At 53.1% G+C, this 57,671-nt stretch carries 50 protein-coding genes (1 of these 50 running past the window's edge); 28 read left to right on the forward strand and 22 right to left on the reverse strand.

Going from position 1 to position 57,671, the window contains the following annotated elements; translation table 11 throughout:
• From BM123_RS11695 to BM123_RS11760, 14 genes are all read left to right on the forward strand, one after another.
• Positions 1–1,854, forward strand: a 1,854-nt coding sequence (locus BM123_RS11695; protein ID WP_139211857.1) for a plastocyanin/azurin family copper-binding protein, incomplete at its 5' end; no start/stop codon positions are given.
• Between the two features lie 126 nt (positions 1,855–1,980).
• The gene (locus BM123_RS11700) at positions 1,981–2,502 is read left to right on the forward strand and encodes a thioredoxin domain-containing protein (protein ID WP_090168647.1); all 522 of its coding nucleotides are present in this window, start codon (positions 1,981–1,983) and stop codon (positions 2,500–2,502) included.
• Complete coding sequence (locus BM123_RS11705; RefSeq protein WP_090168649.1) at positions 2,499–4,016, forward strand: hypothetical protein; 1,518 nt, start codon at positions 2,499–2,501, stop codon at positions 4,014–4,016. The genes BM123_RS11700 and BM123_RS11705 overlap by 4 nt, the downstream gene beginning before the upstream one ends.
• A 97-nt stretch (positions 4,017–4,113) precedes the next feature.
• Positions 4,114–4,884: a c-type cytochrome gene (locus BM123_RS11710; protein ID WP_090168652.1), complete on the forward strand. Its 771-nt coding sequence runs from the start codon at positions 4,114–4,116 to the stop codon at positions 4,882–4,884.
• Between the two features lie 68 nt (positions 4,885–4,952).
• Positions 4,953–5,312: a hypothetical protein gene (locus BM123_RS11715; protein WP_090168656.1), complete on the forward strand. Its 360-nt coding sequence runs from the start codon at positions 4,953–4,955 to the stop codon at positions 5,310–5,312.
• Positions 5,313–5,316: 4 nt separating this feature from the next.
• Complete coding sequence (locus BM123_RS11720; RefSeq protein WP_090168657.1) at positions 5,317–5,727, forward strand: OB-fold protein; 411 nt, start codon at positions 5,317–5,319, stop codon at positions 5,725–5,727.
• A gap of 55 nt (positions 5,728–5,782) precedes the next feature.
• A complete protein-coding gene (locus tag BM123_RS11725; protein WP_090168660.1) occupies positions 5,783–6,340 on the forward strand; it encodes a YceI family protein in 558 nt (185 codons plus the stop codon).
• Between the two features lie 73 nt (positions 6,341–6,413).
• Positions 6,414–7,277: a DUF5777 family beta-barrel protein gene (locus tag BM123_RS11730; protein ID WP_090168663.1), complete on the forward strand. Its 864-nt coding sequence runs from the start codon at positions 6,414–6,416 to the stop codon at positions 7,275–7,277.
• Positions 7,278–7,328: 51 nt separating this feature from the next.
• Positions 7,329–7,667 (forward strand): hypothetical protein, encoded by a 339-nt coding sequence (locus tag BM123_RS11735; RefSeq protein ID WP_090168664.1) that lies wholly within the window; start codon positions 7,329–7,331, stop codon positions 7,665–7,667.
• Between the two features lie 103 nt (positions 7,668–7,770).
• Complete coding sequence (locus tag BM123_RS11740; protein ID WP_090168667.1) at positions 7,771–12,081, forward strand: CusA/CzcA family heavy metal efflux RND transporter; 4,311 nt, start codon at positions 7,771–7,773, stop codon at positions 12,079–12,081.
• 52 nt (positions 12,082–12,133) lie between these two features.
• On the forward strand, positions 12,134–13,390 hold the full coding sequence (locus BM123_RS11745) for an efflux RND transporter periplasmic adaptor subunit (protein ID WP_090168670.1): 1,257 nt from the start codon (positions 12,134–12,136) through the stop codon (positions 13,388–13,390).
• Positions 13,391–13,396: 6 nt separating this feature from the next.
• Positions 13,397–14,194, forward strand: coding sequence for a cation transporter (locus BM123_RS11750; protein ID WP_175489345.1), 798 nt, complete (start codon positions 13,397–13,399; stop codon positions 14,192–14,194).
• A gap of 19 nt (positions 14,195–14,213) precedes the next feature.
• The gene (locus tag BM123_RS11755) at positions 14,214–16,694 is read left to right on the forward strand and encodes a heavy metal translocating P-type ATPase (RefSeq protein WP_090168672.1); all 2,481 of its coding nucleotides are present in this window, start codon (positions 14,214–14,216) and stop codon (positions 16,692–16,694) included.
• Between the two features lie 71 nt (positions 16,695–16,765).
• On the forward strand, positions 16,766–17,149 hold the full coding sequence (locus BM123_RS11760; protein WP_090168675.1) for a DUF3703 domain-containing protein: 384 nt from the start codon (positions 16,766–16,768) through the stop codon (positions 17,147–17,149).
• Between the two features lie 484 nt (positions 17,150–17,633).
• Here the strand turns inward: BM123_RS11760 and BM123_RS11770 are convergent, their stop codons facing one another.
• From BM123_RS11770 to BM123_RS11860, 20 genes are all read right to left on the reverse strand, one after another.
• On the reverse strand, positions 17,634–17,855 hold the full coding sequence (locus tag BM123_RS11770) for a GDCCVxC domain-containing (seleno)protein (RefSeq protein ID WP_245748527.1): 222 nt from the start codon (positions 17,853–17,855) through the stop codon (positions 17,634–17,636).
• Complete coding sequence (merTP, locus tag BM123_RS11775; protein ID WP_090168680.1) at positions 17,852–18,475, reverse strand: mercuric transport protein MerTP; 624 nt, start codon at positions 18,473–18,475, stop codon at positions 17,852–17,854. The genes BM123_RS11770 and merTP overlap by 4 nt, the downstream gene beginning before the upstream one ends.
• Positions 18,472–18,849, reverse strand: a complete 378-nt coding sequence (locus BM123_RS24910) for an ArsR/SmtB family transcription factor (RefSeq protein ID WP_090168682.1) — start codon at positions 18,847–18,849, stop codon at positions 18,472–18,474. The genes merTP and BM123_RS24910 overlap by 4 nt, the downstream gene beginning before the upstream one ends.
• Positions 18,850–18,986: 137 nt before the next feature.
• Positions 18,987–21,245 carry a heavy metal translocating P-type ATPase gene (locus BM123_RS11785; protein WP_090168685.1) on the reverse strand — a complete coding sequence of 753 codons (2,259 nt, stop codon included), beginning with the start codon at positions 21,243–21,245 and terminating at the stop codon, positions 18,987–18,989.
• A gap of 91 nt (positions 21,246–21,336) precedes the next feature.
• The gene (locus BM123_RS11790; protein ID WP_090168687.1) at positions 21,337–23,691 is read right to left on the reverse strand and encodes a heavy metal translocating P-type ATPase; all 2,355 of its coding nucleotides are present in this window, start codon (positions 23,689–23,691) and stop codon (positions 21,337–21,339) included.
• A gap of 176 nt (positions 23,692–23,867) precedes the next feature.
• Positions 23,868–26,327, reverse strand: a complete 2,460-nt coding sequence (locus BM123_RS11795) for a multicopper oxidase domain-containing protein (RefSeq protein WP_090168689.1) — start codon at positions 26,325–26,327, stop codon at positions 23,868–23,870.
• A gap of 98 nt (positions 26,328–26,425) precedes the next feature.
• Positions 26,426–26,914 carry a DUF305 domain-containing protein gene (locus BM123_RS11800; protein WP_406603246.1) on the reverse strand — a complete coding sequence of 163 codons (489 nt, stop codon included), beginning with the start codon at positions 26,912–26,914 and terminating at the stop codon, positions 26,426–26,428.
• Between the two features lie 95 nt (positions 26,915–27,009).
• Complete coding sequence (locus BM123_RS11805) at positions 27,010–27,573, reverse strand: DUF3347 domain-containing protein (protein ID WP_090168692.1); 564 nt, start codon at positions 27,571–27,573, stop codon at positions 27,010–27,012.
• An 84-nt stretch (positions 27,574–27,657) separates the two neighbouring features.
• Positions 27,658–28,224: a helix-turn-helix transcriptional regulator gene (locus tag BM123_RS11810; RefSeq protein WP_090168696.1), complete on the reverse strand. Its 567-nt coding sequence runs from the start codon at positions 28,222–28,224 to the stop codon at positions 27,658–27,660.
• Between the two features lie 89 nt (positions 28,225–28,313).
• The gene (locus tag BM123_RS11815; RefSeq protein ID WP_090168699.1) at positions 28,314–28,901 is read right to left on the reverse strand and encodes a DUF3347 domain-containing protein; all 588 of its coding nucleotides are present in this window, start codon (positions 28,899–28,901) and stop codon (positions 28,314–28,316) included.
• Between the two features lie 218 nt (positions 28,902–29,119).
• Positions 29,120–29,530: an HYC_CC_PP family protein gene (locus BM123_RS24915; RefSeq protein WP_406603247.1), complete on the reverse strand. Its 411-nt coding sequence runs from the start codon at positions 29,528–29,530 to the stop codon at positions 29,120–29,122.
• Positions 29,531–29,603: 73 nt separating this feature from the next.
• A complete protein-coding gene (locus tag BM123_RS11820; RefSeq protein ID WP_090168701.1) occupies positions 29,604–29,816 on the reverse strand; it encodes a heavy-metal-associated domain-containing protein in 213 nt (70 codons plus the stop codon).
• An 81-nt stretch (positions 29,817–29,897) separates the two neighbouring features.
• Positions 29,898–30,476, reverse strand: a complete 579-nt coding sequence (locus BM123_RS11825) for a helix-turn-helix domain-containing protein (RefSeq protein WP_090168703.1) — start codon at positions 30,474–30,476, stop codon at positions 29,898–29,900.
• Between the two features lie 11 nt (positions 30,477–30,487).
• Positions 30,488–31,369 (reverse strand): DUF6503 family protein, encoded by an 882-nt coding sequence (locus BM123_RS11830; RefSeq protein WP_090168704.1) that lies wholly within the window; start codon positions 31,367–31,369, stop codon positions 30,488–30,490.
• Positions 31,370–31,457: 88 nt separating this feature from the next.
• Positions 31,458–31,844: a heavy-metal-associated domain-containing protein gene (locus BM123_RS11835; protein WP_090168706.1), complete on the reverse strand. Its 387-nt coding sequence runs from the start codon at positions 31,842–31,844 to the stop codon at positions 31,458–31,460.
• 114 nt (positions 31,845–31,958) lie between these two features.
• Complete coding sequence (locus BM123_RS11840) at positions 31,959–32,228, reverse strand: heavy metal-binding domain-containing protein (RefSeq protein ID WP_090168710.1); 270 nt, start codon at positions 32,226–32,228, stop codon at positions 31,959–31,961.
• Between the two features lie 86 nt (positions 32,229–32,314).
• Entirely contained in the window at positions 32,315–34,171 is a 1,857-nt protein-coding gene (locus BM123_RS11845) for an efflux RND transporter periplasmic adaptor subunit (protein WP_090168712.1), read from the reverse strand.
• A 2-nt stretch (positions 34,172–34,173) separates the two neighbouring features.
• Positions 34,174–35,415, reverse strand: a complete 1,242-nt coding sequence (locus BM123_RS11850; RefSeq protein WP_175489346.1) for a TolC family protein — start codon at positions 35,413–35,415, stop codon at positions 34,174–34,176.
• A gap of 170 nt (positions 35,416–35,585) precedes the next feature.
• Complete coding sequence (locus BM123_RS11855) at positions 35,586–39,389, reverse strand: efflux RND transporter permease subunit (RefSeq protein ID WP_090168719.1); 3,804 nt, start codon at positions 39,387–39,389, stop codon at positions 35,586–35,588.
• A gap of 75 nt (positions 39,390–39,464) precedes the next feature.
• Positions 39,465–39,890 carry an HYC_CC_PP family protein gene (locus BM123_RS11860; RefSeq protein WP_139211858.1) on the reverse strand — a complete coding sequence of 142 codons (426 nt, stop codon included), beginning with the start codon at positions 39,888–39,890 and terminating at the stop codon, positions 39,465–39,467.
• A gap of 674 nt (positions 39,891–40,564) precedes the next feature.
• Here BM123_RS11860 and BM123_RS11870 point away from each other — a divergent pair.
• The 11 genes from BM123_RS11870 to BM123_RS11915 all read left to right on the forward strand — a co-directional run bounded on the left by BM123_RS11870 (position 40,565) and on the right by BM123_RS11915 (position 52,108).
• Positions 40,565–41,650, forward strand: coding sequence for a hypothetical protein (locus BM123_RS11870; protein ID WP_139211859.1), 1,086 nt, complete (start codon positions 40,565–40,567; stop codon positions 41,648–41,650).
• On the forward strand, positions 41,619–41,825 hold the full coding sequence (locus tag BM123_RS23920; RefSeq protein ID WP_139211860.1) for a hypothetical protein: 207 nt from the start codon (positions 41,619–41,621) through the stop codon (positions 41,823–41,825). The genes BM123_RS11870 and BM123_RS23920 overlap by 32 nt, the downstream gene beginning before the upstream one ends.
• Positions 41,822–42,115, forward strand: a complete 294-nt coding sequence (locus BM123_RS11875; RefSeq protein ID WP_090168731.1) for a helix-turn-helix domain-containing protein — start codon at positions 41,822–41,824, stop codon at positions 42,113–42,115. Before BM123_RS23920 ends, BM123_RS11875 begins: the two co-directional genes overlap by 4 nt.
• A 52-nt stretch (positions 42,116–42,167) precedes the next feature.
• Positions 42,168–43,178, forward strand: coding sequence for a virulence RhuM family protein (locus BM123_RS11880; RefSeq protein ID WP_090168734.1), 1,011 nt, complete (start codon positions 42,168–42,170; stop codon positions 43,176–43,178).
• Positions 43,179–43,201: 23 nt separating this feature from the next.
• The gene (locus tag BM123_RS11885; protein WP_090168737.1) at positions 43,202–43,678 is read left to right on the forward strand and encodes a hypothetical protein; all 477 of its coding nucleotides are present in this window, start codon (positions 43,202–43,204) and stop codon (positions 43,676–43,678) included.
• On the forward strand, positions 43,659–44,222 hold the full coding sequence (locus BM123_RS11890; RefSeq protein WP_090168739.1) for a hypothetical protein: 564 nt from the start codon (positions 43,659–43,661) through the stop codon (positions 44,220–44,222). The genes BM123_RS11885 and BM123_RS11890 overlap by 20 nt, the downstream gene beginning before the upstream one ends.
• 246 nt (positions 44,223–44,468) lie before the next feature.
• A complete protein-coding gene (locus BM123_RS11895; RefSeq protein ID WP_090168742.1) occupies positions 44,469–44,957 on the forward strand; it encodes a hypothetical protein in 489 nt (162 codons plus the stop codon).
• Between the two features lie 96 nt (positions 44,958–45,053).
• Complete coding sequence (locus tag BM123_RS11900) at positions 45,054–45,935, forward strand: hypothetical protein (RefSeq protein ID WP_090168746.1); 882 nt, start codon at positions 45,054–45,056, stop codon at positions 45,933–45,935.
• 157 nt (positions 45,936–46,092) lie between these two features.
• Positions 46,093–49,980 (forward strand): DEAD/DEAH box helicase, encoded by a 3,888-nt coding sequence (locus tag BM123_RS11905; RefSeq protein WP_090168750.1) that lies wholly within the window; start codon positions 46,093–46,095, stop codon positions 49,978–49,980.
• A 163-nt stretch (positions 49,981–50,143) separates the two neighbouring features.
• Positions 50,144–50,830: a hypothetical protein gene (locus tag BM123_RS11910; protein WP_090168755.1), complete on the forward strand. Its 687-nt coding sequence runs from the start codon at positions 50,144–50,146 to the stop codon at positions 50,828–50,830.
• A 312-nt stretch (positions 50,831–51,142) separates the two neighbouring features.
• Positions 51,143–52,108: an endonuclease/exonuclease/phosphatase family protein gene (locus tag BM123_RS11915; protein WP_090168758.1), complete on the forward strand. Its 966-nt coding sequence runs from the start codon at positions 51,143–51,145 to the stop codon at positions 52,106–52,108.
• A gap of 100 nt (positions 52,109–52,208) precedes the next feature.
• On the opposite strand, the gene BM123_RS11920 is transcribed toward BM123_RS11915, so the two are convergent.
• Positions 52,209–52,502, reverse strand: coding sequence for a hypothetical protein (locus tag BM123_RS11920; protein ID WP_090168761.1), 294 nt, complete (start codon positions 52,500–52,502; stop codon positions 52,209–52,211).
• Position 52,503: 1 nt separating this feature from the next.
• The gene (locus tag BM123_RS11925; RefSeq protein ID WP_090168762.1) at positions 52,504–53,127 is read right to left on the reverse strand and encodes a hypothetical protein; all 624 of its coding nucleotides are present in this window, start codon (positions 53,125–53,127) and stop codon (positions 52,504–52,506) included.
• 679 nt (positions 53,128–53,806) lie between these two features.
• On the opposite strand from BM123_RS11925, the gene BM123_RS11930 reads away from it, so the two are divergent.
• The 3 genes from BM123_RS11930 to BM123_RS11940 all read left to right on the forward strand — a co-directional run.
• A complete protein-coding gene (locus BM123_RS11930; RefSeq protein ID WP_090168766.1) occupies positions 53,807–55,348 on the forward strand; it encodes a tyrosine-type recombinase/integrase in 1,542 nt (513 codons plus the stop codon).
• Between the two features lie 245 nt (positions 55,349–55,593).
• Positions 55,594–56,976, forward strand: a complete 1,383-nt coding sequence (locus BM123_RS11935) for a metal-dependent hydrolase (RefSeq protein WP_090168767.1) — start codon at positions 55,594–55,596, stop codon at positions 56,974–56,976.
• Positions 56,977–57,089: 113 nt separating this feature from the next.
• Positions 57,090–57,671, forward strand: the 5' portion of a protein-coding gene (locus BM123_RS11940; RefSeq protein WP_090168770.1) for a KilA-N domain-containing protein. 297 nt of this gene lie beyond the right edge of the window; the window shows 582 of its 879 coding nt (coding positions 1–582); it begins with the start codon at positions 57,090–57,092; its stop codon lies beyond the right edge, outside the window.

Raw genomic sequence — 57,671 nt, forward strand, 5'->3', positions numbered from 1 at the left:
ATCGCCGCTGGCGACCGCATCGAATGGCGCTGGACGGGAGAGATTGCCCACACCGCTACCTCCTCCGTTGACACTGGTCCGGACAGCTGGGACTCTGGTCTGCTCGGAACCGGAGCGACCTACCAAAGCCCGGTACTCTCCGCCGGACTCCACAACTACTACTGCATCCCCCACGGCACGCCCGGCGGCAACGGTATGGCCGGAACCATCACCGTTCTGCCCGACTGCACCGATGGGCAGGTAGCCGTAGCCATCTCCTTTAACTCAACGGGTACCGGAGCGGGCTACAATGTTTTTGTGGACGGCAACCTGGTAACCGGTGGGCCGTTCTCCTACGATGCTTCCGGAACTACTTCTACTTCGGTGTTCGTGGTTGGTGACGGGCAGAGCCATAGCATTGAAGTCCGGGATACTGATGATGCTACTTGCTCCGTTTCCACCCAGATTGAAACGGGCCTTTGTCCGGTAACTGATACTTGTCAAATGTTGCTGGTCGCGGAAACAACAGGCGGATGTACTGAAAATAATCAGACGCAGGTCCAACTTACGATCAGCAATGATGATCCTGGATTAAATGGTTTCAACCTGTTTGTGGATGGTGTTCTTTGGCCGGATAGTCCGTTCGGTTACGTGAACGGAGGGGAGACATTGCTGGAGATTTTAGTTCCTGCAATGGGACAAACCTCAACGTTTACCGTTGTGGACATAGCGGATACCACTTGTACGGTACGTAGTGAGGTGGCGTTGCCCAACTGTACTGGCTTCTGTACACTTACCGATCTGGAAACCATCACTGGCGCCCGCCGGCACGAAGTAGCCGTAAGGGACTTTGACTTCTTTCCGCGCGACCTGACCGTTGCGGTGGGCGATACGGTAACTTTCGTATGGACGGGCCAGATCCCGCACACCAGCACTTCGGATGAACGCGAGGGACCGCTTGTCTGGGAATCCGGACTACTTGGTCAGGGAGCGGTGTATGAAGTAGTGATTTCTGAACCCGGGCTACATGGTTATTACTGTATTCCTCATGGTGGGCCGAACGGTATCGGAATGGCGGGAAGTATTATGGCGACGGAGGATTGTACCGACGGGCTAGTGACTGTTCTGATTCGCTTTAATGCCAGCATGGGCAGTGTCGGCTTCCGGGTTTTCCTGGATGGGGAAGAACTCGACTCAACTTACACCTATAATGATCCAAACGGGGCAAATGAAATTACTTTAACCTTACCTGGAGATGGTCTGGAAAGGTTACTCACGGTTCAGGATCTTACCACCAGTTTCTGTGCGGTGACCGTTCCGTTCAGAACTCAAGAATGCTCCGTAGGATGCTCAGGTTTTACGACAAGCTTCACTTTTACCCCGGAATCGGGTTTTAATGTTCAATTTGATGGTGAAGCGCAAGCTGCCACCGATTGGCTGTGGGGATTTGGTGACGGATCTATCAGCAGAGAAGAAAACCCTCTTCACCAATATGCTACAGCTGGAGAATACCGGGTATGCCTCCTGGCACAAGATTCCTTGAACGATTGCACGAGTAACTACTGCGAGACCATTACGGTCGGTACGGTAGCCACAAACGGTCCAAGGGGAAGAACACGCATACTCAACGTCTATCCAAACCCGATAGATGGGACCTTACCAGCCTGGACCATCACCGGATTACAAGGGGCTGATCTCGGCGAAACCTTACCCGTTACTTTACTTGATATAAGCGGCCGAATTTTGCTGGAACGTATTTTAACTGGCGTACCGGAACTGCGTTTCGCAGGCCCGGACAACTTGCCTGCTGGTATGTACCTGCTTAGAGTACAGGGAAGCAGCGGTTTTTACCTCGCAAAACTTATAGTAAAGTAGTCCTTTGAATTATGCGCGGCCGCAGGTGCGAAGTAAGGTTCAAAGAGCAAAGTAAAATATGTATGCTCTCCAACAACTTCCTCTGCACCTGCGGCCGCGCCACATGAACCATAGAAAAATGAAAATATGAACCAGTTAAAACTCATCGTATTCTTGGCCTTCATCTTTACGTCAAGTTGTTTGCTGGGGCAACGAGAGTACGACGTCTATGTATTCGTCGCTGAAGAATGTCCCATAAGCATCTATATGGCTAAGCCCTTACGCGAAGCGGCAAAATCACACGGGAAGAATGCTGATTTTTACGCCGTTTTTCCCGTAGCCACCAGCAATTCAGCAACCGCCAACGAATTCCTGACCAAATATGAACTGTCCGATTGGCAAGCTAAACTGGACCCAACCCACGCATTAACCCGACAATTGGAGGTTAAAGTCACGCCGGAGGTCGTGATCGTAGATCGTACAAGCCGTCAGATTTACTATAGGGGGCGTGTTAGCAATGCCTACGCCGCGCCAGGAAAAATGCGCCACGGTGAACGGACCAATGAACTGCGTACGATGCTCCGTCGCCTGGAGGAAGGCCATACTCCGACCGCTCCATGGCCCGCTGCCGTCGGGTGTTTCATCACTGCGGTAAATAATGAAGATTGAGACTTCTGTTCCTCCTTTTTCTATTCTGGACCGGCATTTTATCCGCCCAATCACCGGAGTATCACCGCGATATCGCACCTTTGATCCTTCGTTCCTGCATGCCTTGCCATCAGGGAGATAATATCGGGCCAATGGCGTTAACAACCTATAAAAAGGTAGCGGCTTACGGCCAGATGATTCGGTACGTTACCCAGGAGAAGCTAATGCCGCCTTTCCGAGCCGTAGCGCCCACCGACCATTTTGTTGGGGAGCGCCGATTAAGCGAAAAAGAGATAGCAACCATTGGTGCCTGGGTAAAGGCCGGAATGCCCAAGGGTGAGCCGTCTAGGGGAGAGTTATCTCCACTGCCCTCTCCCCCCCCTTTCGACACAGACCTGATATTGAGCATGGACGAATCGTTCGAGCAATACGGTGTTTACTACGATCAATACCGGGTGTTCGTGTTGCCGACGGGATTGACCGAAGATAAATGGGTGTCCGGGATTTCCTTTGAACCGGGTAATCGGTCGATCGTAAAGGGGGTTATGATTTCAGTGGACACCAGCGATAAGTACCAGGCGCTTGACGAATGGGATCCCGAGTACGGCTACTTCAGTTTTGGTGAACTGGGTTTTGTTCCAGACGAAAGCCGCTGGTACAGTTGGGCGGCAGGGCAAGACGCCGAGATTTTACCGGAAGGGAAGGCAAAATGGTTGCCTAAAGATGCCCGGTTGTTGGTACACGTTCACTACGGTCCTACGGGCATAAGGCAGCGGGATTCTTCCGTGGTGAAACTCCGCTGGGCGAAAGTGCCTGCACCGCGCCCGATTCGGACTGCTCCCTTGATCAATCCCTACGTGATGACGAACGATACCTTTGCCGTTGCGGCGGGTGAGGTATATCGGGTCCACGCCAAGTTTAGGGTGCCGTTCGATCTGGAAATTTCCAGTCTTTTCCCCCACGCACATTTTTTGGGGCGGAAGTTTGAGGTGTTCGCTACCCTACCCGACGGCCGGTCGACAAAGCTGTTGTTACGAATCGATGATTGGGATTTTCATTTCAAGCAAGGGTACGAACTACTAAACCCTATATTATTGCCTGCAGGATCAGTAGTCCACACCTTAGTGACTTACGACAACACCTCCGCTAACTTGGCTAACCCCAATGACCCGCCCAGGGCAATGGGCTGGGGCAAACGGATGTACAAAGAAATGCTATTGGTTTACTTTAGTTACCAGCCGGTAAAAAAATCATCCTTGTTGAAACCCGGCCCGGTGAACATCAGCTCTCCCCAGGGCGAAGTGGAATTAGAACTCCCCTCGAATAATGTATTCGACCTGGAGATAGTCGATTTCTCGGGGGATAATCATCGTGTTGTTCTAAAGGAAAAATCATTCTCAAAAGGTAATCATCGAGTGGTATATGATCTAAAGGGGCTACCGTTTGGAAACTATGTATTCCAATTGAAAGACGAAGAGGGACAAATAGTCGGAGAGCGCATTTTTCTCTACTTAGCGAGCGATTTATTCGATTGATGCCCGTTCAGCTACTGCTTATTCCCGTTCAGCAGGAAAGCTCAGAGAGAAAAGCAAAATTTCACCTTATTTTAAGTTTAAGAAAAAATGAATCTACATGAATTCACTGCGTTTCCTTGGCTATCTTGTTTTGATCGGGCTTTTTCTGAGTGCCCTGGCTGGCTGCCGGCACGAGCCCTTCATGATGGCGGAAGACGATGATTTCATGCCGATTGATACCACTGTAGTGGACACTACTACAGTTGATACCATGGGAACAGACACCGTTGGGGTTCCCTGTGATTCCACGAAGATCTACTTCGAGCGTCAAATTCTGCCGATACTCCGCTCCAGCTGTGCTTTCAGTGGTTGTCATGATGCAACCTCAGCTCAAGATGGGGTGATTCTTGATAATTACGACGATGTGATCAGGACCGGTGACGTACGCCCTTTCGACCTCAGTGGTACCGATCTTTACGAAGTACTGGTGGACGAAGATGAGGACGACCGGATGCCACCAGCACCCCGGAGTCGCCTGCCAGCCAGCCAGATAAACCGCATCGCCACCTGGATACTGGAAGGCGCAGAGAATTTGAGCTGTGACGTAACTAATCAAGGGTGTCAAACGACCGACGTCAGTTTCTCCGCAGTGGTTAAGCCAATCATTGAAACGAACTGCCAGGGTTGTCACAGCGGAGGATCTCCCTCAGGAGGTATTGACCTGGCTTCCTATTCCGGTATCAAGACCCGGGCAGATAATGGCCAGTTGTTGGGCAGCATTGACTGGCAGGATGGGTTTTCGCGAATGCCTCAGGGTAGTCCACAACTCGATCAATGTAAAATAGACCAGATTGCCGCCTGGATCGCAGACGGAGCACTAGAGAACTGAACCTCTTTATCCACTGCTCTTCACCCCTCACCCCACACCTGCGGCCGCGCCACCAATTAAAAGCTGTTATGAAAAAACACCTCTTACTGCTTTGTCTTATTCTCCCTTTAGTGGGCTGTTACTATGACTCCGAGGAACTGTTGTACGGCACTACTGAATGCGCAACGGAAAACGTCACGTATTCGGCCGATGTACTGCCACTTATCGTAGATAATTGCTACGGTTGCCACGATGCGTCCAGTAATTTCGGAGGCGTTACTCTGGAGGGATACGACCGCTTGCGGACCTACGTCGATAACGGTGAACTGCTAGGAGCAATAAGACACACACCTGGCTTCTCCCCGATGCCAAAAAATGAGCCACAATTAGTAGAATGTAACATCGAAAAAATAGCCGCGTGGGTAGCAGCCGGGGCGCCAAACGACTGAAAACATGAACAAGAAAATAATCCTAGGAGCCTTTGCCCTGGTGCTCCTAATCGGAGCCCTGATAGGCTACCAAATGTACAACAAACCCCATCTCGACCTCGCAAACGCCACGGCCGATCATCGGTTGTCCGCCACCGAACTCTTTGCCGACTACGAAGCTGGAGAAACCGAAGCAAACGCTAAATACCTCGACAAAGTGATTCGTGTAGAAGGCGAAATTCTCAATGTAACCACCGATGAGAACGGGCAAATCAGTCTTACCCTAGACGCCGGTGGGATTATGGGTGGTGTTATTTGTCAACTAGACCCAGAACTCAAAGAAACCTCCTTCAGCGAAGGACAAAGCGTCGCGCTAAATGGGCTGTGTACCGGGATGCTCATGGATGTGGTCTTGGTCCGCTGTAAACCGGTGTGACCAAAAGAGTACTTCAATTTTCATCAATTTTCAATCGACAATAATTCCAGTTACCATGAAACATTTTCTTCTCAGCCTTTTCTTTCTGGCCATAGCCACCACTACTCTTTCCGCGCAGAAATATTTCACGCGAACGGGCCACATAATTTTTTCTTCTGATACCCCAATTGAAAAAATAGAAGCCAAAAACGATAAAGCTACTTGTGTCGTAGATACGGAAGCGGGGGAAATGGCATTCGCCGTGCTCATCAAAGCATTTTCCTTTGAGAAGGCGTTGATGCAAGAGCATTTTAATGAAAACTATATGGAAAGTGGTAAATTTCCTAAAGCCACCTTCAAGGGCAGCATCGGCAACATGGCTATGATCGACCTAGGCAAAGACGGTACTTACCCCGCTCAGGTGAAGGGTGAAATGACTATCCATGGTGTAACACAGCCGGTAGAAACCGAAGGAGTATTTGTGGTTAAGGACGGCAAAATTTCTGCCTCCGCCAACTTTGTTGTGCTCACCCAGGATTATAACATCGACATTCCTGCAGTAGTGCGGGACAATATTGCCAAAGAGATCGTGGTCGATGTAACCGTAGACCTCGAACCGCTGAAAACCAAGTAGTTCCAATAAGTCCGCTCTCAAAAGATAGCTCTCTAAGCCTGTTCCAATGCTTCATTACTGCTCCCATACTTTGATGCTGTTGTTTGTTTTATCTGCGCTACCATTATTCGCCCAGGAAGATCTTCTCGATCTCTTGGGGGAAGAGGAGCCGACGGTGGATTTCGCCACAGCAAGTTTCAAGACCAATCGGGTGATCAATTTGCATTCACTTGAGAGCACTGCCGGGGGAGTTCTCGACTTCAAGATCGGCCACCGCTTTGGTTTCCTCAGCGGTGGTATTTCCGAACTCTTTGGTTTGGACCAGGCACTCATCAGGATCGGTGCCGATTACGGCATCTCTGACCGCTTAACCATTGGTGCAGGGCGCAGCAGTTTTGAAAAGACCTACGATGGATTCCTGAAATATAAACTCTTACGGCAGAGCAGCGGTGCAAAAAAGATGCCGATAACCCTAGCCCTGATGGCGAGTACAGCGATTAAAACCTTGCCTTTCCGGAACCCAGATCGGGAGAATTACCTCAGTTCTAAGATGTACTACACCTATCAGCTGATCCTGGGCCGAAAAATCAGCGATGGCTTCACCCTTCAGCTAAGCCCAACATTGGTCCACCGAAACCTGGTAAGATTGGAGAGTGAAGCTAATGATGTACTAGCCATTGGCGGCGCCGGCCGGATCAAACTATCAAAACGCATTGCCATCAATGCCGAATACATCTACGTCCTCCCCGACCAGCTGGCGCCGGGCTATCGCAATTCTCTATCCATTGGCTTCGATATCGAAACGGGGGGGCATGTTTTTCAACTTCATTTCACCAACTCCACTTCTTTGGTTGAGAAGGGGTTTATTACCGAAACAACGGGCAACTGGCTGGATGGAGACGTTCATTTTGGGTTTAATGTCTCGCGGGTGTTTACGCTGAGGCGGAAGAAGGAATGATTAGGTAGTTCTAATCAAACTTTCCCTCTCTTCCTAGGTTATTTAGTCTGCATGCGTCACCACATCCTACTCTTCGCGGTATACCTTATGGCCCTGGCACTCGTGCCCTGCCAGGATGAGTACGCTTTAGTAGCCCCTGACGCACCCGCCGCCGTCCACGCCGCCAACTCAGAACACGAGCATCACGATGATTCAGAACACCAGGATCACTGCACTCCCTTTTGCATCTGTGCTTGCTGCGGTGCTTTTCTTGACAGCCCGACGGAGCTACTCCCTCAGATAGTGGCTGCGCTTCCTTTACCTCCTGCTGGAACCACCCAGCCGGCGTATTCGCCCACCTGGAAGCCTCTTCAGTACGCTTCCGGCAACTGGCAGCCCCCCAGAGCTTAGTTAAACTATTTTATGGGACATCTATGTCCCGCCCACACTTTTGGTTTAACGGTACCTGACGTCTCGGATCATCCCGCAGCAGGTACGTAGCTCTTTCCTATTTATGTTTGATAAGATTATTGCTTATTCCGTAGCGAATAAGCTGGTGGTCGGACTATTCGTCCTGGCCCTCATCATCTGGGGAATCTTCTCCCTCCGACAGATTCCCATCGATGCCGTACCTGACATTACTAACAATCAGGTACAAGTCATCACCTCCTCACCCACCCTGGCCACCCAGGAGGTAGAACAATTCATTACCACGCCCATCGAACTGGCCCTGCAGAATCTGCAAAACCTGGTCGAAATTCGCTCCATCTCCCGCTTCGGCCTCTCGGTCGTCACGGTTGTATTTGAGGAGAGTATGGACCTCTATCTCGCCCGCCAGCTGGTCAGCGAACACCTCAAAGAAGCCGAGGAAAACATTGCCGAAGGTCTCGGTAAGCCCAGTATGTCCCCCATCTCCACCGGCCTCGGCGAGATTTACCAATACGTCGTCCGGCCCATCGAAGGCTACGAAGACCAGTATTCTACTACCGATCTGCGGACTATACAGGACTGGATCGTCAGCCGGCAACTGTCCGGAATAGAGGGTGTGGTGGAAATTAACACCATGGGCGGCTTCCTCAAGCAGTATGAGGTAGCTGTAAACCCGGAACTGCTGAAGGCGATGAACGTCAGCATCAACGATGTATTCACCGCGCTCGAAAACAGCAACGAGAATACCGGTGGTGCTTACATCGAGAAAAATCCTAGTACCTATTATATCCGGACTAACGGCCTAGCGGGTAGTCTGGAGGACCTGCGAAAAATCGTCGTTGACGTCCGGGTTGGCAGGCCCATCCTCGTTCAGGATGTTGCCACCGTTCAGTTTGGTAGAGCGCCTCGTTACGGCGCGCTCGTCCGCAACGGCGAAGAAGCCGTCGGTGGGCGGGTAATGATGCTTAAAGGGGCTAACTCAGCCGCCGTCACCGAACGGGTAAAAGAGCGGGTGGAGCAAATCCAGAAGTCTTTGCCCGAAGGGGTAATGATCGAGCCGTACCTGGTCCGCGATAAATTGGTGTCCACCGCCATCGGGACGGTACAGACCAACCTCATCGAAGGCGGCCTCATCGTTATTTTCATCCTGGTGCTCCTGCTGGGCAACTGGCGGGCCAGCCTCATCGTAGCCTCCGTCATTCCCCTGGCGATGCTCTTCGCCATCTCGATGATGAACCTGCTGGGCATTTCCGCCAACCTGATGAGCCTGGGGGCTATCGACTTCGGCCTCATCGTAGACGGCGCCGTTATCATCGTCGAATCCATCGTCCACCGGCTCACCAAGGGCTACGGAGGGCAGCAGCTTACCCAAAAGCAAATGGACGCGGAAGTGACGGAATCCTCCATCAAGATCCGCAGCTCCGCCGCCTTCGGTGAAATCATCATCCTGATGGTCTACATCCCCATCCTTGCCCTCGTAGGTATTGAGGGAAAAATGTTCCGGCCCATGGCCCAAACCGTCATGCTCGCCATTGCCGGTGCCTTGATTCTCTCGCTCACCTACGTACCGATGATGACGGCATTGTTCCTGAGTAAAAAAGTCAGTATCAAGAAAACTATTGCTGATAGAATCATAAGCTTTTTCCAGCGTTTATACAGCCCCATCCTGCACCTGGCCTTACGGTTTAAAGCCGCTTTCGTGCTGGCTACCATCATTCTCTTCTCGGCTAGCCTTTGGGTATTTTCTACCATGGGGGGCGAGTTCATCCCCACCCTCGAAGAGGGAGATTTAGCGATGCAGCAGATCCTCCCGCCGGGGACGTCCCTCACCCAGAGTGTTGAAATGACAAAGCGGGTACAGAAGAAGCTACTCGCCGACTTTCCCGAAATCGAGGAGGTCGTCACTAACATCGGTGCCGCCGAAATTCCCACCGACCCCATGCCGGTAGAGATTGGTGATTATACCATCGTGATGAAGCCAAAGGACGAATGGACCACCGCAGATAACCGCCAGGATTTCTTCGAAGAAATTGAAGAATCCATGGGGGTATTCCCCGGGATTGGTCTCGAGTTCTCTCAGCCCATCCAACTACGCTTTAACGAACTCATGACCGGGGCCAAGGCCGACATCGCCATCAAACTCTATGGTGCTGACCTCGATGTAGCTTTCGAAAAAGCCAAGGAAGCAGAACGGATTATTGCCGGCATCCCCGGCGCGGGAACGGTCAACGTAGAGCAAACCGTCGGTATGCCCCAGATTCTGATCGATTTCAACTATCCCAAAATGGCCCAGTATGGCCTTCAGGTGAAAGACATCAACCGCGTCGTAGCGGCCGCTTTCGCCGGAGCCAGCGCCGGAACCATTTATGAAGGGGAGCGCCGTTACGATCTCACAGTACGCCTTCAGGAAAAATACCGCGCGGGCATTGATGACGTAGCGGACCTCTACATCCCCCTCATGAACGGCACTCAGGTTCCTTTGCGCGAAGTCGCTATGGTAGAATTGGTGGATGCCCCTATGCAGATCAGCCGGGAAAACACCAACCGCCGCATTGTCATCGGTGTCAACGTTGGGGATACCGACGTGGAAACCCTTGTCAGTAACATTCAGGAAGCCCTGGATGCTAACGTGAAACTGCCTCCGGGCTATTACTTCACTTACGGTGGTCAGTTCGAGAACCTCCAGGCAGCTTCCGCCCGCTTGATGATCGCCGTACCCGCCGCCCTTGCGCTGATCTTCCTGCTCCTTATTTTTACCTTCGGCAGCTTCTCCCAGGCAGCACTCATCTTCATCGCCATTCCGCTTTCGGCGATCGGTGGTATCCTGGCTCTGGAGCTGCGCGGCATGCCCTTCAGCATCTCTGCTGGTATCGGTTTCATCGCTCTCTTTGGCGTGGCGGTGCTTAACGGCATCGTCCTCATTGGTTACTTCAATCAACTCAAGAAGGAGGGCTGGGATGACGTTCGCGCCCGCATCCTGGAAGGGACCAAAGTACGTCTCCGCCCCGTCATCATGACCGCCGCCGTGGCGTCTCTCGGCTTCCTCCCCATGGCCCTTTCCAGTTCCGGCGGTGCGGAAGTACAGCGGCCATTGGCCACCGTTGTCATCGGTGGTTTGGTCACGGCCACCTTCCTCACGCTCATCGTGTTGCCCATCCTTTACAGCTGGTTAGAGAAATGGCAGGACCGCAAAACGCCACCTAGCATCGCCGCGCCTTTACTCCTTCTCCCCTTCTTCCTTTACTCATTTGGGGCGCGGGCGCAGGTGCAAAGTTTAGGTTTGGAAGAAGCAGTGCAAGTCGCCGTAAGCAATAACCCCGCCGTCCTGGCGGCGGATCAGCGGACCGACCAAAGTCGTTCCCTCCAGAACTTGAAGTACCAACCCGGACTCACCGACATCAGCTACCAGGGCGAAGGCCTCTTTCGGGAGAACGGTCAGCGGGTCAATATGCTCACCATCGTTCAGGAGTTTCCCAACCCCGCCACCATCCGGGCAGCAAACGCCGTACAGGATGTCGTCGTGGCTGGCAACCTGGTTCGAAGTCAGCTGACCCGCGCTGAGTTGACTTATCAGGTACGACAAACCTACGTCGACTTACAGCAGCGCGAAGCCCTGCTACGGCTCTACCTGCAGCTCACCAACACTTATTCCGAGTACCTGCGCATTGCTAACGTCCGGGCCGAATCCGGAGCCGGCAACCGCCTCGAAGCACTCAACTTACAAGCGTCTCTGAGCGAATACGAATCGCTGGCGGAACGCACGCAGCTGGAGATCACTTCCCTGCAACGACAGCTCGGTAGCCTGCTGGCCACCAACCAACCGGTTACCGCCGCCGATACCCTTTCGCTGGCTCCATCTCCCCTGCTACTCGATTCTACCACTGCTGGCCTATTCGTCCGGCTTGCGGAAACCGACGTAGCTAATGCAAGGGCAGACATTGCCAGTTTGCAAGCACAACTAAAACCAGGCTTCCGTCTGGGGTATTCCGCTCAGCAGTTTTTTGAAGGGGGTTACCTGACCGGGCTCGAAGCGGGTGTAACGATTCCGCTGTTCAATAAGGCCACCAAACGCCGCGTCGAAACCCAGCGGCTCGGGGTCACCGTCGCCGAAACCCAGTTGGAAGCCGAACGACTACGCTTTGAACGGGAGCAACTCGCTACCCGGTCCGAGATTGCCCGTAACGCGGCGGCGGCAGACTATTACCAGCAGCAGTTAGCCGTTGTCAATCCGGAGATCATCCGCATCTCCCGACTCAATTACCAAGCTGGAGAAATATCCTACCTGGAGTTGCTCAATGCATTAAAACTCCTCGGAACAAACAGCCGCGAATACCTCAACGCCGTGCGCGACCACAACCTCGCTGTTGCTCGCCTTCAGTACCTCCTCAACCAATAAACTATCCCGCTACCCTCCCCCCGTGGGAGGCCCGCGTAAAATATAAATCAAGATGAAAAATTTTCTTTTCACTACCCTCGCCCTGCTCCTATTAACCTTCCTCAGCACCTGCGACCGCGCCCACGAACACCAGGAAGGCGATGGCCACGATCACGACCTACCTAAAAAAGAAATGGCCGCTGACGATCACGACGAAGATCATGATGACCACGGCGCTGAAGGTGGCCACGACGATCACGGCGACGAGGGCATCCACCTCACCACCGAACAGATCGAAACCATGGACATCAAGTTCGGCGACTTCTCCCAAATGAAAATCAACGGTTACCTGAGCGCTACCGCTACCCTCGGCCTGCCCCCCAACGCCTACGCCGCCGTCAGCGCCCGCGCCGCCGGCTTCATCCGCAACGCCCGCAACTACGTCGAGGGAGACTACGTCAAACGCGGGGCCGTCATCGCCATTCTCGAAAACCCCGAGTTCATCGAGCACCAGCGCCAGTACCTCGAAACATCCGCTGAACTCTTATTCCTGAAGCAGGAACTCGACCGCCAGGAAACACTCGTCAAGGCCGACGCCGGCATCCTCCGGGAAGTGCAGCGGCTGCGCAGTCAGGTCGCCGCTAAAACCGCTAACGTCAAAGGCATCCAACAGCGCCTCCAATACCTCGGTATCAAGACCGATGAACTCACACCAGATAACATCACCCAGCGCATCACGCTCTTTGCCCCCCGCTCCGGCTACATCACCTCGATCAGCCTCCACGATGGCCTTTATGTAGAGCCAAGTACCGAGTTAATGGAAATCATCGATGAAGATCACCTTCACCTCGAACTCGACGTATTCGAACGCGATGTCGCCAAATTAGAAAAAGGCCAGCGCGTCACTTACCAGATTCCCGCCCTGGGTAGTCAGCGGTATGAAGCAGAGGTTCACGTAATCGGCAAGGAATTCAACGCGGAGAACAAAACCGTTCGCGTTCACGCTCACCTTAAGGGCGATCAGCCGAAGTTCATCCGTGACCTCTTCGCCGAGGCCCGTATCTGGCTGACCGACCAAACCGTCCAGGCACTCCCCGAAGCGGCCGTCTTACGCGATGGAGAAAGCTCCTACGTATTTATCGCTCCCGCCCAGCGCTCCGGCGATGAAGTGGAGTTTGAAAAGCTACTGGTTAAGCCTGGCGCGACCGACGATGGGTACACCGCCGTCGAATTACTCAATCCCCTACCCAAAGGAATGCAAATCGTCACGGAAGGCGCTTATTACGTCTATGCCCAAAGTCAGGCGGGAGAACTCGAACACGAACACTAGACCGCCATGAATAAATCCACTTTCAAAGTTACCGCCATGGATTGCTCCGCCGAGGAGCAAATGATACGTATGAAGTTAGAGCCGCTCTCCCAGGTAGAGCGGCTCGATTTCGACCTACCCGCGCGCAAGCTCGTGGTATATCACCGCAACGAAGCTGCACCACTCGCAAAGTCACTCGGCGAACTGGGGCTGGGGGGAAGTCTCCTTACTACGGAAGCCGCCGACCTACCCCTCCACAATAATGAAGATGACGCCCAGCAAAAACGCATCCTCTGGTGGGTGCTCGGCATCAACGCCGCCTTCTTCGTCGTGGAGATGGCTTTCGGACTGATCTCCGGCTCCATGGGCCTCGTCGCCGACTCCCTCGATATGCTCGCCGATGCGCTCGTGTACGCGCTCAGCCTCCTAGCCGTAGGTGCCGCCGTTGCCCGCAAAAAGCAGATCGCCGGCTATAGCGGCTACCTTCAGCTGGGGCTGGCCATCATGGGCTTTGCCGAAGTCATCCGCCGCTTTTTGGGTTACGGTGAGGTGCCTGATTTCAAGGTTATGATTGTTGTAGCGGCTTTGGCGATGATCGGCAACGCCGTCTGCCTCTGGCTCATCCAGCAAACCAAGCGTGGTGAAGCCCATATGGAAGCCAGTTACATCTTCACCTCCAACGACATCATCATCAATTTCGGAGTAATCATCTCCGGGGTGCTCGTCTACCTCACTGCTACCCGTTGGCCCGACCTTATTGTCGGCTCCATCGTCTTCGCCATCGTGCTGCGGGGTGCTTTCCGCATTCTCAAACTATCCAAATAATCCATACCATCACACAATTATGAGTAAGCTAGAACTGGACCTACCCGTCCTCCTCCCCGAAGTCCCCGATGAGCGTGACCAGTGCGTAACCCGCCTGTTGTCCGCGCTTAATGCCGAAGGTGGCATTGAGAAAGCCCACCTGAAAACCGGAACATCACCGCAGGTATGCATTCATTACGACCCCGACCAGGTGGCGCTCGAAAAGGTCAAAGCCATCGCCCGGCGCGCCGGCGCCGAGATCACCGAACGCTACCATCATTTGTTACTCGACGTCACCGGTATCCGCCACCAGCGGCACGCCCGCCAGGTGGGAGAGAAAATAGGCAAAGCCAACGGCGTTATCGAAGCCGTTGTGTCCGGGGCCGGCGTAGCCCGCGTGGAGTACGACACGACGCTAACTGACGAAAATGCCGTAATTAGCGCCATCCGCCAAACGGACATCCGCATTTTGAGTGACGCTACAGCCGAGCGTTCCGATGATCACGCCGGACACGACCACGGTCCTGGTGAACACGGCAAAGAAAAGCACGGTGCGGGTGATGGCCACAACCACGATCACGGCGGCATCTTCGGTGAAAACACCGAGCTCTATTTTGCCATTGGTAGTGGGGTGTTCTGGCTCGTGGGTCTTATCCTTAGCTTCTTAGGTGGTGTTCCCGAACTGGTGTCAACGGTACTTTTTGTCATCGCTATTTTAATGGGAGGCTACTTCATCCTGATCGAGGCGATTCAAACCATCCGCCAGGGAAAGTTCGAAATTGATTTCCTGATGCTCGTCGCCGCCGCCGGTGCCTGTGCGCTCGGGGAGTTTCAGGAAGCAGCGCTGTTACTCTTTCTCTTCAGCATCGGCCACGCCCTGGAAAACTACGCCATGGGCCGTGCCCGTAAATCAATCGAAGCGCTGTCCGATCTGGCCCCGCCGACCGCCCTGGTCAAACGCAACGGTGCTACCACCGAAGTAGGGGTGGAAGAGCTGATGGTCGGTGACGTCATCGTTGTCCGCCCTAATTCCAAAATCGCCGCCGATGGTGTGATCGTCAGCGGCACCTCCGCCGTTGACCAGGCCCCCATTACCGGCGAAAGCGTCCCGGTGGATAAGCTGCCCGTCTCCGATCCTGAAGCTGAGGTCGACCTCGACACCTTGCCTGCGGAGCACCGCGCGTTTGCCGGTACCATTAACGGCAGTTCTCCGCTCGAAATTCGCGTGCTTAAGCTGGCGGGCGACAGCACCCTTTCCCGCCTCGTCACCCTCGTGAAGGAAGCGGAAACCCAGCAGTCCCCTACCCAGCAGCTGACTGACAAGTTTGAGCGCTACTTCGTGCCCGCCGTCATCGGCCTGGTCTTCTTACTGCTCTTCGCTTTCCTCGTCATTGACGAGCCGTTCTCCAAAAGCTTCTACCGGGCCATGGCCGTCCTGGTCGCCGCCTCTCCCTGCGCCCTCGCTATCTCTACCCCTTCCGCCGTCCTGGCCGGAGTGGCCCGCGCCGCCCGCCAGGGTGTACTGATTAAGGGTGGTCGTCCGTTGGAAGATCTCGGCGGCATCACCGCTCTGGCTTTTGACAAAACCGGCACCCTCACCGAAGGCAAACCCCGCCTGACCGAAGTGATCGCCTCCGGAGAAGCCACCGAGTCCGAACTGCTGACCGTAGCCATCGCCGTTGAGGAACTGAGCGACCACCCGCTGGCCGCCGCCATCGTCACCGGTGGTAAGGAACGATTGGGTAATAAAACGACCAATTTCCCTTCAGCCGAGAATCTGGAAGCCCTGACCGCCCGCGGCGTCAAAGCCACCGTAGCTGGCAAAACCGTACACATCGGTAACCGTCGCCTGTTCCGCGAACTTACCGGTCAGGAAATCCCCACCGATATCGACCAGCAAATGGCCAAGCTGGAAGACACCGGCAACACCGCCATGATTGTCCACCAGGACAACCGCTACCTCGGCATCATCGCCGTTATGGACGTAGCCCGCCCCGAAGCAAAAGCAACCCTAGCCGCGCTCAAAGAAATTGGCATCAAAAAGATGGTCATGCTCACTGGTGATCATCAGAAAGTCGCCGACGCCGTTGCCGCTGATATCGGCATCACCGATCCGCTGGGCAGCCTTCTGCCGGAAGACAAAGTTGCCGCCATCGAACGGTTACGCGCTGAAGAAGGCATGGTCGCCATGATCGGAGACGGGGTGAACGATGCGCCCGCCATGGCCAAATCCACCGTAGGCATCGCCATGGGAGCTGCCGGCTCTGACGTCGCCCTCGAAACCGCCGACGTCGCCCTCATGGCCGACCGGCTTGATAACCTCCCTTTTGCTATTGGGCTGAGTCGGATGGCTAAACGCATCATTCGCCAGAATCTGGTGATGAGTTTAGGTATGGTAATTATTCTCATTCCGCTGACGCTGCTGGGGATTGCGGAGATTGGCCCGGCCGTAATCGCTCACGAAGGGTCTACGCTGGTCGTGGTTGGGAATGCGCTCAGGTTGTTGGCTTATAAGCGCTGATCTTCCTTTAGCTTTAGAGAGTGAATCGAGTACAACCCTATCTTTATCACTAATCCGATCAATCTACCATCATGACTTTCTACTGGAGAATGCCCGCAGGGCTCCACCCCTACTACCATAAAGAACTCGATGACTACCGCTCCGCCTTTGCTAAAGGCAACCTAAGTGTAGCTTGGCAACACCTGGAGCGGGCGCACATCCTCGGGCAACCCTGGGCCGTCGAACATTCAGAAGTGCATTGGTATATGCTTCGCTTCGGCTTCGCTATCAAAAGCTGGAAGGAGATTCGCGGCCAAATACTGCGGCTGGTTTTCGGCGGCGTTAAATCCTTCGTCGGTAAAGTACCCACTGGTAATACTGGAGGGGCTAACGTCCCTCCCTTGCAGCCGATGGAAATTCCGGAGGATTTAAAAGTGATATTGAGACCTTATACTACTACCTCATTTACCAACTAACGCGTAGGAGTCACAACCATAGAGCCACGAAGATGAACGTAGAGAAAGTCAATTTATGGTTGGTCATTCTAACCTCATTGTTAATGACATCTTGCGATTGTGGGATAAGTAGCATTGGAATAGTCGCAGATACCAGAAGTGATGAAGTGCTAAGTGACGTAGAAGTGTTTAGAATCGACGATGACCGATTTCCCGTAGCGACGACTGACTCTGTCGGGTTGTATGACTATGCAGATTTCCAGGAAGGGGCTATTTGCCCAAATACCTTCGAGTTACTGTTTAGGAAACAAGGATTTGCTGATACCACTTTCTTTGTAAATAATTCCATATCGGATACTGCAAATATAATGATGCGAGAGCTGTAATAGCAGCCACATGTATCTTCAAGCGCATGGACGTAAGAACCTTATCCCCCCACTAGACTCTTTGAACTTGCTCCGCACCTGCGCGCTTGCGCCCCGTATTCATTCTTGGGGCCACGCCCCTATCCACAGCAGCCCCCTCCCCCGTCTTGCATCGGCGGGCAAACCTCCGTTCCGTAGGAACAGTAAATGCAGCAGTCGCCCTCTTTGGGGCGGAGAACGGTACCACAGCCCTTGCAATCATAGAAAAACTGGCAGGCATTGGTGGGCATGGTTTCCGTTGCCTCGTGCTGGCACTCGGGACAGGTGACGGTGGATTGTAGATTCATGGCGGAGGTACTCATATTTCAGTATTGTTTTGTGCCGTAACGGCGGTGTAGTCCGTAACGGTATAGCCCGTCGTGGCAATGGCTGCGGCGATGCTCGCCGCGTCGGTTTGGGCGGCATCGAAAGTGACTACGGTATTTTTCTCCGCGTAGGATGCTTCAATTTCCACGACGCCGGCTACGCCGTACACGGCATCGGAGACGTGCTTTTCACAGCCGCCGCAGGTCATTCCTTCGACCAGGAAGGTAGCGGTCATTAGCTGGCCTTGACCTGTGGGTAATACTGCGCTCTTACCTGCGACTGGACCATCACCGCCCGTAAAGGAAGGGATAGCCAGGAAAACTACCGCTAATACAGAAACGACCGTGAGAAAACCTCGGGATTGAAGAAGCGAACGGTTCTCCGGCGGGCAGTCACAATCTTCCACGGGAGTGGAACGTAGATGGAAATACCACGCAGCTCCTAAAGCCAATGCCGAAGCGCCGATGAGGTAAGGCCGCAGTGGTGCTATCCAGGAGAACCCGGATAATAGGATCGTACTACCCGACACGAGGACGAGAATGGGGGCGATGCAGCAGAGGGAAGCCGCGACGGCGGCCAGTAGTCCGGTGGAAGACGCCAAAGTTTCCTTTTTCATATAGTTTGTGTTTCGGCTAATAGGTCGGTTGATTGCACCAACCTTTGTCGGAATTCCGGTACCCTAGAATGGTAAATAGTGTTTCCCGCCCGTCGGGACGTTACCGCTCCAGCATCCTTTAGCTTACGCAACTGTTGTGACACTCCGGGTACGCTCAACTCGAGTATTTCGGCGAGATCACAGACACAAAGTTCCCCTTCCGCCTCCAGCAACTTCATGATGGCCAGGCGTACCGGACTGGCACAGACAGTGAAGGTTGTGGCAGCACTTGCGAGCGTATTCTGATCGCAAGCGATCAGATTTTTGCAACGGCGTATTTGGTCACCATCCCGTAATGTCCGGACACATGCCTTAGAGGAATTTGAAGATCTCATGGGGTAAAGATAAGTAACTATTTAACTAATTACTTAAATAGATTATTGCTTAGTACAAAGTTTACAACCATCATTCCCTGAGATAATTGAAAATTGTAGATAACGCTTATGACAAAAAGCACAACAACTAGCTTTAGTTACAACAGCTTCGCCGACTTCAACCGTAAGCTGTTAGCCACCACCGAAACCGAACTTAACGCCATCGCCCCGCCGGCAATCATAGGATCGAGCAGGAAACCATTGATCGGGTACAGTAGCCCCGCCGCAATCGGGATTCCGATCAGATTGTAAATGAAGGCCCAGAACAGGTTTTGACGGATGCCACGAACCGTAAGTTTAGACAAGCGAAGTGCTTTAGGAATAACCGACAAGTCCGAAGTGATCAGCGTCATTTTAGCAACGTCCATCGCAATATCCGAGCCTTTGCCCATGGCAATGCTGACGTCCGCCTGCGCCAGCGCGTGGGAATCATTGATGCCATCACCGACCATGGCCACTACCCTACCCTCGGCCTGTAACTGCTCCACAAATGCAGCTTTATCGGCGGGTAGTACTTCCGCTCGGAAGTCCTTCAGCCCCACCTCTTTCGCAACGGCAGCGGCGGTTTGCTCGTTGTCTCCCGTCAGCATATATACGTCGATACCCCGTTCCTGAAGCGTAGCAATCGCGCTACGGGAACTCTCCTTTATCCGGTCGGCGATGGCGATGATTCCGAGCACGTTCCTCTCGTCGGCTACGTAGACCACCGTATTCGCCGCTTCCCGCAGTTTTTGGGCGCGGTCGCGGGTGCCGGGGGGAGTTGTTAGGCCGTGTTCGTTCATTAACCGTTCGTTGCCTACGTAATAAGTAGCACCTTCGAATTGGGCGCTGATGCCCCTGCCGGTGATACTGGTAAAGTCATCCAGGGAAACAGGCTTTACCCCGGCATCCTTCAGCCAAGACGTGACGGCTTCGGCCAGGGGATGCTCAGACTTCGCTTCCGCAGCCAACACAATACTTTTCCAACCTTCTACTGCACCTGCGGCCGCGCCCTCTTCCCAGTACGCTTCCATTACGTTGGGGCTCCCCTCCGTGATTGTTCCCGTTTTGTCCAGCACGATGGCGTCTACTTTGTATCCTAATTCCAGGCTCTCCGCATCTTTGATCAGGATGTTGTTCTCGGCTCCCTTACCAATGCCAACCATGATGGCCGTCGGTGTCGCCAATCCGAGGGCACACGGACAGGCAATCACCAGTACTGCCACGCTGGTTAGCAAAGCGTGCGTAAAGGTATCTTCACCGCCAAGCACCATCCAGCTGATGAACGTTACCACCGCAATGACCATCACAATCGGGACAAATATGCCCGCGATCTTATCCACCAGTTTCTGTACCGGTGCCTTGCTTCCCTGAGCCTGCTGCACCATCTTGATGATCTGCGCCAACAGCGTCGCGCCGCCCACCTTTTCCGCCACAAAACGGAAGCTGCCTTTCTGATTGACCGTGCCTGCCAATACTGCTTCTCCTTCGGCTTTACGAACCGACACCGGCTCTCCAGTAATCATGCTTTCATCTACAAAGCTGTTTCCGTCTTGCACCTGGCCATCGACGGGAATTTTCTCTCCAGGTCGCACCAGCAACAGTTGCCCGGTGGTAACGTCTGCAATAGCCATCTCTACCTCTTCTCCGTTGACGATCGCTTTAACCGTCTTAGGCTGCAACCCAATCAGTTTTTTGATCGCCGAAGATGTGTTCGACTTCGCTCGTTCCTCCAGTAGTTTACCGAGGGAAATAAAGGTGATGATCACCGTAGCCGCCTCGTAGTAAACGTGTGGTTCCAGTCCCTGGTCCAACCAGAATTTCGGGTTCAGGGTATTGAATAAACTGAACAGGAAGGCGATGCCCGTACTCAGCGCCACCAGCGTATCCATATTGGCTTTGCCGTAGCGCGCTTGCTTCCAGGCGTTGACGTAGAAGTGGCGACCGAACCAAAATAGTACTACGGAAGCCAGGCCCAGGCTTATCCACCGGCCTACCGGCCACTCCATAAAAAACATTCCGATGAGGAAAACGGGAAGCGTGAGGATAGCCGACCAAATCGTACGCTGCTTGATCATCGCGTACTCTTTTTCTTTCAGTTCTTCCTGGACGGCCGTGGGGTCATCTACATCAACAATCAGATCATAGCCAACCGCCTGAAGGGCGTTGCGTAGTTCGTTAGCCGTTAGCTTATCATGGTCGAAGTCTACGAGGGCGGTAGTATTGGCAAAGTTGACACTCACATCATTGACACCCGGTAATTTTTTCAGGATGCTTTCTACACTGGAGGCACAGCCGGCGCAGCTCATCCCCGTTACCGGGAAGGATTCTTTTTCGGCAATCTTAATACGCTTGTCTTGGTCGGTAAGCACGCTCATGTCACTTTGTTTTGGATTACAAAGTTCGTTCGGCAAGGCACCAAACGCATTACAGGATCGTGGCTAATGATTACATCATTACGTAAGCAGGCTACTCCAATTCTCTCTTCAGCAGTTGTGCGTTTACCGCACAAATAACCGTACTGATACTCATCAGCGCTGCACCGAAAGCAGGGCTGATCACCAAGCCGGGAATAAAGCCGGTTGCCAGCGGTAAAGCCACCGCATTGTACCCAGTAGCCCACCACAAATTCTGAATCATCTTCCGGTAAGTCGCTTTACCAAAAAGGATAAGGTTAGCGATGTCTTTGGGGTCGCTGTCGACCAGAACGATGTCGGCGGTTTCCGCCGCAACGTCCGTTCCGGAACCAATGGCAATTCCCACGTCGGCTCGCGTCAGGGCCGGAGCGTCGTTAACGCCATCACCCGTCATGGCCACAAACTCTCCCGCCGCCTGCAGTTCTTTGATTTTGTCCTGCTTCTGATCCGGAAGGACCTCCGCCAGGTAATCGTCCATCCCTAACTCCTTGGCTACCGAAGCGGCAACACGTTCGTTGTCCCCCGTCAGCAGCAAGCATTTAATGCCGTTCTTTTGAAGCGTATCAATGGCGCCCGCGGAAGACTCCCTAATCTGGTCGGCGAAGGTGACAAAGCCAACAAGCTGGCCATCGACGACCAGGAATATTTTTGTTTCTACCCCGTCATCACTGTCGTCCGGGGCCATAATGCCGGCGGATTCCAGCATCAGGTAGCCGCCAGCACGGACTGCTTTGCTTTCTACCGTTCCGCTCACGCCTATTCCGGCTTCATATTTGAAGCCTTTGCTAGTGGGTATTTTCAATCCGTCAGCCTTAGCCCGCCGTTGCAACCCCTTCGAAATATGGTGCTCCGAACTACTTTCTACCGCCGTAGCGTAGCGTAATAGCTTCGCTTCGTCCCAGCCCTCCGCCAGTGTCACTACCCGGGTTACCTCATGCGATCCTTTCGTCAGCGTCCCCGTTTTATCGAAAACAATGGTGGTGATCTTGCGCGAGTTCTCAAAGGCTGTCCGGTTACGGATCAGCAGACCATGTTTAGCGGAAACGCTGGTGGAGATCGCCGCGACCAACGGAATGGCCAGGCCCAGTGCATGCGGACAACAGATGACCATAACGGTTACCATTCGCTCCAACGCAAAGGCCAGCTCCTTGCCCATAAACATCCACCCGGCAAAGGTGCCAAAGCCTGCCACCAGCGCAATCACGGTAAGCCATTTCGCCGCCCGGTCGGCCAGGTGCTGGGTCTTCGACTTTTGCCCCTGAGCATCCTGTACCAGCTTGACCACTTTGGCCAAGTAGCTATCCTCCCCTACTCCTTTGACTTGCACTTTTATCGCGCCACTACCATTGATGGAGCCACCAATAACTTCCGCCCCTTCGGATTTGCTCACGGGCACGCTCTCTCCCGTCAGCATACTCTCGTTCAGGGAACTGCTGCCTTCTTTGATTACACCGTCAGCGGGAACCTTCTCTCCGGGCTTGATCAGGATCAAGTCCCCGGTTTTCAGTTCACTGATCGATACTTTACTGGCTTGTCCCTTGTCATCTATGCGCGTCGCCTCGTTGGGCATCAACGCAGCCAGCGCCTCCAGGGCTTTACTGGCTCCGAGCACCGAGCGCATCTCGATCCAGTGGCCGAGCAGCATCACTACAATGAGCGAGGCGAGTTCCCAAAAGAAGGTCTTGCCCTCCAAACCAAAAACGACGGCGGAGCTGTAGATGTAAGCCGCAGAAATGGCAATCGCGATCAGCGTCATCATCCCGGGAGCCCGCTTGCCAAGTTCTTCCTTCAAACCTTTCAGAAACGGCCATCCACCGTAAAAGTAGATGATGGACGACAGCACGAACTGTAGATAGCGGTCACCCGTAAAGGTCCAGCTCACCCCCAGGAAGTTCTGAATCATCGGCGCCAGTAAAAGCACCGGTAACATCAGCACCAGCGACACCCAAAATCGCCGCTTAAAATCCTCGATCATCATCCGGTGGTGATCGCCATGATTACCGTGCCCGGAATGATCCATTTTTGAATGATCCATGGTGGCGTGGTCCATCTCACTGTGGTCCATGGTGGAATGATCCATCTTCTCATGATTCATCTTGGTGTGGTCCGTCCCCTGATGGTTGTGCTCACTGATCGCAGCCTCATGACCGTGCTCAGTGAGTTCCGCCAGGTGATCTTTAGTAGTACCTACTGCTCCCAATTCCGCTGCCAGCGTGTAATCTCCGGCCGCCGCGACCGCCGCGTTGAGATCTTCTACGGTAACGTGATGGTGCATGGTGACGACAGCCTGCGGCGGATTCAGCGTTACCTCCGCAGATTGAATACCATGTACCGCCTCCAAGGCCTTTTGAACCTTGGCGACGCAGTGGTCGCAAGTCATACCGGAAATGGAATAAGTGTGTGTCATAGTTAGATTGAATTGCCGGTAAGTTTTTAAAGAAACATCATCACAATTCCAAACAGTGCAAGGGCGATCAACACTCCCGTAGTGATTCCGTTAAGCAAGCGCTTTATGATGCCCGGATTTTCGTCCGGCTTGCAACAGTCTTTCATTTCAGTTAGTGTTTAAACTTAATTTACGATTTAAAATCTGACACTCAGCCCACCACCGTATCCGAAGCGGTTATCATAGCTACCCATCAGCGAGAAGTTTCGGCCCAGCATGTACTCCATACCGGCACTCCAGACTGTCTCACCCTGGTAGTCGGTGTTCCCGTCTTCACGACCTACAACCCCAAAATCAGCCTGGTACTCGTAGTACCCAAAGGCCGATAAGCGTGGAAAAAACATGATGCTACGCCCAATCCCAATGCGCGGCCGCAGCTTGTTGTCCACCCGCATATCGATGTTAAACAAGTAGGGACTCAACCAGCGGACACCGGCAACCGCCGTGATCGATGGATCGTCGAAACTCTCCTCAACACTATTCTCTACGTTGACGCCGCCGAATACCCGCACCCAGTCGTAGATATACCGCTCGTAAGAAATCTCCGCCTCAAAGTTCTTATTGTAGCCGTACTCCAGGTTCAGGTTAAACTGGTTCCTGATGTTAGATGAAACCAGGCTCAGGCCACTCATATGGGAAGCGACGTCCGCCATTCCCCAGGTGTAAAACTGATCAGTTTCCGCAATGAGATGGCTTAAAGGAGCATCTGCTAATCGCTCGTCACGAGGTGTGTCATAGCTAAAAATTCGGGCCATACCGCCCATCATATGGTAGAGGATGTGGCAGTGGAAAAACCAGTCACCATACTCGTCTCCGTAGAACTCGATCGTAACCTCCTGCATCGGTGCTACGTTGACGGTGTGCTTTAGTGGGGAGTACTCACCGTTTTCGTTAATCGCCCGGAAGAAGTGTCCGTGCAGGTGCATCGGGTGGTGCATCATCGTCAGGTTATTAAACGTGATTCGGGTAACCTCGTCAGCTTTAATCTTGATCTTATCCGTTTCGAATAATCCAACGCCGTTGAAGCTCCAGATATAGCGATTCATATTTCCCGTCAGGTTTAATAAGATCTCTTTAACCGGTGCATCCGCTGCATAAGTCGTTTTCTCCGGGGAGCGTAAATAGCTATAGTCAAAAGCGCGGCCCATCATCTCCGCCGGCGGCATCATGCCGTCTTTGCCTTTTTCCATGCTCCCCATCTTGCCGTGATCCATGCCTTCCATCCCCGGCATTCTCTGTTGATTTACCTTCATCGAGTCAGCAAGCATCTTCGTGTCATCCGTCATTTTTGCGTGCTCCGCAGGGCTCATGTTTTTGTGGTCCATTCCTTCCATTTTCTCCTGGCCCATCTTCATCCCGGGCTTGTCCGTTTTCTGGTCGCCCATTTTCATCCCGTCCATCTTACCACCAGACATGTCCATGCCGCCCATGTCCATCTGCATCCCGTATTTCTCTTTTATCTCGTAGCGTTCATCTTTATTGGGATTGGCCTTTAACGCCGGGGCCCCCATCCGCATATCCATCTTCGCCATCATCTTCATCATCCCGATCTTATCGGGGCGGGGGATTTCCATGGCAGGGTACAGCTGGCCGGTACCGAGGGTGGTTGTCGCCTTTCCGGAGCCGTCGAAGGCAGAAGCCTTTACTTCCAGTTTCCCGTCCTCCGGGATCGTCACGATAAAGTCGTACGTCTCTGCGTTGCCGATCAGGGTCTTGTTCTTCCTTACGGGAACTACATCCAGCCCGTCAGCTGAAACCAGCAGCGGGGTCGGTCCGCCGAACGTTAGCCAGAAGTAGGAAGAAGCCGCACCATTAATAATGCGTAAACGCACCCGTTCGCCTGGTTTGAAGTCGGGGTTCTCCGAATTGGATTCACCGTTGATCAAGAAGGCGGGATAGTAGATATCAGCAATATCCGCACCCTCCATGCGCTGCCGCCAGAAGTTCAGTTGAGCACCGAGGCCACCCCGGGCGATTACCCGGTTGAGCGGCGTAGCGGTCCCCTTCTTGATGCCGTACCATTCGTTACCCCTTTTTAAATTTTTAAGCACACTGGCGGGCTTTTCGTCCGTCCAGTCGGAGAGCATCAGCACCAGATCTTTGTCGTATTCCAACGTCGTCTCCTTCGGTTCAATTACGATGGATCCGTATACCCCGCTTTGTTCCTGAAGCATGGTGTGAGAGTGGTACCAATAAGTGCCGGATTGCTTCAAGGCAAATTCGTAAACAAAACTTCCCCCCGGTTCAATCGGCGGTGTATTCAGATAAGGCACCCCGTCGTAAAAATTGGGCAGCAGAAGACCATGCCAGTGAATGGAAGTTTCTACTTCCATCTTGTTGGTAACGGTAATCCGAGCAAATTCACCTTCTTCAAAACGTAACACCGGACCAGGTATACCACCATTTACGGTCATGCCGGTAACAGCCTTACCCGTGATGTTGACCGAATTGGATTCGATTACTAATTCATATTCACGGACCGGTAGATTATCCGGATTCCCTTCAAGAGAACCCTGGGGAGTTATCCCGATCTGCTGAGACATTCCCAAGACAGGAATGAGCAAAAGGACTGATAAAAAGAGATTGTAAATTTTCATAATGGCTGGGTTGTAAAAGAAAGGCCGACCGGCACGAAGCTGGCTGACCTTTATAATGGTTTAGTGGCAATCGCATTACGAGACCATAGGTAACCTGGTTAATCGTTTTGTTCTAGTCGGTAAATCATCTTCTTCATCTCAGCGATTTCTCGCTCCTGCGCCTCGATGATCTCTTCAGCAAGCTTGATCGCTTCGGGGTCTTTAAGATGCGCTTTTTGGCTGACCATGATGGCGATGCTATGGTGCGGTATCATTGCCTTCATCCATTGCACATCACTTACGAAAACCTGCTGCCTTAAGCCCCCCACGGCAAGTACGAAAGCCAGCACGGAGACACCCAATATGGCGTAGTTCCAGATTTTCTTTTTGTACATCCCCCACATGAATAAAAGCATGGTAGGTGCCATAGCGGCAATCATCAGAAAGGTCATGTACGTACGGGAAGGAGCCAGGTAGATGTGGTCCCATTTGTCTACACTTAAGTACATCACGGCATACATAATGACGAAGGAAGTCGTCATCATGATTCCAAATTTGAGGTAGGGATTCATCCCATTCGTATCGTTCATCTCTTTATCGTGGTTCATCATTGTTGGGTGGATTAAAACGTGGTGTAAAGCTTATTAGAGGCGCGGCCGCAGGTGCCGGGCGGAGTTAAAAAAGCAGGGCGAAGAAGTATAGTCTATTTTATTTCCGCTACTACCTTTCCGCACTTCAGCATTTTGTCGCCGTAGTAAGGATTACGGATGTCAGATACATCAGAAAACCAGTTACCACCCGCGCCGTCAAAGGCCATCGGGCAGTACTGCTTGTAGATCACACCATCGGTAATGCCATCGGTAAAGAGTGGCTCCAGGCCTGTTGTCAGTTCGGCAAAGCGGGCTCGTACACCTTCCAAATCGTCAGCTTCCGCCACTTCGCGGGCGAGGTCACGCAGGGCCGGTTTATCGTCACCAATCGCTTCGGCCAGGTTGCCGGCGGCGGATTTTGCATCGTCCGCATCACTGTTTACCAGGGCCATTTGTAACTTTAGATAATACTGATAAACGGTTGCCGTAATTCCATCGGCAAAACTGGCGTCAAAGGCATCTGGTGTAGCAGCCTTCTCGGCCTTCACCTCTTCCGGGGTGTTGAGTTCAACGTCCGTGTGATTCGCCATCTCAGTAGCATGATCCGTCTTGGTCCCGCTATTACAAGCCTGTAAAAAGGCTAAAGCAAGGAATAATACAATGATTTGTAGTTTCATCTTTCTTCGTGTTTTATATAAAAGGCGACGATAAGCAACCGTGTTCTTGTCAAATTTTGCATAGATGGTTCTAATTATGACCTTTCAAAGTTTATCAATCGGTTGAGGCTTATAATTACCCTTAGCTCGAAAATCACTGGGCGTTTCTCCCGTCAATTTCCGAAAGGAGGCAGAGAAGTGTCCAGGCGATTTATACTTGAGTCGTTGCGCCACGGACTTAATGTTTGTGTTCGTCTGAAACAACAATCGCTTCGCCCGCTCTATCCGATGAAGTTGGTAAAACTCTTCAATCGTTCGCTGCTCCGAACTCGAAAAATGACGACTTACGTAACTATAACTCATCTCTACCTCGCGGACAATTATTTCAGAAAGAGGTATATCCATAGTAGCCAGATCATCGTACACGTATTCAATGATTATCCCCTTTACTTGAGTGATGAGGTTATGGCCGTCTTGCCTCAGACGTAAACCTACTTTCCTTAGACCATCGGACAGGCCTTGCAAAGAAATATTAGCTGTCGGCGGAATTGCTCGGACATACCCTAGTTCAATCTCAAGTATTTTCCAACCAGCTTCCTTTAGCAGTTGCTCCACCACTAGGATACAGCGATAACAAACCATGTCATCGATGTACAATGTTTGTTCTTGCATCTCCGTAATGATTTCCTGATAAATAATGGGTGTAAAAGCCCCACCAGCTGACGGAAAGCTAGCCGGAGGGGCTACTAATTACACTCAGGTTATTCTATCGTTTCCATCACCCGGCCACACTTCAGCATCCGGTCGCCAAAGTAGGGGTTACGAATCGCCTCAATGTCGCTCAACCAGTCACCTCCGGCATTACTGAAAGCCATCGGACAGTGCTGTAAATAGAGTTCCGTATCGTTTCCACCAAAGCGCTTAATAGCGCCTGCCAGTGGTGATGACATAGCGGAGAAGGCCTGCCGTACGTCTTCCAGGCTCTTGGCCGCAACTGCCGTTTCGGTTACAGATTTCAACTGTTTTAAATACCCCATCCATTCCATATGAGCATCACCCGTCACCAGCTTCATGTCTACAGAAGAGAGCGCAAGTTGCATCGACGCGGCTGCGGTTTTGGAGGCACCCGCATCTGACCGAACCAACGCGTCTTTCATGCGGAGGTACTCCCGCGTAACGTTACTCAACTGTGCCTGAAAGACACTATTGGTTGCTGCACCAGCGGCTTCGCCATGATGGTGCGCCGACTCAGCTTCGTGGCCAGCTTTAGAATGGGCGGATTGACTATTGCAAGCTGTTGCGAAAAAGCCCAGGAAAACAAGGAGGAAAAATGATTTGAAGATATTCATGCTTCGATGAATTGAGAGAGGGCTACCTTAATTAGGTACTTCTCGGATTTGATAAGATGTATTAAAAGGAACCAAAAGACTCGGCTATACGAGGTGGTTCTGCGTTCGCAAGGTGAACGGGAAAGTTTAAGGTCAAACCAGTTGGTGCGTCCTTTACGGTCGCTCATTTGGCCTTTCCCAGATACAATCCACCTTATGGATTGCACCATACATCAACATCAAATCAAATACACCTGCCACTGCCTCATCACGTCAACTAAGAGCGGAGGCGGTCGGTAACTTTCAAGCTTACTCAACTTACGCGGACGCGTAGTGGTAGCTAACTCCGGAAATAGACAAAGTGGTAGATCTGGAGAAGCAATTGACGATAATGGCAAGTCTCCGGAGGTCTCTACCTCTCTATCTTCATCCAGTTGGACATAATCAAATTCGTCACCACAACAATTCTTTCGTTTTACCTCGCTCCCCTCTTTGGGATGGGATGGGCAAGATGCCACCTTTTCAACATGGCAACTTTTAGCCGTGCCAAAAATGGCAACCGACTTCAACTCTCCCCCACAAAAATGGCGGCTCACTGGCACGCCGACGGAGCCGATGAGCACATTGAAAGCCAACAATAGGGAGAGCATTTTATTCACTTAAACGCTTATTTAATCATTTAGAAAAAGAAGAGTCACCCACTTCCGGATCACTCTTCCGAAGCTAAGCAAATGGCTCAGCCACGTAGCCAGCATCAGCAACAACCGCCCGGACTTCATCCGCCGTAAGTGCTTCCGTCTCCACGGTCAGCGTCCGATCAGGGCTTTTTAAATCAACCTCCCAGTGCTTAATGGCTTCCTTCCCATCAAGCACTGGTGTAACGCCGCGTAAGCAGCCGCCACAGTTGATGTTGGTCTTGAATTTCAGCTTAGTCATAAGGCACAATTTTTATTTTGTATCGCAAAGTTCGGGGCAAAGCTTCCTCCATGTGTTACAGTATTCTGACCAATCTTTACATCATTCCGCTTCTCCCAGCGCATCCAATGAGCGTCGGTCTGGGTCTTTCATCTTGCGAAACTGTGTCGGCGTCATCCCTGTCTCCTGCTTAAACTGACCGGATAGATGAGCCGTACTGCTATAGTCCAGGTCAAAGGCAATCTCACTTAAATTTTCCTCCCCATAGGTCAGCAACTCCTTCACCCGTTCGATCTTCTGCCGGATAAGAAATCGCTCGATGGTCTGTCCTTCGTGGCTGGAAAAGAGTTTAGAAAGCGTCGCGTAGTTCTGCCGCAACTCGCGGGATAAGTAGTCAGATAGATTTTCCGCTGCCCGCTTATTGTTCCGGTCATGAACAAGACCGATGATCAATGTCTTGATCCGCTCCACCTGCTGATCTTCAGCGTCCAGTAGCAATTCAAACCCGTTCTCTTTCAGCACTTCCGCAATGCGTCGGATGCCCTCCTCGCCCGGATGAGTGGCGTAAGTCACCATCCCCATCCTAACCGCTTCCGGTGGGTAGCCCGCAGCGGTCAACTCCTCCCGAACAACACGGATGCACCGCGGACAAACAATGTTCTTGATCTTCAGTGTTGGCATGGTCTCTTCGTTTATTGGTTAATGGCTGCATCACCACGTTGCCGGTCCCCGCGAACCTCCAACCTCCGCACCTCCTCCAGATTGATCTCCGAAAGCAGGTTCAGTTCACCAGCCTCAAAGCCAGCTGGTAGTTCTTTGATAGAGCGAGCCTTGTTTCCCGGTGTATTCCAATTGTGGTAATCGCGGACGATGACACCATCAACTTTCCGTTCGTTATAGGCTTCCCGCAAACGAGGAGCTTTACCACCAGGGTGAGAGTAAGCCAGGTATTTAAGCTGCCGGGTGTCTGTCGTAAACCAGTACATATACTCGTCGTCAGCATCCTCACCACCGTTGTCAGTAGTGAAAGCAATATCAATCTGGTCTAGTACTTCCCCTTTGATCGTATCCCGACCCAGGTAAGTCGGGATCACGGCAGGGTCGTTAAGTACCCACGGCAGAAAAGCAAAGTAAATGACCGAATTGACAGAGTTACTGTACGCTCTACGCTTCTTCTCTGTAATGTCCGCAACCTTCCCGTTGATGTAACGTACCAACCCATCGTTGTCCAGCACATCACGGGTGACTTCGTTGGTCGTGGAATCCGTCCACCAACGCTCGTACGTGTAGGTTCCATCGGTCTGCTGGTAGCGGTACTCCTTGTCCCGGAAACGAAAGGCAAAGGCAGCTTCATCCATTTCTTCCAGACCCGCAACTACAATAGCTTCCTCAATGATCGCCCGGGCTTGGCGGTTGGCTTCCGTTTCCGGGGCACGCACCGTCGCTTCCGCAGGTTTAGACACTGTTTCCTCCACGGCAGCCTCGGAGGAGGGCTCAGCACACGCAACGGTAATCACCAGTAAAGCAACCAGGGCCAGGTACCGGCAGACAATAAGATTCAATTTCGTCATCATAGTTGATTGGTTTTTAGTGCCTCCCTCCTTACCGCTAACCAACCACTTACAGCAGCCGGTTAGCGGCAGGACGGAAGGATTATCGGAACTACTTTGTGCCCTCTTTTTTAGCACAGCTGGCACCGGCCTTGGGAGCGCAGCAGCCACCGGTCTTAGCGTCTTTTGGTTGACAGCAGGCCATCAGTTTAGCTTGGGCGTCAGGATTTGGCGCCACATCGTCGGCTTGGTAACCAGCATCGGAGATAGCCTGACGAAGTGTGTTTTCGTCGACTTTCTTGCCTTTGTAGGTGACGGTGACCTGCTTGGTCTCCAGATCAAGAACGGCCTCTTTTACCCCGTCCAGGGCATTAAGCTGTTTCTCGATGGAGGCCTTGCACATCCCGCACTGGGCGTTGGTTTGGATGACGAGTGTTTTCGACGGCGCGGCCATGGCCACGAAGGAAAACACGAGGAGAAGTATAGGAAGAATACGCATGGTTAAAATGTTTTGTGAAAAGTGAAAGGAAGTCCGGCTCAAGTTTTGGGCGCGGACGCAGGTGCGGGGTTAGGTCAAACTCACCAACTTGCCGCTGCCCTTAAATGCTATCGTTTAGTGCTTATGTCCGTTGTCCGTATGCTCCGCTTGAGCAACGTAGTCCATCCCGCAAACCGGGCACTCTCCGGGCTTGTCACTACCACTTCCGTCGCAGTGCATCGGGCACACGTACGCCGAAGTGAACTCCTTTCCCTCTCCGTGCGGAGCCACGGTCGTGGTTTCAGTAGCAGTGTCGGTAGTCGTAGCAGAGTCACCACAAGCCGTGAAGGCGAAGGTGAAAGAAAGGACCAGCACCAAGGCGGTCATTGATTTGAAAAAACGCATGGTGGAATAGATTTTGGAGCAGTACTCCGGGTTAATTATTGGTTGTGGTCGCACGGAAGGTCCAACTCACAGAAATATCTCCGTTGTTATAGTTCGGCGGTCACGCTCCCACACTTCATCATCAAGTCTCCGAAGTAAGGATTGCGGATTTGTTCTTCATTGCTCAGCCAGTTGGCGCCGGCATTGTCAAAAGCCATCGGGCAGTATTGCACGTAGTAAATACCGTCTACCCCAAAAGCCGTTAAAGCATTGATCAGCGCTTGGGATAAAAAGCCAAACTGCCCACGTTGAGCCTCCACATCGTCTTTCTTCAACAGGGCATTTGCGTGGGCTTCGATCGCCTCCATTTGCTGCATCCAGTACACGTGGGCATCGCCTTTTACCTGCGTCATATCCACCCCGGTTAAAGCCTCCTTTAGCGAAGCTATCAACGCCTCATCAGCTGACTCCGTAGCGACCATCCGGTCCTTCAGCGGTAAATAGGCTTCCACGACTTTTCCCAATTGTGCCCGAAAAGCTTCCGGCGTATCCTCCCGGTAATCAGGCACCTCCTCCCCTACCGGTGCTTCCGATTCCTGGCCCTGGATGAGCACATCCCGGTTCATCATACTGGCCTTGTTATTAAGCTGTGCGGAGGCGTCGATCTGGAAGGCTCCGTTGACGACCACCCGGTCGCCAGCTGCCAGGCCCGAAGTAATCCGGTAGCCATCCCCTACCCTTTCGCCAACCGTAATCTCCCTAAATTCATAAGTCGGCACCTCCATATCCGGCAGCTCCACATAAGCCACGGAGCGATCTCCGGTCCAAAGCACCGCGCTACGAGGAACCACTAGCTCGTCGGCCGAACCTTGGGAGGAACGACCTTGGTTCGTCGGCCGAGTGGTCCCGCTAGCCGTTACCGTCCCCTCAATAAACATCTCTGGCTTCAACCGCCCCCCACGGTTCCTAACCTCCGCCCGCACCGCAGCCGTCCTTGTTTGCGGATCAATAACCGGGTCAATGAAGGTGACCCGCGCATCGTAGCTTTCACCCGGCCGGGAGGCAACGGAGAAAGAGACCTTATCCCCCACCCTGACCTTTGCTAAATCCTGCTCATAAGCATCAAACAACGCCCAGAGGTTACTCAAATTTGTATAGGTGTACAGCGCCCCACCGGCTTTGACGTACTCCCCCACTTCAGCCTTTGTTTCCAGGATCGTCCCGCTGCGGTCCGCATAAATGGGGAAATTGCTGATGACTTCACCGGTTTTCTCCAACTCGGCAATTTGCGCTTCGGTGACCTCCAGGTTGAGGAGCTTGGTACGAGCCGCCGCCACCAGTTCTGGATTAACGTCAGCAAATTTTTTAGCCTGCAGCAACTCTTCCTGAGCAACGACCAGATCAGGAGAATACACCGTTGCAATTCGTTGGCCGGCGCGGACTTGCTCTCCCGCAAAGGAGACGAACAGCCGCTCGACCCGTCCGCCGAATTCCGATACCTCAACGGCAGCGGTTCGTGCATCAGGGGCGAGACGTCCGGTAAGCTTCAACCCCGCTCTCTCAACCTCCCCTGCACCTGTTCCGATAGCTATCGGGACGCCCTCATTTTCTGCTTCAGTAGTTCCCCCATTGGGGGCCAGGGGGCCGACAATAACTGTCCGCACCCGTGCCATCGCCACCGCTGCTTCCGTCATCGTCAGTATCGACGGATCGGTAGAATTACCCGCTTGCAACGGAATGAGATCCATTCCGCACAGCGGACAATCGCCCGGCTCACCTTGCTGGATCTGGGGGTGCATCGAGCACGTCCATATCTGTGCTTCTCCGCCACCTTCATCCATCGTTTCATGGTCATGGTCAGCGTGTTGGTCCATTACTTGGGCCTCGCCACCAAACAGAAAGTAGCCGGCTAGCAAACCGAGGACAAGTGCCCCCGCAACGTAAATTATCGTTCGAGTATTCATGTCTAATAGTTTATGAGGTAGCGATCGATGATCGCTCTTTGTAAAAGAATGGTGGTTTCGGCCATCACCGCTTTAGTGCGGTACCCGATCAGTTGGTTTTCCAGGCGCAGCAGTTCATCAAAGGCGCGTTTGCCATTGGCGAACTCGCTCCTGGCAATCGCTACGGTGGCATTAATCACCCGCGTCTGTTCCCTAAGGAAGTACCGTTCGTTGGCGGCGTTATCAATGGCGTTCAGCGCACGCCTCATCTCCGCCCGAAACTGGTTTTCGGTCGATTCCCGCCGGGCATCCAGCGCAAGGATGCGCACTTCTTCTTCCTGGCGTTTGGCAGTGAATTTCCCCTTACTCAACGGAAGGGTGACCATGGCGCGGGGTAGAATCACGTCGCGGCCATTACGCAGTGGGTTCATGTCCTCCCGGCGGCCGGTGGCGATGTAATCAAGGCCAATACCAAAGTCAGGCCGCTGGTCCAGCTTCGTCAATTCAATGGCTGCGCGATTGGCCTCCTGCTGCAGGCCATAAATACGGAGACCGGGGTGGTTACTCAGGTCGGGGTCGTCGTTTGCCAAATCGGGAGCGAAGTCCAGGGTTTCCTCAACGCGGTCCTCAATATTAAGTCGAGCCTCCGCTTGGGTATCCGCCGGGCGGTTCAGCAACTCATTGATCGTCACCATTTCCTGCTGGGCGAGGTAGCGGAGTTCCGCCAACTGGCGCTCCACCTGTTGCCGCTGCATCTGGATTTGATAGACATCTACCGAACTCCCCTTTCCACTTTCAACGCGGCTTAGCGCCAGGCGATTGAGGCTCGCGTATAAGTCAAGGCTTTCTTCCAAAACGGCTCGTCGAGCATCAATCCCAGCTAGGCTGAAGTACGCTTTTTCCAACTGATAGATCAACATCAACTGACGGGCAGCGACCTTTTCTAACAGTGGTCGGGCACGGGCATTCGCCGTAGCAGCCATTGCCGCAAGCTTCCCCGGCCAGGGCAGCATCTGCGTTGCACCTACCCTAAATTGCTGTGGCCCGGTCCGGGTTTCCACCGGCAGTACAAAGACGCCGGCACCGATTTCTAAATCTGGAAGTTGATCCAGCTGGCCACCAATCCGCATCGCAGCTTCATAGTCCAGTTGTAGGGCCCGTAGTTCCGGATTTACCCGGCGCAGTTCCGCCTTTAGACTATCCAGACTTTGGGCGCGGACGCAGGTGCAAAGAATGGTTAAGAAGAGCAAGGAAAGCGTTCTCATCGGATGCATCCTTTTTGCTGACGTAGTCGCAAAAATGTTCATCCGATGTGTAACGCGTAGGCTCGGTGTCGTCGGTGTCGACCAATTTACACATCGGATGAACTTTGACCCGACTGCGTCAAGGCCAAAGATGCATCCGATGAGAAATTGGTTTTGTCTTGACTTTCTCATCATTTTCTGAATTTAAGTTTGATTTCCTCCCGCATACACCAAAGCACCGGTACCGTAAACATCGTCACCACCTGCAGCGCCATCCCGCCAAAACTGGGGATAGCCATCGGCAGCATGATGTCCGCACCCCGGCCCGTAGCCGTGAGCACGGGCAGTAAAGCCAGCAGCGTCGTCGCCGTCGTCATCATCGCCGGCCGTACCCGCCTTAGTCCACCTTCAATAACCGCTTCCCTTATCTCGGGAATCGTTTCGGGCGTATTGCGCGCGAAGCTGTCCCGCAGGAAAGTCGCCACCAGTACGCCGTCGTCCGTCGCGATGCCGAATAAGGCAAGGAAGCCGACCCAGACCGCCACGCTCAGGTTGATCGTCCGCATCTGGAATAGGTCTCTCAGGTTAGCCCCAAAGAAGTTGAAGTTCATAAAGTCGGGATCAGCGTACCCACCCAGCAGCAAGAAGCCACCGGAGAATGCCACAAATACCCCGCTGAATACCATCAGGGCCGTGGTGATCGACTTAAACTGGAAATACAGGATCAGAAAAATCAGGCCCAGCGCGATTGGGACCACTAAACTCAGCCGCTCGTTGGCCCGAACCTGCTGCTCATAATTACCGGCAAAGCGATAGCTTACGCCTGCAGGAATATCGAGATTCCCCGCATCCGCCAACCCGTCAAGATAAGCTTGGGCGTTTTCAACTACTTCTACTTCCGAGTATCCTTCCTCACGGTCGAAGAGGACGTACCCTACCAAAAAGCCATCTTCCGACTTAATCGACTGCGGGCCTTGCTCGTACCGGATGTCAATCAGCTCTCCAAGTTTGATCTGACCACTACGGGTTGGGACAAGAATGTTCTTGATCGCCTCCGGATTATCCCGCAGTTCACGGGGGTACCTCAGGCGAACGGCGTAGCGTTCCCGCCCTTCAACGGTTGTAGTCATTTTCATCCCACCAACGGTGGCCATGATCTGCTGTTGAACGTCCGTTACACTAAGGCCGTAGCGGGCGATTATCTCGCGCTTCACGTCAAGTAATAAGTATGGCTTACCGACAATACGGTCGGCAAAGACCGCCGCATCCTTTACCCCGTCGATGTTCTTCAGCTCTCGCTCCAGCTCCAGGCCAAAGGCCTCGATAGTAGCCAGGTCAGGCCCCCGAACCTTGATTCCCATCGGAGCCCGCATTCCCGTTTGCAGCATCACGAGCCGGGTTTCGATCGGCTGAAGCTTGGGAGCAGAAGTCACCCCAGGAAGCTGAGCGGCGGCAATGATCTCCTCCCAAATATCATCGGGGCTCTTAATGTGGTCGCGCCATTGTCGGTAATATTGGCCGTTATCATCAAGTTCGTAATAAGCTCCGTTGATCTCATGAACCTCTGAGCTACCTCCAACACCAGTCGCGTCTCCCCTCTCCCCCGGAGAGGGGCCGGGGGTGAGGTTTCCATCCTCATCCACCTTAAACCGCAGCCGCCGCCCATCCGCATCCGTCGCATACTCCGTCTTGTACAAGATCATATTCTCGTACATAGACAGCGGCGCTGGGTCCAGTGGGCTATTCACCCGCCCCGCCTTCCCGACCACCATCTCCACTTCCGGAACCGTCGTCACCGCCATATCCAGCGTACGGAGATTCCGCAAGTTTTCTTCGATGCCGGCGTGTGGCATGCTCGTGGGCATCAGAAGAAATGCCCCCTCGCCAAGCGCGGGCATAAACTCCTCACCGATGCTTCGGTAAGACTGAAAGCCCGCAAAGATCAACAGCCCAATCAAGACTAAAAATAGAATCTTCACCTTCAATAAAAAGCCGAGGACCTTCGTGTAAAAGTGAATTACCAACCAAAAGAAGCCCAACAAGCTACCAGACACCACCACTACGAAAAGGAAGTTCGTCGCCTGGCTTTTGTTCACCCCAAGTGGAAGCCAGTAACCTGCCAGGAGCCAGGCCAGGACCAATGCAATAGCGACGTTGATCAAAGGAGTGAAGTAGACTAAGAAGCGCTGAGCGCTTCCTTTAAAAGCCCCTCCCCCGTGGGGAGGGGTTGGGGAGGGGGTTTCCATTGCTCCTCCAACCCTACTTGCACCCGCGTCCGCGCCAAAAAATCCTTTCACAACCCCAAGCACACCCGCCAGAATCGTAACAACTCCCAGCCACCAGGCTACAAATACCCAGGCAACAATACCCACCCCAATCAGAAGGCTATTGCCAATAATTTTTATCCGCTTACTATCTCGGTCCCACCCCAGCACCGAATGCGCCAGCGCAGGAATAATCGCCAGTGCCACCACTATAGCTGCCACCAGCGCAAATGTCTTTGTAAACGCCAGTGGTCGGAACAACTTACCCTCCGCAGCCTCCATCGTGAAGACCGGCAGAAAGCTAATGATCGTCGTCGCCACCGCCGTCAGCACCGCCGAGCCGACCTCAACCGTGGCCTCGTAAATGCTTTCCAGCCTACTCTCTCCTTCGGGCGGGTCGTTTAGCCGGTAGACCATACTCTCCGTCAGCACAATCCCCATATCCACCATCGTACCGATGGCGATGGCAATACCCGACAACGCTACAATGTTGGCATCAACCCCAAAGTAGCGCATCGCGATGAAGCACATCAGTACTGCGACTGGCAGTGTCCCTGCTACCAGTAACGAAGACTTGAGATTGAACAGCAACAGGATTACGACGATGGCCGTGATCAGGATTTCAAGCGTCAGGGCTTCTTCTAGGGTGCCGATGGTTTCTTGAATCAGTTCCGAACGATCATAAAACGGGACAACCGTCACCTGGCTCATCGTTCCGTCCTCCAGCTCCCGCTTCGGCAATCCTGGCGCCAACTCCCCAATCTTAGCCTTGACGTTATTGATCACCTCCAGCGGGTTGGCGCCGTAGCGTGCCACCACTACCCCACCGACAGCTTCAGCGCCTGATTTGTCCAAAATACCCCGTCGGGTGGCCGGACCAATCGTTACCCGCGCCACATCCCGGAGGTAAACGGGAACGTTGTTTTTTTCGCTGACAACAGCAAGCTCCAGGTCATCGAGGTTCTGCAAATAGCCCAACCCACGGACAAAGTACTCCGCCAAATTAATCTCCAGCGTTGCCGCGCCCACATCGAGGTTTGATCCCTTAACGGCGGCCATTACCTGTTGAAGCGTGATGCCGTACACCCGCATTTTCTCCGGGTCCACATCCACCTGATACTCCTTCACGAAGCCGCCAATGCTGGCTACTTCACTGACGCCGCCAGCCGCACTAAGCCCGTAACGGACGTAAAAGTCCTGTATGCTCCGCAGTTCGTCTAGGTCCCAGCCACCAACGGGAGTTCCATCGGGCGCACGACCTTCCAGCGTATACCAATAGACCTGCCCCAGTGCCGTAGCGTCCGGGCCAAGCGTAGGCGTGGCGTTCTCAGGAAGCAGTCCCGCCGGCAGCGAGTTCAACTTCTCCAGTATCCGGCTTCGGGACCAGTAGAACTCCACATCCTCTTCAAAAATCAGATAGATGCTCGAAAAGCCAAACATCGAGTTGGACCGAACGGATTTCACCCCCGGAATGCCCAGCAACGACGACGTCAACGGGTAAGTTATTTGATCCTCCACGTCCTGCGGCGACTGCCCCATCCACTGCGTAAAGACAATCTGCTGGTTCTCCCCGATATCGGGAATGGCATCTACGGCAACGGGGTCGCGGGGAAGTCCGGGAACATCAAACTCAAAGGGGGCGGTAGCCAGGCCCCAGCCCACGAAGAGCAGCAATAGTAGCCAAACCACCAGCTTATTCTCCAGGAAGAAGCGTACAAAAGCATTAATCATAAAACAACAATTGACGAAAATCACGAAAGCCCCGAACGGTGTCTACCGGCGGGGAATCAGAAAATCATCAAATCGTTAAATACGGAATACCTGGAATTCGCGCACCGGGTCCGGTATCAGCGGAGGCGGGCGGTAATTCTGGAAGTTCGTGTTTTTGCGCGGACGCGGGTGCGGTGGAAGGTAGTTGAAGAGCTGAGGGGGAAAATCCGGCAAAAGCGCGATAACCGTTGGTAGCACCTCCACTACCGTCTGTTCCTGATCATCGATCTGGACCAACTCAGACTCATCGTCACAACACCCCTTTTTTTTGCCTTCTGTTTCTTCCTTGGGCTCCGGATGGAAAGGACACTGCTGCTTAGCCTGGTCCTTATGGCACTTCTCCGCCTCCCCAAAAATGGCGACCGACTTCAACTCCCCCATACAGAAATGACGATTCACCGTCACCCCGGCGGAGCCGATGAGTACGAGAGATGCCAGGAATATGTGAAGGAGTCTAATCAAGTTAGAAGGCTGTTTGCACTGGTAAAGATACAGGCATTAGGCGAACAAAGTTGAGGTGAGCATAATATGGATAGGTTTTGCGGAATGTGGTAAGTATCATAAGTTTTGACGTCATGCTATCCAATCCTCTCTTCATCGGTGCTCTTATCAGCAGCCAAAATTTACCGGTAGCCGCTATTTATCGACCGTGCCAAAAGTGCCAAAACACCCTGTCCTTTCCCGTACCACCCCTATCCCCTTTCTTTGGGCTACGGGTCCCCCATATAGGAGGTGAGCAGATCATTATTCTGATCACCAAGTCTCTTTTTGACCACTAAATCCTAACCCATGGATCCTACTCCACCTACTAACAAGGAACCCAAAGAGTTCCGATTTCGGGTATGGCCTTTCTATCTCTTGGAGACGAAAGGTTACACCAGTGAGGAAAACACCAGCTTACTCAATTCTACCACATCCTTTCGACGTCTTTGGCTGATTGTTGTTTGCTTGCTCATTCTGCTTGCCTATTCAACTCTTGGGGAGTTCATTCGAGGGCTCATTCCTAAGCTTTGATATTAGCGAAGCTGCTAGATATAGTAAAACTAAGTTTAAAGCAGATGTTGCGCATAATGATTAAAATAAAAATTTGTTTAAAAATAAACTAAAGGCTATATTTGCGCTTGTCAAGAACTCCTATGAGCATTGTGAATACATTGGCGGGTCAACAAAGTGCTGCTTTCAGAATGGCTGAAAGTATAGGACGCTTTAACCAAATCTCTAAAATTGGAGAAACCCCTGGTATCGTGATTACGGGAGTAACTAGCCAGGCAATCTCATCCCACTTCTGTGCTGCCGCGAGGTTGCAAGACAAAGTACATTCAGCTCTGGAACCAGGAATAGCAGTTGCAGCTCAATTACAGTTGCATCAAAGCAAACTTGCAGCCGCGCTAGCCCCCGTAGCTGGAGCCGCCGAAAGATTAAGAGAACTATCGGAGGCAATCAAGATCAATACTTCATTCCGCCGTCTTGGTGAGGCATCTGCTTTTACCCAGATCCGCTACTTTGAAGAATTTACCGGGGACCGCCTTCTGAAATTTGACGAAGACCACTTCATCCATAAAATTGCACTCAGCAATTCTTTTGAGCCCATCGGAGCAGGCCTGAAAATTGAAGCGGACTTTTTGCCTTTTCAACCCCTACCCGATGATGGCTACGTTCGGTATTTCGAGGAACCAAACAACGCCTACCGAGCTTTTGAAGATCAGCCCTCATTCCCTAACTATACAACGACTTGCCCGACTAAACACTTCATCGAACCCAATTTTCGCCCGAGACACGACTACCTCGCGATAATTACCGATAGAAACCTATCAATTGAAGAGCGAGGCCGAGCCTTCGCCCTTTCCGGCCTTCCCTTTCATTATTGGTCTAACTACTTCTGTGATGAAGAATTCGACACTTGGGTGGAGGATGAAGTCGAAACAGCCAAGCGGCACCGGGAACGTATCCTGTGCTTCGTAAACAAAATCAACCAGATCTATCGCCGCGCCAGCCGCATAGTTCTGCAAGCATACCGCCGACTAACCAAAACCTGGAAAAACGCCTCCGTTTTCTCCTGGCGCTACGCTCACCTAAATCGGATTCACACCCTAAAGGATGCCGAAATAAAGTTGTCCGACTTCTTTATTTCAACAACCCAGCGGCACTCCCGCGGATCATCCTTTTTTAGTTATGAATTCTGTAGAACACATGATTTCCCTCCTCCGGGGAATAGCCTCTAATCCTTCCCGCCACCACCTTACCACTGACGAGGTTCAGGCAATCCAAACCTGCATCGACAACCTGGAAGCTGACGAACGCCGTAAAAAATTAGGTGAGTCAGTAAACATCACCAAAACGATAGTCTCCGCAGTTAGAATGCTGCAAGAAATCTTACAAGAAATTCCCTGGCCATGAACATAGCAAAAACAATCCGTGACTTTCGCGAGAAAAGGAAAATGTCTCAGGCGGAACTAGCAACCGCTGCCGGGCTCTCCACCCCCTACATCAGCCAGGTAGAAACGGGCAAGAAGTCCCCTACCCTCACGTCCCTGGAGAAAATTAGCAAGGCACTAGGCGTCCCCTTTCCCATTCTTTCTTTCCTGTCTATGGACAATACCGACGTTGCGGAAGGAAAGCAAGAAGCTTTCAAACTCGTACGCCCAGCCGTACAAGCAATGATTGAAGAGTTCTTCGTGCCAGAATAATTTCTCCCCTTTAACCGCTGCACGCGCCATGCACCCAAAGCTACCCAACCCTATGCAAGAAGCCGAAATTATCCTTTACCCCACCCCCGAAGGTCAAGTCAAAGTAGAGCTTCGCTACGAAGACGACACCTTTTGGCTAACCCAGAAGAAGTTAGCCGAACTCTTCGGCGTTGAGGTCCAGACCATCAACTATCACCTTAAAGAGATTTTCAAGTCCGAAGAACTTCCCGAAAGTTCAACTATTCGAAAAATTCGAATAGTTCAACAAGAAGGTAGACGGGAGGTCTCTCGAGAGGTCGACTTCTACAACCTCGACGCCATCATCGCCGTAGGCTACCGCGTCAATAGCTATCAAGCCACTCAGTTCCGCATCTGGGCTACCGAAACTTTACGGGAGTACCTCATCAAAGGCTTCGTCATGGACGATGAGCGCATGAAGCAGGGCGGCCGCTTCGGAAAGGACTACTTCGACGAGCTACTCGAACGCATCCGCGAAATCCGCGCCTCCGAACGCCGGTTCTACCAAAAGATTACCGACATCTACAAAGATTGTAGCATCGATTACGATCCCTCAGCACCACTCACCCAGCTCTTCTACAAAACCGTCCAAAACAAATTACACTGGGCCATCACTGGCCACACCGCAGCCGAACTGATTGCTAAAAGAGTCGATGCTGAGAAGCCCAATATCGGGCTCACCAACTGGAAGAACGGTCCAGCCGGGAAAATCCAGAAGTCCGACGTCGGCACCGCCAAAAACTACCTCGCCAAGGAAGAACTCGACGGCCTCAACCGCATCGTCACCATGTACCTCGATTTCGCAGAGAACCAGGCCAAACGACTAAAGCCCATGAAAATGGCCGACTGGATCACCAAGCTCGATGCATTTCTCGCCTTCAACGAATATGACATTCTTCAGGATGCCGGAAAAGTTCGCATGACAGTCGCCAAAGAACTCGCCGCAAAACACTACGACAACTACCGTAAGATTCAGGACGAACGGTACCAGAGTGACTTTGATAAGATCCTGGATCAAACTGACACTACTACCCAGGAAGAATAATCTTTACACTCAACTCCCGCATAATGAATAAATTTAGCGAGTTGAAAAAATTCTTGGAGTTCATCTTCAAACTTGGCCCGGTTTTCATCGCAGTGGAAATTGTTGTGGTGGTGGTCATGAACCTCGCCACCAAGAACACTACAGAATTCCTCTCGGCCTGGACAGTACTGCTCTTACTTACTATTGGGATTTACATCACGCTCAAAGTCGGTAAATATTATTACGACAAGTTATTCCCTAAGTCGCTAGTCGAAGCAATTGAGAAGGACCTGGAGGCTGAGAGCCTCACCCAAGGCTCAGCTAGAAAGTCGATGATCAACAGAGCCATTGCCACTTCTATGATATCGCTCAATGACCAGACCTGTAAGCTGATTGATCGGAATACAAATTATGTCATGGATGGAGTGAGTGCCAATGGCAACAGGCTTTGCGATCAGGACGTACATGATGGTCTCAAGGACTTGCTTTCTCCCTTACGTCTTGGAAGCAACAGACGCTAGATTCACTATTGGTGTTTACCTCGAAGATATTTGTACTGAAGAAGACGAATCTGCCGTCTATCACAACAAAACCTACCTCTTAAAAGACGATCTGGAAGTAAGTGCTATTGCGACAAGTACCATAATGGGAGAAGAAAGCTTGCGCGGTGAGCAGTTAGAACTTCAAGCTATTCTGACCGCCGCTAATAACAATAACGATTTCACCATAAAGCCCATGAAGATCAACGGAATGGAATGCTCAGTTATCGCCTGCCCAATTCCCGTTGTATGTGATATAGAAGAGTCTGATGGAGTGCTTTTTATTCTACACCCAAAATCGAACAATACTCCTATTGACCTTGAAGAAGTATTGGAAATATTCAATAGAACCTTAGCAAATTGGAAATCTCAGTACAACGAGTGTGTCCAGAACCACCTCATGTATGACAAGGAAATACTCTCAGTCCCTCTAACCGATGGTAGTACAGTCAAGATTTTTCAAGGAGGAGGCTGGAAGCAATTTGCCCCACCACCAGCGGAGGCGAAAAAAGTCGAAGCCAAATAAGGAAAATAGCTAAAAATACCAGGAAATAGACGGAAGTAACAGGCAGTCGTCGGCACCCTAACCACCTGTCCTTTCTCCTAACCATCCACCCCCTTTCTTTGGGCTCCGGGTCCCCACATAGAAGATGAGCAGATTATTATATGAAATGCAATAAGCATTTACCATTTAAAGAAAATTTTAAATGAGTAATAAAATCCTCTTATCTTTAAATCTCCGACGCACACCGCAGACTAAAGCCATCCAGTCATGCGAACCCTCCTCACGTCGTACCCCCTGATCATCTTTCTCGCCGCCCTAGTCGCCCTCCTCTACCCGAGTTGCGAACTGGCCAACCCCATCCTCGAAGAACTCCCCCTCTCCGCCACCATCACCCTCGACTTCTCCGACCCCAACACCAGAGGCGTCAACACTGGCGGCTTCCGCTACTTATACGAAGGCGAATCTTACCTGGCCACCTACCTCGCCTGGGAAGCTTGGTCCTGCGCTACCGGCCCCGACTTCTTCGCCGCTTGGGACGACACCTCCCTTACCGTCTGGCTAGCTCACTGCCCCGCAACCCTGAACCTCGAATCCATTACTGCTCAAACTGGCGACAGCGCCCCCCTACCCCTCCAGTCCTGGAACTCAGTCGCCGGCGCCCACGAACCCACCTACCAGCTAACTCTGGATCCCGCCAATTACGTCGACATCGAAAACGGAGCCACCACCATCAACCTAAGCTTCACCTACAACTGATGAAGCACGGAAGAGGCTTATCCCCTTTCCTCCTTTAACCCCTTTTTCTTTACTCCCCCCGATCCCTACCCCGCAGACTAACCAAAATCCAACGTCATGCGCAACCTCCCTTTGCTCTTCATCTTCTTACTCTGCACCTGCGTCCCCGCCACCTGTTACGCCCAAAGCGTAATCCCGACGAGCGATAGCGGATCTCAGGACCACGCCCAGAGCCCCGATACCATAATCACGGTAACCACCGCCGCAGGCAGCCGCGCAGCGAACCTGCCCTATCCCGAAGCCAGAGCCGCCGATCCACGCACACGGGAGAGGCTTGCCCTTTCCCAAAACGAGCGAAGCGAGCATCCACGTTTATCACGTCTCCCCTCTCCTTCGGAGAGGGGCCGGGGGAGAGGTTTTGAAGACTGCATCCACAACCGCCACGCCCGTCTCCTCCAAGTCAACCTGGCCACCCTCCAAGAATCCAAAAAAGGAGCCTGGCTTAAATACCTCCCCTCAGTAAGTGCAGGACTATCCCCCGCCCTACGTCGCGACCAGGAAGGCAACTTCAGCTCCCGCCTCACCCCCACCCTCTCAATAGGCCTAAACTCCTCCCTGATCTACCAGGCCCACCGCGCGGGGCAGCAACACGCCGCCACCCGCGAAGCCATCATCAAACGCTCCCAATTCCAGGAAGACCTCGAAATCGCCAAGCTCCACCGCCTCCAGCGCCGCCTCCAGATTGAAACCGACAAGCTCAACCTCCATGTCGGCGTCACCGACATCGACCGACAGCTATTCAACCTATACCAGAAGCAGTATGACAACCACGACATCTCTCCGGAAGAATACCTCCTGAAGCGCAAGGCCTTCCTCCTCCAGGAACTCCGCAACCAGGACCAAATTACCCGAATCCAAGCCATTAAGTACGAAATCGAAGACCTCGCCGGATGCCTCACTTCACCTCAAATCCAAGCAATCTCCCCAACCCGCAAATAGCTAAAACCCTATCCTTCAGCAAAATAAATTTCATTTTTTGATTTTTTGTATATACATTAGGTATACATAAATAGATTTTTATACCCTCGCTTGTACTAAGGAGGCGGTAAAAATCATCCGATTTCGCTCCCGAAGGGAGACACCAATTTACCGATCCATGCCAATCGCCTTAAACCGCGGATACCAGGCCCAGATGCCTAGTGTCCCTACCCTTCCTATCCCTGATCCTGCCGTACGGGAGGGGCTTGCCCCCTCCCTCCCCCACTTCTACGGCCTAGACTATTTCCACAACCGCCTCAAAGCCCTCGGTCTCTCCAAAGACAATGCCATCGACTACGGCCTCGATGTCGACGCCCAGGGCAACATCCTCCAACTGGTCCGCCGCTTCGATGGCTCTTTCATTGAGTTCATCCCCCAACGGTTCCGAAAGAAGGTCGACCGCATACTGAGCCACCGCTCTACCTACCAGCCCCACCTTGAAATGTACCACCGGCTGCTAGCCGTCACCCGCTTTCACCCAGATTATCTTAAAGACCATCCAGAGCGCTCTAAATACGGCAACCAGTACGGGGAGAAGGTCCGCGCCCTGCCCGCCCCACGAGCCATCAACGCCTACAACAATCACACCGCCGGCGGACTCATCACTTTCATCGAAGGCTATTTCAAAGCCCTCGCCCTCGATATCGCCGGCATCGAATCCGTAGCCTTCACCGGCATCACCGTCTACCGCATCGATCCCGCCCTCCGCGAATACCTCCTCCGCCGCCTCCCCGATCGCATCTTCATCATGTACGATAATGATGCACTCGATGTTTCCAGCACCTCCCATCCCAGCCCTGGAGGGGCCTCTATCGTAGCGAGGGGTGGAGGCCAGGACCGCAGGTCCGGCCGTAACCCCTCGTCTTCGTTGCCATCGTCCCAATCCTTACAACTCTCATCGAGAAGAAACGAAGACTTCGCCAACTCCGCCCGCAAATTCGCCACCGCCCTATTCTCCCTCTTCTCTTCCGTCGATCACACCTGCGAAATCGTTTTCGTAATGGGCAAGCCTGATGCTACAACACCTATCCCTCGCGGCAGCTCTACAAGACTACCGAACTACAAGACTAACCCAAAAGGCATCGACGACCTGATCGAAGCCCACGGCTCCGGCCCCATCACCAAAGACCTCCTCGAATTCAACTTCACCCCCACTTTCCGCGAATCCAGATTCTTCGCCGGCTTCACCCTGGCCAAATCCACCTGCAACCGGAAACTCAACCGCCTCTTCCTCGGCAACAACTACCGCCACTGGATCGAACGCCTCCTGACCCCGAAGGGGTCGAACATCCTTAACCCCGGATGCAGCAGCCCGCGTAGCGGCAAGCGGAATCCGGGGACACCACAAACTAAACAAGACCTCCAAATTACAAGTGCTTTCACCTACCGCGGAGCCACTTACCAACCCATCTCCACCGGCAACCTCTACGACGAAACCATCACCTACCAACTCAACACCGACCCCTTCGCGGTAGAAGTCCCAACCGATCACCTGGTCATCAAACAGTACCTGACAGATCAGCGAAAATCATTACACCAGCTCATTCAGCTTTACGACCGACTCGCCATCCAGGCCCCCACCGGCTCCGGCAAAACCACCTTCCTCACCAAACTAGCCCGCCACCAAAAATCACGCATGGTCATCGCCATGCCCACCGTTAACCTCGCCGAACAAACCGCCCGCAGCTCCCAGGGATTCCTCCTGACCGGCAACCGCGATACCGCCAAAATCAGAGCAGCCAACGATAAGAACCTCATCATCTGCACCTACGACACCCTCCACCAGGTCCCCGACCTCTGGCGCAGGATCCTCGTCATCGATGAAGCACACAACCTGATCAATCAGTACGGACAAGTCTACAACGGATTCAACCCCTTCCGCGCCGAAACCCTCCGCAATTGCGTCCGCTGCTTCCCCGAAGCACAAAAGACCATCCTGCTCTCCGGCACCATGCCACCCCTACTCTGCCACGCCTTCAATTTCCACCTCGTAACCTTCCGCCGGCTAGAAAACCCCACCGTCCGCGTATTCGATATTGAAGCTGACGGCACCGATAATTCCGCGCTCTCCAAATGCCTCATTACCCGCCTGGCCGAAGCCTTCCCCTCCCGACCACGGAGTGGTCCAACATCTTTAACCCCGGGTGAAGCAAGTCGCCCAGCGGCGAGCGGGACCCGGGACCCACAAGCACAGCAAGTTCCCACATCCTCCCGACCACGGAGTGGTCAAACATCCTTAACCCCGGGTGAAGCAAGTCGCCCAGCGGCGAGCGGGACCCGGGACCCACAAGCACAGCAAGTTCCCACATCCTCCCGACCACGGAGTGGTCAAACATCCTTAACCCCGGGTGGAGCAAGTCGCGAAGCGACAAGCATAACCCGGGGAACACTACACGTAGTCTTCTGGAACAACACCGACCAAATCAACCGCCTCAAAAACACCCTGATAGAACTAAACTACCTCAAGGAACACGAGATCGCCATCATCTCCCGCACCCACTACAATGCGGGAAAATCCCCCGACCTCGACGACATCATCCGAGATCAAAAAATCAATCCCAGGATCAAACTCCTCCTCTGCACCTGCCTGATCAGCGAGGGAGTCAACATCAAGAACACCAACGTCGGTCGCATCTACACCGTAGGTCTGCGTTGTGAAGACACCTTCCGCCAGTTCATCGCCCGCTTCCGGAAACTGAAGACCGTCAACGTCTTCTCCATCCTTGAAGCCGAACGAGACCTCCGCCCTGAATTCTTCCAGTCCGCAAAAATGGAACTCCTGGAAAACCTCGAGCGCGCCGAGCTGCAGGCCAACCACCTTCGCCGCCGCAAAGAAGCCTACCAATCCGACTACGACGAAGCCGAAATCCCTTTCCTCGATCAAATCGAAGGAAGCAAGGAATACCATTATCAAAACCAACTCCTGAACCTCGTTTACCGGGATGGAGACTGGCACCCCGATCCCCTCCACGTTCTCGCCGCCATCCACGGCCGCAAGCTGGCCACCAGCAACAACTGCTATTTCTATACCCGCCTTCGCGCCAACAATTTCAGCATATTCCGGGTGAAGCGTACGCCTACCGACGAGCTCGTCGAAGAAACCATCAACGCCCGGCACGAGACGGCCAAAGCCATCAGGAAGGACTTTCGCAAAAAGCTCCTCGAAAATCTAACCTCATTTCCAGACGAACCCATCAACGCCCTATACCTCCTGTACCAGGAGAAAGACAACCGGCACGGATTAAACAGCCTCCGGACCCTAGTTCCCGATCTCCTCGACGACTGCGACGGCGCAACTGGTGCCCAGTATCTCGGACAACACCGCCGGCATCTCGACGACTACGCCAAACGCCGCATCCTCCGCTTCGCAAAACTGCACGCCCTCGGTGTCCAGGACAAAACACCATTTCTATCCCTATCCATCGCCGATTTCAACCACGAGTACCAGGCCGCCCTCTTCCATTTCGAGCAGCTCGTAGCCAACGACCCAGAACTCCGAAAACAGATGCTCCCGGCCCACAAAGAAGAAGTCCGCATCAAGCAAAAGATCGTCGCCTGTCTCACTCCGCTTTCCTCCCGACCACGAAGTGGTCCAACATCCTTAACCCCGGATGAAGCAAGCCGCGAAGCGGTGAGCGTAATCCGGGGATCAACGCTCACTGGCCAGGCCCTCCTCCAAAAACTAGCCACTTTACTCTCCATACCCCGCCCCCGGCATCTACCGCCACCAAGTCCTCTACGAGCGAAGCGAGCAAATAACAGCGGTAGCCCAAAACACCAACGAACCAACGGACTAAAAAACCAATTCGATATTCTCGGACTAACACCCGCCAAAGCCATCAACCTTGTCCGCCGCATCATGCACACCGACATCAATGGCCATGGCCGCTACCGTACCATCAACGTTGGCTCCCCCTTCTCTAAAGCCAGCCCCCCTACCCTGGCCATCGCCGCCTGCAATCTGCTTAAGGATCCCGTTAAAGCCCTCAAAATCATCGACGCCTGAAGCACGGTCATCGGATGCGTCTTTTGCCTGACGCAGTCGGCAGAAGCTCATCCGATGTCTCGGGCGGAAACGCAATTCTCTATTCACGTACAGCTATATAAGGACATCACATACCCGAATCTAAACCCCGGCATCCGCCGACTAATCCCTTAATCTTTTACTCATGTCCATTAACTTCCTACCCTCCACTTCCTACAGACCCCGAAAGGGTCACCGCCGCAGGCAGCAGCGAAGCTCAAAATCCTTAACCCCGGGTGAAGCAAGACGCACAGCGACAAGCGTAACCCGGGGACACGTAATCCGGGGACACATAACCCGGGGACTCACCCCCCTGCTACTTTTACTCCTCCTCTGCACCTGCGTCCGCGCCCAACTACTCGCCCAGCAAAACGCCCCCTCTGGGGGTCAGGGGACTGCCCAGGTCTACACCGGAAACGAAGCCCCCCTCTGCTTCGACACCCAACGCTATCAAAACCGCGCCGTAGAGTCCTACCCCATCCTCCAGTTCCTCGGCGCCCGTTGCGCCGAAACCACCAAACTCACCGCCACCCGGGGGCTCTACCGCTTCAAAGACGCCCACCCTCATTACCCCGAATACCAGCGCCTCCCACTCGACATCTACTTCCAGCCAAAAGGCGAACCCCTCGAAGAACTCTACCACATCAACACCGGCAGCGCCGCCTACCACATCACCCTACCAATGCGCTACGAAGGCACCTACTACGTCGTCATCCGCGACCAGACCAAGCCCTCCGTCCTCATCGTCAACTCCGTCACCCTTGAAGCCGAGTTCCGACGCTGCTGCGCCCTCACCGAATCTATCATCCCAGAATACCTCCACCGGAAATAGTATGAAAGGGGCTTGCCTCCTTCCTTCCAGCGCCTGTCATACCTCCGACACCTATCACGCCTGTTCCTCGCGGCAGCACTACAAGACTACCAAACTACAAGACTATTTAGCTCCGCCCAAGGGTGTTGGGAACCACGGAGCTTTTCAAAGGGCCGCCCCAATCCGATTGGGAGCGGCCCTTATTTCATCCCCCTACCCCCAAAATCCTTATCGTTCCCGTACGGGAGGAGCTTTCCCCCCTCCCCTTAGCTCGCCATCCCACTTAGCCTTGACCCCTGCCTGCTTATCTTGCGCCTCTTAAACAATAGCTCCATGCCCAGCATCTTAGACCCCCTACCCCAGGAACTACGCCCCCGCTTTCAAGCCCTATCCGACAATCTAGACATTCGCATACCCGCAAAAAAAATCGGACGCAACCTCCTCATCGCCACCTGGAATATCAGAGCCTTCGGTAACTTGTCCCGCGTCTGGACTTCTGGCCAGGACGACTCCCCCCGCCGCGACATATCCTCCCTCAAGTACATCACCGAAATTATCTCCCGATTCGATGTCATCGCCGTTCAGGAAGTAAAAGCAAACATCAGAGCATTCCGAGACATGATGAAGCTACTCGGGCCAAACTGGTCCTTTATCCTCACCGACGTTACCGCCGGATCCGCCGGTAACGGTGAACGCATGGCCTACGTATTCGATACCCGTCGTGTCAACTTGTCCGGGCTCGCTTCCGAAATCGTAGTCCCTCAAGAGTGGCTCGAAGAAATCGATCAGAACGCTCTTCGCGAACAGTTCGTTCGATCCCCCTACGCCGTCAGCTTCCGATCCGAATCAAAAACCTTCATCCTCGTAACCCTCCATGTCATCTACGGCAAAAAATCAAAAGACCGCATCGCTGAACTAAAGGGCATCGCCCGCTGGCTCAGCGAATGGGCCACCAACATCAACGCTTACGACCAAAACCTCATCTGTCTCGGTGACTTCAATATCGACGAGCGCGGCGACCTCCTCGATAAAACTTTCCTCGCCGAAGGACTCCACGTACCTCCCGCCCTCCAGGCCCCCGAAGCTACCCGCTCCATTTTTAATAAAGACAAATACTACGACCAAATAGCCTGGTTCGACGGCTCCGACGGAAAACCCAAGCTCTCCATGGACCTCCTCGCCGCAGGTAACTACGATTTCGTCCCCCTCCTCTGGAATCAGGAAACCCATTCCAAACTCCAACACTCATGGATGATTTCCGATCACTACCCCCTCTGGACAGAGTTCTCCATCCGCTAACTCTATCAGACTAAAAGAGGGGTCAAAACCCATCGGCCCTGACCCCTCATCTCTAACTTACTGATAACCTCCTTAAGGTACGAAAAACTACCGGCTAGGCCTAGTAATTCCGCAGCGGATAATCCGCTATTTCATCCCAAGGATCAGGCCAAACCAGCTCCCCGTTAATAGTATCCGGAACCACCGATTCAGCAGGTTTTTGGGGCGCGGCCGCAGGTGCAGGGGGAGATAAAGGAGCAAGGATCTCGGACACTGCAGATTCCGCCGCCGGCACTCCGTAAAACACTGCTCCATAATCCAAGCTAATGAAGGCGACAGACAGCGCAACGAACAGGCCAATGACCGACCACTGAAGGTGATTAACCACCAGCAAACCATATGTTTTCTTAGTCATCTTAGTTTATTGTAGGTTCTGACAAATTACGGTCCACTTCCCAAACCATCGCCCCTATCAACGGTAGCCTTTTTTCCGTGTCCAGCAGGTAAGCTTCTCCCTGAAGCACCAGTCCAGGTTCCCAATCCGCCGGAATGTGCACCGCAAATAGGGACCGGCCATCCGCCGCGATGAACCGCCCAATCTCCCCTCTAACCTCAATCAGTGTAAGCGCTACTTTCCCATTTCCCGCCGCCGGAAACAGCTCGCCAAATCCGTTCCAGAAAGCTTCCGCCTCTCCCCTATGGACACTTACACTGACAAACAGCATCTTAACTACCGGCTTTCCCTTAAATTTCAAAACCTTCCCCCTACCCATGTGCACTGACTCTACCGTAAAGTTATCACGCATCGTATCCCACGGGTCATCGTCGTCTGATTTACCGCTATACACTCTCCCCATCCCATATTTTTCACCGATCGTATCCCAGGGATCATCGTCGCTCTTTTGGCGAGTATCACCGTCGCCACCTATGTAATGGGTCAGACTGGCACCGCTCTCCGCTACAAATAAGTTGAAGTCGTCCTTGTCATGGACGCATCCGGCCAGCAGCACCGCAGTGGCCAGCAAGGTTAATAGTCTCATCTCGATGAGTTTTGGTTACTCAGCGGTGCAAATCGAGATGGTCGAGGAGTTGTACTCCGATAAAGCCCTGAGGACTTCTAGTAAATTTTAACAAAGGTGAAATCAGCTAACGAGCGTAGCGAGCATTCCCTCGCGGCAGCCTAAAAGCGCAGCGTCTGAAAACCGCAAAGCGGTGTCTTACAAGGAAAAGAAACAAAGCGATCTTTTCCGTCTACAAGCCCAGCGTCTAAAAAACCCGGGCAGCAGCCATGCACGACTACCACCCGGTCCGATTTACACCTAAGCCATATTGCCAGCGCAGCAGCTGGCCTTCTTTTATTCAAAACGCTCAGCGTTTTCACTAAGCCCCTCTCCGCCAAGCCGAAGGCGAGGCCTTACGGAGAGGGGTTGGGGAGAGGTTTTACAACGTCAACACAAAGTATCTATGTTGCAATTACACCAGCAATTACGCGCCTTTGTTGCAAAATTTCAAATTATCAAAATTTTGCTCGTATATTAGTGTCCCCTTTACGCCCTTTCGGTGAGGAGACCTTTCACTTTTAAGGTCTTCCCCCACACCCCCCGTTGCTTTGAAAAGTTTTTTCAAAAAAAGTTGCTCCGCAACCCATTTGTTTAAACACGTACTGCCAATTTAGTCTGCCGCTCAATGCACGGGGCGCACGCGTAAACAGAATTTTACATGCTGAAGCTGTCCGCAGTGGGCAAGATGAAGTTCCTTAGCCCCAGGGAAGAGAAGGCCCTGCTCCAGAGCCTCGAAACCAAGATGTCCGGTAAGCACCTCGCCAAGTACCGGCTACTCATCCTCCTTATGCTCGATGCCGGTTGCCGCGTTACCGAGGCTTGCTCCATGAAGCTCTACCAGATTCAACCGGCGAAGAAGCTCATCAACGTTAAGTCCTTGAAAAAGAGAGGAAAGAACGTCTACCGCGAAGTGCCCATGACCCAGCGCTTACTCGACGCCCTGGCCGACTACTGGGCCTACGTCAAATCCAGAGACCCCGAAGCCTACCTGTTCCCCTCCCAAATTGCGACGACCGGTCATGCCAGTCGCAAAGTCATCTGGCGAGTCGTCAAAAACCTGACCGGCAACACCCATCCCCATGTACTAAGACACACCTTCTGCACCAAACTCGCCACCAGAGGAAACGATGCCTTCACCATCAAGGAGCTCGCCGGTCACGACAACACCGCTACCACCGAAATCTATATCCACGCCTCCAAAAACGCCAAGCAAAACGCCATCGCCTCCATCGACCAAAACGGCTGGTGGGCCAGAATGTACCGAAAGCTCACTCCCCGTCGCCGGGTAGACATCATGCCCGTCATGGTCGGCGGCCTCCAGATCCACATCGGCCGTAAGGAAGAGATTACCCGCATCATCGACCTCGCCCAAAAGAAGGTCAACATCCTCATCACCGGCGAACAGGGCATGGGCAAAACCCACCTCACTACCAACCTGACCGACAACGGCCGACTCGGAAAAGTCCTCCGCATTGACGACATGACCGCCATCAAAGCAACCCTCGCCGGGATGGTCCTCACCCTCTTCAACGGCGACAAAGACAAAATCAAAGACCTCCTCTACGGCACCGATACCGACGTCGAAAAAATCATCTCCAAAGAATCCATCAAACGGCTCTGCGAACTCCTCATCCGCACCACCACCAAACACGAGTACACCATCGTCATCGACGATGCCACCCGCATCACCCCCATGGGCATCTCCACCCTCGAAAAACTCAACGATCACTTCCACATGATCATCGCCGCCCGCTCCATCAAGCTCAGCCAGGTATCCTTCCTCTCCAATTTCGAAAAAGTCGAACTCTCCGGCCTCTCCCGCGCCGAAACCATCGAACTCATTACCCGCGGCAGCCAGGACTTTACCGACCGCATCGAAGACTGGGAAATGTACAAAGGCCACGTCTGGCGCGCCACCAACGGCAACCCCAAGTTCATCCTCGAACTCATCGAGCGCTTCCGCCGCGAGCCCTACGTCTCCGCCGAAATGGTCCAAAAAATCACCCATACCACCGCCCTCAAAGAAGTAGATATGAGCCTCCCCGTCGTCATCGCCCTCAGCTCCCTCATGATTTTGAGGTACGTTGGCGGAGAAGTAGGAACCGATGCCGGCGCTTTCCGACTCATCGGCGGCGCTTTCCTCGTCTTCGCCCTCTTCGCCCGCTCCATCCTCCGATTCGGCACCCGTCGCTACGTCTAGCCCGGTCATCGGATGCATCTTTTGCATGACGAAGTCGGCAAAAGTTCATCCGATGTCTCGGGCGGCAGTCTTGCCGACTCTCCTCGGGCAGCCCCCACTGCTCCTCCAACCTCCCCTGCATCCCGCGTCCGCGCCCTAAAATCCCCCTCCTAACGAGCGCAGCGAGCTCCCCCTCGCGGCAGCCCTCCAACGTGCGGCAGCTAAATTTTAAATGTTGAATTTTCAATCGTAAATTTTAAATCCTAATGACTCTCCCCAACCACATCACCGGCGGCATCGTCTTCACCGGCGTCTTCGGCGCCTTCGCCGGCGTCAACATCCTCCACAATCCCGGACTCCTCATCATGACCGTCCTCGCCGCCACTTTCGCCGATATCGACGTTCCCTCCTCCCTCTGGGGCCGCACCTTTAAACCTATTTCAAAGGCCATTAATCGAAAATTCGGCCACCGGACCATCACCCACAGCCTCCTCTTCCTGCTGCTGGGATATGGCGCGGTCGCAGGTGCATGCAAGGTTCTTGGAAGCAGTGCCCCCTACCCCACCGTCTTTCTTCTCGCGTACAGCTCCCACCTCTTGTTCGACATGATGACCGTAGCCGGTGTCCCGCTCTTCTTTCCCTACAATAAAGCCCCCTGCGTCATCCCCTCCGACCCCAAACTCCGACTCCGCTCCAACAACCCCCGCTCCGAAATCGCCGTCTTCGGCTTCTTCCTCCTCTCCGGCATCTTCCTCCAGCCCCTGATGGCCGACGGATTCTGGACCTCCTACAACCGACTCTTCGGAACCATGACCCACCTCCAATCAGAGTTCGAAAAAGCCGACGACGTCCTCCAGGTCAATTACCGCTACCGCGAAGCCACCTCCGAGTTCTCCGGCTCCGGACTCGCCATCGAATGCACCGGCACCTCCGCCACCCTCTGGAACCCCGATACCGGATGGCAATACCTCGACGCCAGCCCCACCAGCTCCCGAACCATCCTCGAAGTTATCCCAGACCACACCGGACAAACCTTCCAGCTCCTCCGAAAAAGCTTCGTCGCCATCTCCCCCGATAGCCTCGACCGGCTCCTCCGCCACCAAATCACTTACCAACTCCAGCTCTCCGCCAACGAACCCTTCACCGCCAACTACGCTACCTTTAACTCTCCCTTTGGCAACCGGAGTACCGTCCGCTCTCTCAACCTAGACCTCATCGAACACCTCACCATTTTCGAGCTACCCGATGAAGCGGTCACCGCCACCGTCAAGTACCAAACCAACCCCCGCATCCGAACCCTCGAAGCCCGCATCACCCAACTCGAAACCAAGCACCAGGCCGAACAAGCCGCCGCCGAAGCCCAGGCCCTCCGCATCCGGACCCTCGAAACCATCCGCGATGAAGCCACCGATATTTATGAGGAGCAACGCGCCGTTGAGGAACTCGCCAAACTGAGAAAGAAGCCCTACGTGGTGGGCGACATCGCCCCCAAAGTCAAGGAACTCCGCAGCCAAATCGTAGAACTCCAGGCTGCCGATCAGATCAGATACGAAGAGAAGGTAGCCGCCGCCCAGTTGAAGGTGCAGGCCGGGCGATCGGCGGATTTGGAGCTTACGGGGATGGTTACTTTTGTTGTCTTTGCAGAGTGAACTGTCTTAAGATACAAAAATCGTACCTTTACGTAGCTGTAAAAGCCACTTAGAGATTCAACATAATTACCCACAGAACCACCCTTACGGAGTGGTAATTTAAAGCAACGAGCATGAAAAATATGCAAGTCGCTGGCCAGAAGGTTCGTATCGATTCCGATACCGGCTACATCTGTATCACTGACATCTCTAAGCTCAAAGGCCAACCCAGTGCCCTGATTCCAGCATGGCTAAGAACCAGAGCGACCATTAAGTTTATCGCTGCCTGGGAAACAAAGCACAACCCTGATTTTAATACCCTCGAATTCGAGGGTATTAAAAACCAAGCCGGCGATAACACTTTCTTCATCTACGCCAAAGACCTTATTAGCCTCGGCTGTAAAGGCATTGTAGCCACCAGAGGAAAGTACGGCGGCACCTACTGTGCTCCTCAGTGGGCCATTCACTTCGCCAATTGGCTCGACGAAGAATTCTACCTCGAAACCCTCGATTCATACCTCCAACTCCGCGAAATCTATTTCGGAGCAGATGAACTCAACCACCGCTTCGTCCGCGAACTCTCCGCCAAAAATTATACCCTTATTACTGGCGGCAAGGGCTTAGAGAAAATCCCCCACGTCCCTTCCCCACCAACATCCAAAACTAAAGCAGTCAAAAAAGGAAACACCCGGGAGCAAATCCGCCGCCGACTCTCT

It is taken from the genome of Neolewinella agarilytica (genome assembly GCF_900110645.1).
GTDB lineage: Bacteria > Bacteroidota > Bacteroidia > Chitinophagales > Saprospiraceae > Neolewinella > Neolewinella agarilytica.

Coding starts and splice junctions, on each gene's coding strand:
- BM123_RS11880 (WP_090168734.1), top strand. CDS start 42,168: ATGCAAGAAGCCGAAATTATCCTTTACCCCACCCCCGAAGGTCAAGTC.
- BM123_RS11805 (WP_090168692.1), bottom strand. CDS start 27,573: ATGAAACTACAAATCATTGTATTATTCCTTGCTTTAGCCTTTTTACAG.
- BM123_RS11735 (WP_090168664.1), top strand. CDS start 7,329: ATGCGTCACCACATCCTACTCTTCGCGGTATACCTTATGGCCCTGGCA.
- BM123_RS11715 (WP_090168656.1), top strand. CDS start 4,953: ATGAAAAAACACCTCTTACTGCTTTGTCTTATTCTCCCTTTAGTGGGC.
- BM123_RS11905 (WP_090168750.1), top strand. CDS start 46,093: ATGCCAATCGCCTTAAACCGCGGATACCAGGCCCAGATGCCTAGTGTC.
- BM123_RS11845 (WP_090168712.1), bottom strand. CDS start 34,171: ATGAATACTCGAACGATAATTTACGTTGCGGGGGCACTTGTCCTCGGT.
- BM123_RS11925 (WP_090168762.1), bottom strand. CDS start 53,127: ATGAGACTATTAACCTTGCTGGCCACTGCGGTGCTGCTGGCCGGATGC.
- BM123_RS23920 (WP_139211860.1), top strand. CDS start 41,619: ATGATTTCCCTCCTCCGGGGAATAGCCTCTAATCCTTCCCGCCACCAC.
- BM123_RS11815 (WP_090168699.1), bottom strand. CDS start 28,901: ATGAATATCTTCAAATCATTTTTCCTCCTTGTTTTCCTGGGCTTTTTC.
- BM123_RS11825 (WP_090168703.1), bottom strand. CDS start 30,476: ATGCCAACACTGAAGATCAAGAACATTGTTTGTCCGCGGTGCATCCGT.
- BM123_RS11730 (WP_090168663.1), top strand. CDS start 6,414: ATGCTGTTGTTTGTTTTATCTGCGCTACCATTATTCGCCCAGGAAGAT.
- BM123_RS11920 (WP_090168761.1), bottom strand. CDS start 52,502: ATGACTAAGAAAACATATGGTTTGCTGGTGGTTAATCACCTTCAGTGG.
- BM123_RS11910 (WP_090168755.1), top strand. CDS start 50,144: ATGTCCATTAACTTCCTACCCTCCACTTCCTACAGACCCCGAAAGGGT.
- BM123_RS11915 (WP_090168758.1), top strand. CDS start 51,143: ATGCCCAGCATCTTAGACCCCCTACCCCAGGAACTACGCCCCCGCTTT.
- BM123_RS24915 (WP_406603247.1), bottom strand. CDS start 29,530: ATGCTCTCCCTATTGTTGGCTTTCAATGTGCTCATCGGCTCCGTCGGC.
- BM123_RS11745 (WP_090168670.1), top strand. CDS start 12,134: ATGAAAAATTTTCTTTTCACTACCCTCGCCCTGCTCCTATTAACCTTC.
- BM123_RS11840 (WP_090168710.1), bottom strand. CDS start 32,228: ATGCGTTTTTTCAAATCAATGACCGCCTTGGTGCTGGTCCTTTCTTTC.
- merTP (WP_090168680.1), bottom strand. CDS start 18,475: ATGAAAAAGGAAACTTTGGCGTCTTCCACCGGACTACTGGCCGCCGTC.
- BM123_RS11830 (WP_090168704.1), bottom strand. CDS start 31,369: ATGATGACGAAATTGAATCTTATTGTCTGCCGGTACCTGGCCCTGGTT.
- BM123_RS11750 (WP_175489345.1), top strand. CDS start 13,397: ATGAATAAATCCACTTTCAAAGTTACCGCCATGGATTGCTCCGCCGAG.
- BM123_RS11800 (WP_406603246.1), bottom strand. CDS start 26,914: ATGAACCACGATAAAGAGATGAACGATACGAATGGGATGAATCCCTAC.
- BM123_RS11770 (WP_245748527.1), bottom strand. CDS start 17,855: ATGAGTACCTCCGCCATGAATCTACAATCCACCGTCACCTGTCCCGAG.
- BM123_RS11720 (WP_090168657.1), top strand. CDS start 5,317: ATGAACAAGAAAATAATCCTAGGAGCCTTTGCCCTGGTGCTCCTAATC.
- BM123_RS11795 (WP_090168689.1), bottom strand. CDS start 26,327: ATGAAAATTTACAATCTCTTTTTATCAGTCCTTTTGCTCATTCCTGTC.
- BM123_RS11935 (WP_090168767.1), top strand. CDS start 55,594: ATGACTCTCCCCAACCACATCACCGGCGGCATCGTCTTCACCGGCGTC.
- BM123_RS11850 (WP_175489346.1), bottom strand. CDS start 35,415: ATGAGAACGCTTTCCTTGCTCTTCTTAACCATTCTTTGCACCTGCGTC.
- BM123_RS24910 (WP_090168682.1), bottom strand. CDS start 18,849: ATGAGATCTTCAAATTCCTCTAAGGCATGTGTCCGGACATTACGGGAT.
- BM123_RS11885 (WP_090168737.1), top strand. CDS start 43,202: ATGAATAAATTTAGCGAGTTGAAAAAATTCTTGGAGTTCATCTTCAAA.
- BM123_RS11855 (WP_090168719.1), bottom strand. CDS start 39,389: ATGATTAATGCTTTTGTACGCTTCTTCCTGGAGAATAAGCTGGTGGTT.
- BM123_RS11810 (WP_090168696.1), bottom strand. CDS start 28,224: ATGCAAGAACAAACATTGTACATCGATGACATGGTTTGTTATCGCTGT.
- BM123_RS11930 (WP_090168766.1), top strand. CDS start 53,807: ATGCTGAAGCTGTCCGCAGTGGGCAAGATGAAGTTCCTTAGCCCCAGG.
- BM123_RS11700 (WP_090168647.1), top strand. CDS start 1,981: ATGAACCAGTTAAAACTCATCGTATTCTTGGCCTTCATCTTTACGTCA.
- BM123_RS11710 (WP_090168652.1), top strand. CDS start 4,114: ATGAATTCACTGCGTTTCCTTGGCTATCTTGTTTTGATCGGGCTTTTT.
- BM123_RS11755 (WP_090168672.1), top strand. CDS start 14,214: ATGAGTAAGCTAGAACTGGACCTACCCGTCCTCCTCCCCGAAGTCCCC.
- BM123_RS11870 (WP_139211859.1), top strand. CDS start 40,565: ATGAGCATTGTGAATACATTGGCGGGTCAACAAAGTGCTGCTTTCAGA.
- BM123_RS11835 (WP_090168706.1), bottom strand. CDS start 31,844: ATGCGTATTCTTCCTATACTTCTCCTCGTGTTTTCCTTCGTGGCCATG.
- BM123_RS11790 (WP_090168687.1), bottom strand. CDS start 23,691: ATGACACACACTTATTCCATTTCCGGTATGACTTGCGACCACTGCGTC.
- BM123_RS11875 (WP_090168731.1), top strand. CDS start 41,822: ATGAACATAGCAAAAACAATCCGTGACTTTCGCGAGAAAAGGAAAATG.
- BM123_RS11900 (WP_090168746.1), top strand. CDS start 45,054: ATGCGCAACCTCCCTTTGCTCTTCATCTTCTTACTCTGCACCTGCGTC.
- BM123_RS11820 (WP_090168701.1), bottom strand. CDS start 29,816: ATGACTAAGCTGAAATTCAAGACCAACATCAACTGTGGCGGCTGCTTA.
- BM123_RS11760 (WP_090168675.1), top strand. CDS start 16,766: ATGACTTTCTACTGGAGAATGCCCGCAGGGCTCCACCCCTACTACCAT.
- BM123_RS11725 (WP_090168660.1), top strand. CDS start 5,783: ATGAAACATTTTCTTCTCAGCCTTTTCTTTCTGGCCATAGCCACCACT.
- BM123_RS11740 (WP_090168667.1), top strand. CDS start 7,771: ATGTTTGATAAGATTATTGCTTATTCCGTAGCGAATAAGCTGGTGGTC.
- BM123_RS11895 (WP_090168742.1), top strand. CDS start 44,469: ATGCGAACCCTCCTCACGTCGTACCCCCTGATCATCTTTCTCGCCGCC.
- BM123_RS11785 (WP_090168685.1), bottom strand. CDS start 21,245: ATGAGCGTGCTTACCGACCAAGACAAGCGTATTAAGATTGCCGAAAAA.